Annotated in this window: 47 protein-coding genes (1 of these 47 running past the window's edge); 13 read left to right on the top strand and 34 right to left on the bottom strand. The window is 40.4% G+C overall.

What is annotated here, in order from left to right:
- Positions 1–612 precede the first annotated feature (612 nt).
- The 3 genes from LY11_RS00030 to LY11_RS00040 form a co-directional block, all read right to left on the bottom strand.
- Positions 613–1,488 carry a PfkB family carbohydrate kinase gene (locus LY11_RS00030; protein WP_211321456.1) on the bottom strand — a complete coding sequence of 292 codons (876 nt, stop codon included), beginning with the start codon at positions 1,486–1,488 and terminating at the stop codon, positions 613–615.
- Between the two features lie 81 nt (positions 1,489–1,569).
- Positions 1,570–2,031, bottom strand: a complete 462-nt coding sequence (locus tag LY11_RS00035; protein WP_111631696.1) for a DUF4268 domain-containing protein — start codon at positions 2,029–2,031, stop codon at positions 1,570–1,572.
- 31 nt (positions 2,032–2,062) lie between these two features.
- Complete coding sequence (locus LY11_RS00040; RefSeq protein WP_111631697.1) at positions 2,063–3,151, bottom strand: fatty acid desaturase family protein; 1,089 nt, start codon at positions 3,149–3,151, stop codon at positions 2,063–2,065.
- Between the two features lie 212 nt (positions 3,152–3,363).
- Here LY11_RS00040 and LY11_RS00045 point away from each other — a divergent pair, with 212 nt between their 5' ends.
- Both LY11_RS00045 and LY11_RS27155 read left to right on the top strand, forming a co-directional pair.
- Positions 3,364–5,625: an NADP-dependent malic enzyme gene (locus LY11_RS00045; protein WP_111631698.1), complete on the top strand. Its 2,262-nt coding sequence runs from the start codon at positions 3,364–3,366 to the stop codon at positions 5,623–5,625.
- 425 nt (positions 5,626–6,050) lie between these two features.
- Complete coding sequence (locus tag LY11_RS27155; RefSeq protein ID WP_262510903.1) at positions 6,051–6,185, top strand: hypothetical protein; 135 nt, start codon at positions 6,051–6,053, stop codon at positions 6,183–6,185.
- A 76-nt stretch (positions 6,186–6,261) separates the two neighbouring features.
- Here the strand turns inward: LY11_RS27155 and cysM are convergent, their stop codons facing one another.
- The 5 genes from cysM to LY11_RS00075 form a co-directional block, all read right to left on the bottom strand.
- Positions 6,262–7,134 carry a cysteine synthase CysM gene (cysM, locus tag LY11_RS00055; protein WP_111631700.1) on the bottom strand — a complete coding sequence of 291 codons (873 nt, stop codon included), beginning with the start codon at positions 7,132–7,134 and terminating at the stop codon, positions 6,262–6,264.
- A gap of 2 nt (positions 7,135–7,136) precedes the next feature.
- The gene (gene epsC, locus LY11_RS00060) at positions 7,137–7,949 is read right to left on the bottom strand and encodes a serine O-acetyltransferase EpsC (RefSeq protein ID WP_111631701.1); all 813 of its coding nucleotides are present in this window, start codon (positions 7,947–7,949) and stop codon (positions 7,137–7,139) included.
- 20 nt (positions 7,950–7,969) lie between these two features.
- Positions 7,970–8,794 (bottom strand): mechanosensitive ion channel family protein, encoded by an 825-nt coding sequence (locus tag LY11_RS00065; RefSeq protein ID WP_111631702.1) that lies wholly within the window; start codon positions 8,792–8,794, stop codon positions 7,970–7,972.
- A gap of 173 nt (positions 8,795–8,967) precedes the next feature.
- Entirely contained in the window at positions 8,968–9,678 is a 711-nt protein-coding gene (locus tag LY11_RS00070) for an SseB family protein (RefSeq protein ID WP_111631703.1), read from the bottom strand.
- 349 nt (positions 9,679–10,027) lie between these two features.
- Positions 10,028–11,938: an AAA domain-containing protein gene (locus LY11_RS00075; RefSeq protein ID WP_111631704.1), complete on the bottom strand. Its 1,911-nt coding sequence runs from the start codon at positions 11,936–11,938 to the stop codon at positions 10,028–10,030.
- An 83-nt stretch (positions 11,939–12,021) separates the two neighbouring features.
- On the opposite strand from LY11_RS00075, the gene LY11_RS00080 reads away from it, so the two are divergent.
- Positions 12,022–12,885, top strand: a complete 864-nt coding sequence (locus LY11_RS00080; RefSeq protein ID WP_111631705.1) for an alpha/beta fold hydrolase — start codon at positions 12,022–12,024, stop codon at positions 12,883–12,885.
- 1 nt (position 12,886) lies between these two features.
- On the opposite strand, the gene LY11_RS00085 is transcribed toward LY11_RS00080, so the two are convergent.
- On the bottom strand, positions 12,887–13,630 hold the full coding sequence (locus tag LY11_RS00085) for a DUF6515 family protein (RefSeq protein ID WP_111631706.1): 744 nt from the start codon (positions 13,628–13,630) through the stop codon (positions 12,887–12,889).
- A 159-nt stretch (positions 13,631–13,789) separates the two neighbouring features.
- Here LY11_RS00085 and LY11_RS00090 point away from each other — a divergent pair, with 159 nt between their 5' ends.
- Complete coding sequence (locus LY11_RS00090; protein ID WP_111631707.1) at positions 13,790–15,745, top strand: alpha-L-fucosidase; 1,956 nt, start codon at positions 13,790–13,792, stop codon at positions 15,743–15,745.
- Between the two features lie 2 nt (positions 15,746–15,747).
- Here LY11_RS00090 and LY11_RS00095 read toward each other — a convergent pair whose 3' ends face one another.
- Positions 15,748–16,341, bottom strand: a complete 594-nt coding sequence (locus LY11_RS00095; RefSeq protein ID WP_111631708.1) for an RNA polymerase sigma factor — start codon at positions 16,339–16,341, stop codon at positions 15,748–15,750.
- 292 nt (positions 16,342–16,633) lie between these two features.
- Between LY11_RS00095 and LY11_RS00100 the strand changes: the two genes are divergently transcribed.
- Positions 16,634–18,190: a protein adenylyltransferase SelO gene (locus tag LY11_RS00100; protein WP_111631709.1), complete on the top strand. Its 1,557-nt coding sequence runs from the start codon at positions 16,634–16,636 to the stop codon at positions 18,188–18,190.
- 8 nt (positions 18,191–18,198) lie between these two features.
- On the opposite strand, the gene LY11_RS00105 is transcribed toward LY11_RS00100, so the two are convergent.
- The 7 genes from LY11_RS00105 to LY11_RS00135 all read right to left on the bottom strand — a co-directional run bounded on the left by LY11_RS00105 (position 18,199) and on the right by LY11_RS00135 (position 25,894).
- Positions 18,199–19,182 (bottom strand): 2-hydroxyacid dehydrogenase, encoded by a 984-nt coding sequence (locus LY11_RS00105; protein WP_111631710.1) that lies wholly within the window; start codon positions 19,180–19,182, stop codon positions 18,199–18,201.
- Positions 19,183–19,302: 120 nt separating this feature from the next.
- Positions 19,303–20,733: a chromosomal replication initiator protein DnaA gene (gene dnaA / locus LY11_RS00110; RefSeq protein WP_068401097.1), complete on the bottom strand. Its 1,431-nt coding sequence runs from the start codon at positions 20,731–20,733 to the stop codon at positions 19,303–19,305.
- Positions 20,734–21,445: 712 nt separating this feature from the next.
- Positions 21,446–21,871: an organic hydroperoxide resistance protein gene (locus LY11_RS00115; protein WP_211321457.1), complete on the bottom strand. Its 426-nt coding sequence runs from the start codon at positions 21,869–21,871 to the stop codon at positions 21,446–21,448.
- The gene (locus LY11_RS00120) at positions 21,864–22,298 is read right to left on the bottom strand and encodes a MarR family winged helix-turn-helix transcriptional regulator (protein ID WP_170132588.1); all 435 of its coding nucleotides are present in this window, start codon (positions 22,296–22,298) and stop codon (positions 21,864–21,866) included. Before LY11_RS00120 ends, LY11_RS00115 begins: the two co-directional genes overlap by 8 nt.
- A 161-nt stretch (positions 22,299–22,459) precedes the next feature.
- On the bottom strand, positions 22,460–23,650 hold the full coding sequence (gene fabV, locus LY11_RS00125) for an enoyl-ACP reductase FabV (protein ID WP_111631712.1): 1,191 nt from the start codon (positions 23,648–23,650) through the stop codon (positions 22,460–22,462).
- Positions 23,651–23,691: 41 nt separating this feature from the next.
- On the bottom strand, positions 23,692–25,152 hold the full coding sequence (locus tag LY11_RS00130; RefSeq protein WP_111631713.1) for an aminoacyl-histidine dipeptidase: 1,461 nt from the start codon (positions 25,150–25,152) through the stop codon (positions 23,692–23,694).
- A gap of 121 nt (positions 25,153–25,273) precedes the next feature.
- On the bottom strand, positions 25,274–25,894 hold the full coding sequence (locus LY11_RS00135) for a phosphatase PAP2-related protein (protein WP_111631714.1): 621 nt from the start codon (positions 25,892–25,894) through the stop codon (positions 25,274–25,276).
- A 184-nt stretch (positions 25,895–26,078) separates the two neighbouring features.
- On the opposite strand from LY11_RS00135, the gene LY11_RS00140 reads away from it, so the two are divergent.
- Genes LY11_RS00140 through LY11_RS00150 form a run of 3 tightly spaced genes read left to right on the top strand, consistent with a single transcriptional unit; the run spans position 26,079 to position 29,200 of the window.
- The gene (locus LY11_RS00140) at positions 26,079–26,900 is read left to right on the top strand and encodes an alpha/beta fold hydrolase (protein ID WP_111631715.1); all 822 of its coding nucleotides are present in this window, start codon (positions 26,079–26,081) and stop codon (positions 26,898–26,900) included.
- A gap of 33 nt (positions 26,901–26,933) precedes the next feature.
- Positions 26,934–28,568, top strand: a complete 1,635-nt coding sequence (locus tag LY11_RS00145; protein WP_111631716.1) for a L,D-transpeptidase family protein — start codon at positions 26,934–26,936, stop codon at positions 28,566–28,568.
- A 59-nt stretch (positions 28,569–28,627) separates the two neighbouring features.
- A complete protein-coding gene (locus LY11_RS00150) occupies positions 28,628–29,200 on the top strand; it encodes a YciE/YciF ferroxidase family protein (RefSeq protein ID WP_111631717.1) in 573 nt (190 codons plus the stop codon).
- 65 nt (positions 29,201–29,265) lie between these two features.
- On the opposite strand, the gene LY11_RS00155 is transcribed toward LY11_RS00150, so the two are convergent.
- Positions 29,266–29,730, bottom strand: a complete 465-nt coding sequence (locus tag LY11_RS00155; protein ID WP_111631718.1) for a low affinity iron permease family protein — start codon at positions 29,728–29,730, stop codon at positions 29,266–29,268.
- Positions 29,731–29,896: 166 nt separating this feature from the next.
- On the opposite strand from LY11_RS00155, the gene lspA reads away from it, so the two are divergent.
- On the top strand, positions 29,897–30,391 hold the full coding sequence (gene lspA / locus LY11_RS00160) for a signal peptidase II (RefSeq protein ID WP_111631719.1): 495 nt from the start codon (positions 29,897–29,899) through the stop codon (positions 30,389–30,391).
- 9 nt (positions 30,392–30,400) lie between these two features.
- The gene (locus tag LY11_RS00165; protein WP_111631720.1) at positions 30,401–31,066 is read left to right on the top strand and encodes a peptidylprolyl isomerase; all 666 of its coding nucleotides are present in this window, start codon (positions 30,401–30,403) and stop codon (positions 31,064–31,066) included.
- Positions 31,067–31,080: 14 nt separating this feature from the next.
- Here LY11_RS00165 and LY11_RS00170 read toward each other — a convergent pair whose 3' ends face one another.
- The 3 genes from LY11_RS00170 to LY11_RS00180 all read right to left on the bottom strand — a co-directional run bounded on the left by LY11_RS00170 (position 31,081) and on the right by LY11_RS00180 (position 33,595).
- Positions 31,081–32,349 (bottom strand): ATP-binding protein, encoded by a 1,269-nt coding sequence (locus LY11_RS00170; RefSeq protein WP_111631721.1) that lies wholly within the window; start codon positions 32,347–32,349, stop codon positions 31,081–31,083.
- Positions 32,339–32,728, bottom strand: coding sequence for a chorismate mutase (locus LY11_RS00175; protein ID WP_111631722.1), 390 nt, complete (start codon positions 32,726–32,728; stop codon positions 32,339–32,341). The genes LY11_RS00170 and LY11_RS00175 overlap by 11 nt, the downstream gene beginning before the upstream one ends.
- A 171-nt stretch (positions 32,729–32,899) precedes the next feature.
- Positions 32,900–33,595, bottom strand: coding sequence for an AcvB/VirJ family lysyl-phosphatidylglycerol hydrolase (locus LY11_RS00180; protein WP_111631723.1), 696 nt, complete (start codon positions 33,593–33,595; stop codon positions 32,900–32,902).
- A 336-nt stretch (positions 33,596–33,931) separates the two neighbouring features.
- On the opposite strand from LY11_RS00180, the gene LY11_RS00185 reads away from it, so the two are divergent.
- On the top strand, positions 33,932–34,297 hold the full coding sequence (locus LY11_RS00185) for a response regulator transcription factor (protein WP_111631724.1): 366 nt from the start codon (positions 33,932–33,934) through the stop codon (positions 34,295–34,297).
- Here LY11_RS00185 and LY11_RS00190 read toward each other — a convergent pair.
- Positions 34,272–35,411, bottom strand: coding sequence for a histidine decarboxylase (locus LY11_RS00190; protein ID WP_111631725.1), 1,140 nt, complete (start codon positions 35,409–35,411; stop codon positions 34,272–34,274). The two genes, LY11_RS00185 and LY11_RS00190, sit on opposite strands and share 26 nt — an antisense overlap.
- A gap of 167 nt (positions 35,412–35,578) precedes the next feature.
- Here LY11_RS00190 and LY11_RS00195 point away from each other — a divergent pair, with 167 nt between their 5' ends.
- Positions 35,579–36,043: an Lrp/AsnC family transcriptional regulator gene (locus LY11_RS00195; RefSeq protein WP_111631726.1), complete on the top strand. Its 465-nt coding sequence runs from the start codon at positions 35,579–35,581 to the stop codon at positions 36,041–36,043.
- 410 nt (positions 36,044–36,453) lie between these two features.
- Complete coding sequence (locus LY11_RS00200; RefSeq protein ID WP_170132589.1) at positions 36,454–37,002, top strand: helix-turn-helix domain-containing protein; 549 nt, start codon at positions 36,454–36,456, stop codon at positions 37,000–37,002.
- Positions 37,003–37,022: 20 nt separating this feature from the next.
- Here the strand turns inward: LY11_RS00200 and LY11_RS26555 are convergent, their stop codons facing one another.
- From LY11_RS26555 to LY11_RS00255, 12 genes are all read right to left on the bottom strand, one after another.
- Positions 37,023–37,166 (bottom strand): hypothetical protein, encoded by a 144-nt coding sequence (locus tag LY11_RS26555; protein WP_170132590.1) that lies wholly within the window; start codon positions 37,164–37,166, stop codon positions 37,023–37,025.
- Between the two features lie 172 nt (positions 37,167–37,338).
- On the bottom strand, positions 37,339–38,940 hold the full coding sequence (locus tag LY11_RS00205; RefSeq protein WP_245952527.1) for a SusD/RagB family nutrient-binding outer membrane lipoprotein: 1,602 nt from the start codon (positions 38,938–38,940) through the stop codon (positions 37,339–37,341).
- Between the two features lie 25 nt (positions 38,941–38,965).
- Positions 38,966–42,124: a SusC/RagA family TonB-linked outer membrane protein gene (locus LY11_RS00210; protein WP_111631729.1), complete on the bottom strand. Its 3,159-nt coding sequence runs from the start codon at positions 42,122–42,124 to the stop codon at positions 38,966–38,968.
- Positions 42,125–42,207: 83 nt separating this feature from the next.
- Positions 42,208–43,455 carry an ROK family protein gene (locus LY11_RS00215; RefSeq protein ID WP_111631730.1) on the bottom strand — a complete coding sequence of 416 codons (1,248 nt, stop codon included), beginning with the start codon at positions 43,453–43,455 and terminating at the stop codon, positions 42,208–42,210.
- Positions 43,456–43,766: 311 nt separating this feature from the next.
- Complete coding sequence (locus LY11_RS00220; RefSeq protein WP_111631731.1) at positions 43,767–44,678, bottom strand: PorP/SprF family type IX secretion system membrane protein; 912 nt, start codon at positions 44,676–44,678, stop codon at positions 43,767–43,769.
- Positions 44,679–44,730: 52 nt separating this feature from the next.
- Entirely contained in the window at positions 44,731–49,482 is a 4,752-nt protein-coding gene (locus LY11_RS00225; protein WP_111631732.1) for an MBG domain-containing protein, read from the bottom strand.
- Between the two features lie 77 nt (positions 49,483–49,559).
- On the bottom strand, positions 49,560–50,282 hold the full coding sequence (locus tag LY11_RS00230) for a hypothetical protein (protein WP_146610772.1): 723 nt from the start codon (positions 50,280–50,282) through the stop codon (positions 49,560–49,562).
- 73 nt (positions 50,283–50,355) lie between these two features.
- The gene (locus tag LY11_RS00235; RefSeq protein WP_111631734.1) at positions 50,356–51,762 is read right to left on the bottom strand and encodes a hypothetical protein; all 1,407 of its coding nucleotides are present in this window, start codon (positions 51,760–51,762) and stop codon (positions 50,356–50,358) included.
- 160 nt (positions 51,763–51,922) lie between these two features.
- Positions 51,923–55,114, bottom strand: a complete 3,192-nt coding sequence (locus LY11_RS00240) for a TonB-dependent receptor (RefSeq protein WP_111631735.1) — start codon at positions 55,112–55,114, stop codon at positions 51,923–51,925.
- A gap of 138 nt (positions 55,115–55,252) precedes the next feature.
- Positions 55,253–56,209, bottom strand: a complete 957-nt coding sequence (locus LY11_RS00245) for a FecR family protein (RefSeq protein WP_111631736.1) — start codon at positions 56,207–56,209, stop codon at positions 55,253–55,255.
- Between the two features lie 42 nt (positions 56,210–56,251).
- Positions 56,252–56,848, bottom strand: coding sequence for an RNA polymerase sigma factor (locus LY11_RS00250; RefSeq protein ID WP_111631737.1), 597 nt, complete (start codon positions 56,846–56,848; stop codon positions 56,252–56,254).
- Between the two features lie 79 nt (positions 56,849–56,927).
- Positions 56,928–57,671 carry the 3' portion of a S41 family peptidase gene (locus LY11_RS00255; RefSeq protein ID WP_111631738.1) on the bottom strand. 624 nt of this gene lie beyond the right edge of the window, so the window shows 744 of its 1,368 coding nt (coding positions 625–1,368); its start codon lies beyond the right edge, outside the window — the gene reads right to left on this strand; its stop codon occupies positions 56,928–56,930.

Raw genomic sequence — 57,671 nt, forward strand, 5'->3', positions numbered from 1 at the left:
ACCCGGCCGATATAGATCTATTATTAAGCTATTTTGAATTTATTTACTAACAGCCCGGCCTTGTTTCGGCTGAGTCATTCCCATGCAAATTGAAAGCTTTCAGCGCAACTTCCACAGGCATAAGAACATCCGTGACAGCAAAGACTTTCTGTTTAGCGTGTCAAAATTTATCCTTAAAAAAGAGCCTGCTCCACAAGTTTATGACTTGCCCCTTAAAAAGATTGATAATGAATATCAATTACAACTTTAGTGAAATTAGATCTGATAAGAATTATAGAGGGGGATTTAAGCTTCGAAAAAGAGTATATTAGTTCATTACAAAAGGTCTTAAAAAAAAGAAAGGGTTGTTCCATCCAGACACATCCCTATTCTAACCAAATATAAACCTGTATGAACGGGTTTTCTCTTTAAAATTCCGGCAGTGTTGCTGTCATTTCTAATGACTCATCCTTGATCCGGAAAATATTTATTGCTTATTTTCTGATACAAATATATACAACTTTTATATAGTGTACAAATTACACTAACGATTATTTTAAATAAAACATTTCTATGACGAATTAACGACAAATCAGCCTCTGGAATCAGAAAATAGACATTAAAAAGTTGAACTTAGCCCCTATCTCTAGCTAACAATTGAATTATATCACCTTCAGTACCATCAAAAGGCCCGTAAGATTCCATTTTTAAACTCGCCATAGCAGCACCGAACTCACCCGCCTGCTGTATACCTGCACCTTTTACTCTTTGAGCTAGATAACCTGCCATATACGTATCGCCACATCCTGTTGCATCCAGTTCAGCTACAGGTCTGAAAGCAGGAATATCATACCATAAACCATCACCATAAATTACAGAACCCAAACTGGCCCTGGTAATCACAATCTCCTGAACACCCCAGTCACTTAAGATCCCCACCCCTTCTCTAATTCCTACAACTCCCGTCAACACCTCGAGCTCAGCCTCATCAGCTTTCACCGTATGCACGTACTGAAGCGCTTCCTTTTTATCCTTCCAATCCACCGCACAAACACTTTGTCCCTTAACTTCACGCAAATAACCCTGAACATCTAAGGACACCCTGCTCCTGCCAGCTAACTCTCTGATCAGCTCCACAGAAATATCATTTGATAGTAACGGCCCCAAATGGAAAATTTTAGCGTCAACAGCCTTAAACTGCTCCACAGTAAAAGGATCAGACTCCTGTAATACCCTTTGTGTCCGGTGATCCAGGCTTCCTGAATAGATATTCTCGAAATAAACGGTTTTTGCACTTGGAAAAACAACAACATCAGTACCCTTTGTACGTAAATCTGATACAAATCTCATTTCACTTTGAGCGATAGCAGTAACCAGGCCATAGTTTATCCCCATCTTGCGGATCGCATTAGAGAAATAAAATGAGGTCCCTCCCGCCATGTGTTTTTCAGTAGTTGGTGTAACCACCCTGTCTAGCGTAATATGACCTACACAACAAATATCGTACATATACATTTATAATAATCCTGATCAGCTGAACCGCTAACAAGCCACAAATGTATCAAATGATTTAATTCGAAAGGGTAAATTTTATTTAAACAGCTCAAAACTGTGTGAAGCATCACACCAGAATTCATCCAGCGCGATGAGTCTCGGCTTAAGAAAAGAAATGATTTCAGGCCAGTCTTCTTCTTTGAAAATGTTGACATCAGGCAAGGACTTATAAATCCTGCTTACAGGTTTATAATTTTCATCCAGCAGCTGCTGTTCCCACTCCCATTCTTCGTTTAAATAGCCCTTCAGAATATTCCTGAACTCCTTAAACTGTTCAAATAAAAGTTCCTGAACGCCCGTATCAGGGTGAGAAATCTCAATTGCAATAAATGCAGACTTATTGTCTGCATGCAGTTTAAAACTCAGATACTTAATTCCTGTCTTGTAATTTATCCAGTTAATTCTCATCCCCTCAGCAGAGAGCTGGGGGGCAATATACTGGCCAAAGGCCGTCCAGAAAGCCTGTTTCAGTTTTGAAGCCTGATCCTTAGAATACATTAAAAAAAGCTATAATCCTTTTAGCGAAAAATTACCCCTTATCCTTTTGCAAGACCAGCATTTTCTCTTCCGCTAAACGAAGAGCCTGCTCATCTTCCATCAGGGCTACTTTATTGTAATGCGTCTCTAAGAAGTCTGTTTTAGAATCTTTGAAAGATTTAACAGTTCCGATCGCATACATAAAACGGATATAATACCAGGCAATATCTACCTGATGGGGTAAAAATCCTGTTCTTGCACTTTTTGGATATAAATGGTGATTATTATGCCACTCTCCGGCAACTATTCCCGGCCAAAGCTGGTTGATAGACATGTCCTCACGGGAGAAATCATAATTATCTCTGCGCATATCCTTTCCCTTGCCATGTCCTTCATAATTGAAAGTACGAACCCCTACAGCCCAGATACCTGCAGCACCGAAAACAGTACAAGCCAATCCAAAACCACCGATAAGGAAGAATATACCAAACCAGAAGCCCCAGTTTAAAGCCCAGGCAAGAACTGTCCTCGCCGGATTAGCTATAGAACCCCATTTTAAATATTGAGTATATGTATTTGGCTGAACGCCGGTATGCTTCATTAATCTTGCCGCACGGTGATAATTTCTTTCACTTAAATCTTTCGCTATCGGCTGATGATTCACATCTGCCAGAAAACAATATAAAAATCCACCGGAAGCATTATAAGGGTCACCAGGCATATCAGACTTCGCATGATGTACATGATGTGAAACCACATAGATTTCTTCAGGAATCATTGAGATAGTCAGGTTCTGCGTAAAAAAGCGCCAGAACCTATTGCTAAAAGCATAAGCATTGTGCGTGCAAAACCGGTGATGCCATATCGTACCATGGGTACCCATGATAATCATACTATATAAGAAGGCAACAATTAATAAGCTCCAGCTAAAGTATTCAAAGATAAAAAAGTAAAGAAAAGGTATAGTAATAATAACTTTTAACCAGCTCATGAATGGCAGCCAGTTTTTTTTACTTTTAAAAATGTTCAGACGTTTAAAGAATTCCTGTAACAGCTGACGAGTTGTCGGCTTCGATAAATTACCATTAGTATCGGCCCATCCATAAGTTGGCGGATCCAATACTATACTCAAAAATGCCATAGACTACAATTAGTTTTTCTTGTGAAAGTACGGCAGATTTTTCACAAATCAGCTACTATACAAAAATTTCTTATAGCTAACGGTCACTTTCAGGTAATTTCCCCATTATTTTCTAGTATTATTTTAAACATATACCTACTTTCGACCACTTATTAGCTTTTGGAGTAATCTACTCCCCCTAGCACAACAAAGATCAAGGATACACACACAAGATGAACAAAGCAACAAACCGCAAACAGGACGCATTAGATTATCACGCTGATGGCCGGCCAGGTAAGATTGAAGTCGTACCTTCCAAGCCAACAAATTCACAACGGGATTTAGCACTTGCCTATTCACCTGGAGTAGCGGAACCCTGTATGGAAATATACAGAAACCCTGAAGATGTATATAAGTATACAGCTAAAGGTAATTTAGTAGCAGTAATCAGTAACGGAACCGCAGTATTAGGTTTAGGAAATATCGGCCCTGCAGCAAGTAAGCCAGTAATGGAAGGTAAAGGATTGTTATTTAAAATCTTTGCTGACATCGATGTTTTCGATTTAGAGATCAATGCGACTACTGCTGATGAATTTGTAAACGTGGTTAAGGCCTTAGAACCAACTTTTGGAGGTGTAAACCTGGAAGATATTGCAGCGCCGATGTGTTTTGAAATCGAAAGGCGCTTAAAAGAAGAGATGAATATCCCGGTCATGCACGATGATCAGCATGGAACAGCAATTATCACCAGTGCAGCCCTATTGAATGCTTGTGAATTACAGCACAAAAAGATAGAAAAAATAAAGCTGGTTGTGAGCGGAGCTGGTGCAGCGGCAGTATCCTGTATCAAACTATACCTTAAATTAGGTGTCAAAAAGGAGAACATGCTGGTATTTGATAAGGATGGTATCGTGAATACCGACCGTACCGACCTTGACCCAATGCGTATGGAATTCGCTACACCAAGAAAAGACATCAGCACTTTAGCTGAAGCCATGAAAGGTGCAGACGTATTTTTAGGTCTTTCGGCAGCCAATGTAGTTTCAGTAGACATGGTACAATCAATGGCCAAAAACCCGATTGTATTTGCATTAGCTAATCCTGATCCTGAAATCGCGTACGATCTTGCCATCAACAGCCGTAAAGATATTATTATGGCCACAGGACGTTCCGACTTCCCTAACCAGGTAAATAACGTATTAGGATTTCCTTACATCTTCCGCGGTGCCCTTGATGTACGCGCTACATCGATTAATGAAGAAATGAAGCTTGCTGCAGTAAGAGCAATTGCTGAACTGACTAAACTTCCGGTACCAGAAATCGTACACCTTGCCTACAAAGCAAAAAATCTGAAGTTCGGAAAAGACTATATTATCCCAAAACCTATTGATTCAAGACTAATTGGTATTGTTTCTACTGCTGTTGCCAAAGCGGCGATGGAATCTGGCGTTGCCCGCAAACAGATTACAGACTGGAACGCTTACCAGGAAGAACTGCAAATCAGATTAGGTGCTGATGATAAAATCCTGAGAAATCTTGCCAGCAAAGCAAAATCTGCTCCTAAACGTGTAGTATTTGCTGAAGCTGATAACTATAAAATATTAAAAGCAGCACAGATTGTTAAGGACGAAGGTATTGCTACCCCTATTCTATTAGGAAATGTAACCAAAATCCAAAAAATCATTCTGGAACATGGAATTGAATTCGGCGAAGTTGAAATCATTGACCCATGGCAGGGAACAGAGGAATCTGATAAATTTGCAGATCACCTTTTCCAAAGAAGACAAAGACGCGGTATCACTTTATACGAAGCAAAGAAACTGGTACGTGACCGTAACTATTACGGTGCAAGTATGGTAGAATTCGGACAAGCTGATGCGTTGATCTCCGGATTGACTAAAAACTATAAATCTACTTTAAAACCTGCATTACAGGTTATCGGTACTAAACCAGGCGTGAAAAAAATCGCTGGTATGTATATGATGCTGACCAAAAAAGGTCCTGTATTTTTAGGAGATACAACTGTAAACCCTGATCCTACAGCACAGGATATGGTTGATATTACCGGAATGATAAACGAAACTATCAAAGAATTCAATATCACGCCACGCATCGCCTTATTATCTTACTCAAACTTCGGTTCTAACACTGGCTCTGTTCCAGATAAGATGAGAATTGCGACTGCATTGCTAAAAGAAAAATATCCTGATATGATTGTTGATGGTGAAATGCAAGCCAACTTTGCGATGAACGCAGAATTGCTGCAAAGTAATTATCCGTTCTCCAGCTTAAAAGGAAGTCCAGCAAACACTTTGATCTTTCCTAACCTGGAATCAGGAAACGTTGCCTACAAATTATTGCAGGAACTTGGAAATGTAGAAGCAGTCGGCCCTATCCTTTTAGGTCTGAACAAACCAGTACATGTTTTACAGATGGACAGCTCTGTCAGAGAGATCGTGAACATGATTACAATTGCTGTGGTAGACGCACAATAAGAGCAACAAGTTCTTACCCATCAATTTACGTACAAAAAAGCCCACGGACCAAATGTCCGCGGGCTTTTTTGTACGTAAATTTTTTTCATATTAAAACAAACACAGTCACAATTTATATATTGAGATCTATGTTATTTTCGAATTGGGCCTTCAGGCCAGAGGAGAGCTGAGCATGGACTACAATGCAGTTGAACGTTTCTCAGGCGGCAAAAGAAAGCTGGAACTCGAAGCCACGGAGCAGAGAAAAAAGATACCATTGCTTATACTTACAGCATTTCTAGAAAATCACCTGTTCAACGATTTTACAAACTATCCGTCACTACATTAAAGGTAAAAGCATCCGATCTGCTCTTTTATGCCGATAAAAGAAGTCCTTTAAAGGCATCAGGTATTTTGTCTGGAAAGTAAAAAGCAAGCTCATTACTATGTCCTATTATCCGCCAAAAGCAGAAGTGACCCCAAACACCGTGTTTCTTTCCATCATAGACGAATCTTTTAAATTAAAGACCTATCCCATGTATATTACAGGAACAGGCATAGACGGATACTTTAAAAACTAATCCCGTTAAAAGCTACAAAGGGCTGTTTCATTCCAAATGAAACAACCCTTTGTAGTTTTCCGGTAAGCCTGTTTATTTACAAAAACAGATCACTGCTCAGGTATCGGTCACCCCGGTCACAAGCTATAAAAACGATCACTCCCGAAGTTAACTCCGAAGCCAATCTAAGCGAACAGGCCAAAGCACCGCCGCTGCTCATTCCAGCAAAGATACCCTCCGCTTTCGCCATTTTCTTGGTATAGTCCGAAGCCTCATCCTGGGAAACATCCATCACTCTGTCTACCCTTGACGCATCAAATATCTTAGGAAGATATTCCTTTGGCCATCTTCTGATCCCAGGGATTGAAGACTCTTCCGTAGGCTGACAACCCACAATCTGAATAGCCGGATTCTTTTCCTTTAAATACATCGAATTACCCATTATACTCCCCGTAGTTCCCATAGAACTCACAAAATGGGTGATCTGATGGTCAGTATCCTTCCATATTTCTGGCCCTGTTGTTTTATAATGCGCCAGGTAATTGTCAGGATTTGCAAATTGATTTAACAAAAAATACCCCGGCGTACCGCCCTTTTCCTCCGCATAATCCCTGCACTTCTCAATAGATTCCAGCAATGTAACCTTTGCGCCAAAAGCCTCCATGGTCAGCGTGCGTTCCCTGGTAGAGTTCGAAGGCATGACCAGTTCAATATTCAGCCCATAAATAGAGGCAATCATGGCCAGTGCAATCCCAGTATTTCCACTGGTTGCTTCTACTAATTTCGTGTCCTTGGTAACCTCTCCCCGCTCCATTGCGCTGCGGATCATATTCAGAGCAGCCCTGTCTTTTACGCTTCCGCCAGGATTATTTCCTTCCAGTTTAGCGAAAATCCGGACTGCCGGATTAGAGTTTAGCTTTGTAATTTCTACTAATGGCGTATTTCCTATGCAATCTATTAAAGTTCCCATGCTTAAATTTTGCTTTTTGTTTCTATCACTTTCATTGCAGACTGATGATATACCGTAGAATTTGACGGGACACTTTTAGTCAGCCATACATTTCCTCCAATCACGCTATGCGCTCCAATTACCGTATCCCCGCCTAAAATGGTTGCCCCCGAATAAATAATCACATGATCCTCAATTGTAGGATGTCTTTTAGTATTTGCCATGAATTTCTCAACGCTGAGTGCCCCGAGTGTAACATTCTGGTATAATTTTACGTGGTCACCAATTTTCGTGGTTTCCCCAATCACCAAACCAGTACCATGATCTATAAATAAATACTCACCGATTTCGGCCCCCGGGTGAATATCAATACCCGTTGCCGAGTGTGCGTACTCAGTCAGTACCCTTGGGATCAATGGAATACCCATTTTCAACAGTTTGTGGGCAATTCTATAGATTGATATGGCCAAAAACCCAGGATACGTCCTGATAATTTCAAACTCACTTCTTGCTGCCGGGTCACCGCTCAGCGTGGCTGTGACATCCGTATTCATTTGGCGGAACAACTCCGGAAGCTCATTATAGAAAGTTTCCGCAATCACGTGATGATTGCAAGTTGTACAGGCCTTTGTCTTTTGTAAAATATGAAGTAACTCTTGTTCAGAATGACTAAAATACCCTTTAATCTCTTCTAAAGTATGCGCAGGATTAGTTAAACGTTCGGGATAAACTAAATTCAGCAGGCTTACAGCCCATTCCGCAATTTCAAGATTAGAGGGTACAGCTTCAATCTGGCTTTGTTTGTTGTAGATATGAAGATAAAATTCTTCGTTCATTATAGGTGGATTTTAAATGTTTAAGATACGCGATTTGTCATCACATATACTTCAGCTTTTTTTGATAAAATAATTTTACTCTTTTCCAGTTCCTCTTTGATTTTTTGATAGTTAGCATAATAAACAGGCCAGAAGTTCCCGTTTGCCGCCCATGCCCGCACTAACAAGACCACTGCACTATCCTCCAGTGAGGAAACCAGTACTGCTGGCTTAGGGTCCTTAAGGATCAATGCATCCCCCTCCAATACCGCCAGTATCACCTGACGCGCATGGTCAATATTAGTATCAAAAGATATACTAATCTTATACTCTGCCTGCCGGATTTCATTATCCGATGTATTATTGATTACCGCATTTGCCAGCGGGCCATTCGGTGCATAAATCGTTGTACCATTGCCAGACTTTAAGGTTGTATATAAAATATCGATTTTCAATACCGTTCCTGAGACATTATTCGCAGCACTGATATTGTGTCCAACCTTAAAAGGCTTAAACAACAAGATCAGTACCCCGCCTGCAAAATTAGAAAGACTGCCCTGTAAAGCAAGGCCAACTGCTAAACCGCCCGAAGCCAGCACAGCAACAAAAGAGCTCGTCTGTATCCCGATCATTGAAGCGCAGGAAATAACCAGTAAAATATAGAGGATGACCCTGATGATACTCACTAAAAACTCACTCAAAGAAATATCGACCGTATTCCGTTGAAAACGGCGGTGGATAAAATCAAGAAACCATTTGATGAGCCAGATACCGGCTAAAAGAGTAACTACAGCGAGAATGAAGTTTGGCAGGCCACTGATGATCCTTTCAGAAAATACTTCTACATAATTTTCAATTCTATTCATTTGTCAATAAACGTAACGTTGGTTAGCGGAGATTTAAAAAAAGAGCCTGTTTAAAATTTATCAGCTAAACTTCAAACAGACTCTAAGATTTTTTAAAGATACGTATCTATTTTTTTGTTCAAAACGAAAAGGTATCATTACAACGTCAGATCAGCAATAAGCGCTCAGACACTTTAAGTAATAAACTCCACTTCGAAGGAAGTTCCAGGATTAAGGACAAAAAAATGCGACTTTAAGCTTCCGTCAATAGCCTCATCAATCCTTCGCCAGTCGAATTCCGCTACCGTCAGATCGCTTGGCACTTCGGTCATTCCACTCTTGAATACCATTTCTTTAGTAGAGAACAAAGGAATAAACTCTCTGCCATCCCTCACGAAAGTCTGGAAATCGATTCCCCGGCTTAGCGGATCAAAATCCTTAAAAAGAGAAGTGACCTTTGACAATTTGATCTTTTCCACAAAACTTTTCTTATAAGAAGGATCGAACCACTGTTTCATGACCAGTACATTTAGTGGCTGAGGCTTGTCCTTAACATAAAACGGGAAATTGCTTCCCTCAATAAAGTCCAGTAGTTCCGGTTGATCAACCGTTGAAGTGTAGAACATGGAGACATCCGGCATAAACGTTTTTTTGATAGCTTGTGTTATCTTTTTCAATCCTTCCCCATCCCCCAGATGTGCTATCGCTAAGAATAAATCATTATCATCCTTTTCCTCATCATACAACAACCCAAAATAAGCCCTTAACACCATGGGTTTAGTTGTAAATAAGTTAATCAGATTTTCTACAAACCCCATATCAGTACCCCTTGAATATGAAGTATGATCGTCTCCGCGCTCATCAGCATCATTCTCGTTGGTATTTAAAAAATCAAATAATCCCATATGTATATATTTTCAGGGCTTTGGTTTATCTTCAAACAAAACACTGATTACCAAACCATAAGATCTAATATATGGAATTATAAAAGGCAATAAAAAGAAATACCTAAAAAAAAATTATCCTTTCCTGATAATAAACAAAGAATAATCCTTCTCTACACTATACTGAGGTTGAACATCCTCTTATTTCTCCTTCAACAAATAACAATCCTCTTATTTCTCCTCTAACCCACAACACCAACCAACCGGATAATCATTTTTAAAAAATATAAGATAATGGGAGGACATGCGTTCCGAGCTTCTTCAGCGAAGGCAATGTCGGCCTCACATAGCTTGTATTTTTTTAAATTGATTACCCCTCCACAAACTCCCACGCACTCTTATACCCCCCAAATCCCTCCACATACCCAATAAACCCATTATAAAACTCCGACCTCGAAAGCGTTGCACTATCCCCAACCACTACTAACTTCTTCTTTGCCCTGGTAATCGCTACATTCATCCTTCTCACATCAGCTAAAAACCCGATTACCCCTTCACTATTACTCCTTGTCAACCCTATATATACTATATCCCTTTCCTGCCCCTGAAAACTATCAATAGTATTCACAGTAATCTTATCCGCATAAACCATTAACTCCGGCGTATTCAATAAAAGCTCCTTTAACAAATACACCTGCTGCTTATAAGGCGAAATCACAGCAATAGTAGGGAAATCGGCCAAAACCACTCCACTATCCCTCACCCTGTTCACCAACTGCGTCAAATGCTTCATCAAAAACACCCCCTCCTCAGGATTCGTCGTACTCGTTCCCTCCAACTTCTCCTCAAAACCACAACCCGCCGTATCTACAAACTCCACAGGCTCTTCCCCATCCATCAAAACCCGTGTCGCCACAGAAACATGAGCCTTCATCCTATCCTCATAAAAAACCCTGGAAGAATACCCCATAATCTGTTCATTCATCCGGTACTGCTCCTCTAAAAGCACTACCGCCTCAGGATGCAAACCCACACACTTCTCCAATAAAGTAGTGCTCAGCCCATTTCTTGCAGCCACATTAGACTTTACTGTAGGCGACAACTGGCAATGATCCCCCGCAAAAATCACCTTTTTAGCCTTCAAAACAGGTATCCAGCAAGCCGGCTCCAGCGCCTGTCCAGCCTCATCAACCACTACCGTATGAAAATGACGATTTCTGACCGTATAATGGTTAGACCCCACTAAAGTTGCCGTAATCACCTGCGCCTTCGCCACCAGATCATCAATAATATACTGCTCAGTATTGCCCACCTCTTTCATAATCTTGTGTGCCTCACTGAACAACGCCTTACGCTGTTCCTGCTCCGCCCTGCCAAAATTCCGCTTATACTTATGTGCCAGGTTCTTATACTCATTCGCCTGCTTTTTCAGGTTTTTCATTTCCTTCATGCTGCTATGCTCAGCCATTCTGCTACCCAGCGTTAAAGCCGTCAGCCGCTCCGAAACCCTTGCCGGATTTCCTACACGCAACACATTCAACCCCTCATCAGCTAACTTTTCACTCAGTAAATCGACTGCCGTATTACTCGGTGCAACCACTAAAATCTGGTGATGATCCTGCTTAATCAAAGCCTTTATCGCCTGAACAAGCGTAGTTGTTTTACCCGTTCCCGGAGGCCCGTGAACAATGGCCAGGTCAGTTGCGGATAAAATCTTGTCTACCGCAAGCTGCTGAACATCATTTAAAGAAGGAATACGATACAGATGGGTTTGACTATTGAACGAAGGAGACAGCTCACCCGTCAAAATCCTGACCAGCCTTCCATCCTCCTCCTTCTCAAAAGGAGAACCCGCCAGCTTAAGCGCATTCTGCATTTCATCATAACTATTGTTATCAAAAAGCACATCCAGCCCCAGCTTACCATCGCGCGACCAATCCGGCAATTCATCCGTCCGTAAAGTAACTTTGATTTGATTACCAGACTGGTGATAAACCACGCCCTCCACCCGGTCAACCTTTGGATCATGATTAGAAAACAACACTACCGATGCACCAAAACGAAGCTGATGGCTAATATCCTGGTGAGAAGTCCGTTCCATTTCCACCGTCAGATAATCACCACGGCTCATTTCAGAACCCCTGATTGCAACCGGGTACCACGTTAAACCATTCGCCCGGCGATCCGCTACAGAAGAAGACTCCGTTAATTTTAAATAAGCATTTTGATCTTCTTCACGTTCAGTTTTGAGTAAATCAAGCAGTTTTTTGAAATATTCCATTGCAGCAAAGGTAGCAGTTTACCTCAATTTTGACATTCACTTGAAAACCACCTCAAACAGAAGCCCTATATTGCACCCAGCACATGAAAAACTACAGACAAATCTATCAGCAAGCAAAAGACCTGAGTCAAATGGAAAGCTCGGCAATCGATGATTTACTCTGGAAATTGATCTGTTACGCCCCAAAAATCCCACTAAGATTAGCCCAGCAGCAACTATTAGACACAGCCGAACACTTTCAGCTATCCGTAACAGATACCTATTTCACTAAACAAGAACTCGTTTTTAATGGATTTAAATGGGGAACAGGCAGCCGTAAAATACTGCTTACCCATGGCTGGAGCTCCAAAGCAGCAGACTTTTCTGCCCTGCTGGAAGAACTGCTCAAACTAGAAGACGTAGAAATTATTGCCTTTGACGCGCCAGGCAACGGAAGTTCACCAGCAGAACTCTCCAACCTGATCCTGTATATAGAAGCTATCAAAAAGATTATCAATCAATACGGAGCACCATCTACTGTGATCGGCCACTCTTTAGGCGCAATGGCAAATGTGATTGCCCTGCAACAAGCAGGCATTAAGCCCGGTGCACTGATCAGTATTGCACCTGTTATCAAACTAAAAGCACTCTTCTGCAATATGCTGAATAGCGTAAACGTACCTGAAAATCTGCAAGACAACTTTTTCGCCTCTTTTCAGGCTACCTTTAACAGGCCGGCTTCCGATTACGATCTGGATACCTATTATAACTTTGACCACACCCTGAACCACTGGATTGCATTTGATGAAGACGATACTGTAGTCAATTCAGCTTACCTCAGTACCTTTTTAAAAGACCGGCCATGGATAAAGTCTGAAAACTATAAAGGAGCAGGGCATGAAAAATTAATCAAGCACACCCCACTCCTTAATGATCTGATCAGAGATTACTTCCCTGTTAGCTTATAAATTATTTCCCAATCACTTTATAAGAAACCTTACCGTCATCACCAAATAGCTGTTCATAATAGACCCCATAATCAGAAACATAGTATTTATTACCTTTAACCATTACTTCTTTATACCCCTCAGGCAGCTGAGTGACTACATCACCAATCTGCGGGCCATTATCCTGATTATCATTTCCATTGTCTGTATTCAGCACCCCATCTTTACCGGCAACGATATAAACCGTTTTCCCATCCTGATCCTGAGATTCGCTGTAATACACCCCTTTGTACTCATAATAAGTTTGTCCGTTAATCACAACCTGCTGCGCATCAGAAGGAAGTGCAGGCACTGAAGCCCCTATCGGCGGAACAACGACCTTATAAGTATCATCATACTGTCTGTAGAATAATCCGCCGGAATAATAAAACTGGCTATCCCCATAAAAGAATGGATAATATCCAAAAGGAAGTACGCTGATCCCAAAACCTAAATAAGGTCTGTAATAACTGCGGTAGGAATAATATGGTCTTCTAAACCCCCAGCCAGCCGGACGGTAATGATAACCGGCACGAACGCCGATATGCACTGAGCCGCCTCCGCCAAATGAACCTCTTGAGGGACCATGAAAAGACCGGCCGCCAAAACCGCCACCATGTCCACCGCCACCACGTCCGCCTCTTTGTGCAAAAACACTTGTTGTCAGTCCGCTGAATACCAATAAAGCAACTACAACTATTAACGATTTAAAATTCAGAGTTTTCATAACGAAATGAATCAATTTGTTTTTATGACTACGCCACCATAAAAAGGATTATTCCCATTTTCAATCAATTCTTTTTTTAACTAAAAGGTGATAAAACTGTGACAAATCGCACAAGAGAAACAGAAAAATGCTACTTTACAGCTATCAATTGAACCACAAATGAGATTATTTAACAAGCAGCAACTTTTAATCCTGGCAGCCATCCTATTGTCCACAGGCAGCTACGCACAACATCCTGATCATACACTAAACCCAGGCCATACATCAGACATAACCGGCGCACCAGAGCCCTATGGCGCTCTTCCTACCGCAAGACAGCTCAAATGGCAGGAAACAGAAATGTATTGTATCATTCATTTCACCCCGACAACCTTTCAAAACAAAGAATGGGGATATGGAGACGCTGACCCGGCTATATTTAATCCTAAAAAATTCAACGCCCTTCAAATCGTCAATGCCGCTAAATCCGGAGGCTTTAAAGGAATCGTATACGTAGCCAAACACCATGACGGTTTCGCACTCTGGCCAACAAAAACTGCCGCTTATAACATTAGTGAAAGCCCGTGGAAGGATGGTAAAGGAGATATGGTCAGAGAATTTCAGCAGGCCGCAAAACAAACGGGGATGAAATTCGGAGTCTACTGCTCCCCATGGGACCGGAATAATCCAGCCTATGGAACACCAGCCTACCTTACTATTTACCGAAATCAGCTTCAGGAACTTTATACCAATTATGGAGAACTGTTTATGAGCTGGCACGATGGCGCAAATGGCGGGGACGGCTCTTACGGAGGAAAAAATGAAAAAAGAAAAGTAGATCAGTCCAACTATTACGACTGGCTGAATACCTGGGAAATTACCAGGAAATTACAACCCAATGCCAGTATTTTCAGCGACATCGGTCTTGACGTACGCTGGGTAGGCAATGAAAAAGGAATTGCGCCAGAAACAAGCTGGTCTACCATTACCCTCAAAGGAAACGAAGGTAAACCGCCAATGCCCGGTTTTCTGGAAGACTCCAACCTTGGCAGCGGTACAAGAGGCGGCGAACAATGGATACCTATTGAAGGCGATGTATCCCTGCGTCCGGGATGGTTTTACCATGCCGAACAGGACGGCCAGGTCAAAACAGTAGCAGAACTGTTTAACATTTACTGCAAATCTGTTGGCCATGGCGGCGCACTCGATCTTGGACTTTCCCCAACTACCGAAGGAATTCTTCATCCAAAAGACGTAAACACATTAGCAGAATTCGGGAAATTGCTGAAACAGGTATTTGCCCATAACCTGGCTAAAGAAGCCAAAATAACCCTCTCTAACATCCGCAACAAACAAGCAGGCTCATTCGGCGCAGCAAACCTGACCGATGCCAGCAGATACAGTTATTGGGCCACAGACGATGCTGTTCACAGCGCCTGGGCACAGCTTGACTTTAAGAGGCCCGCAAAATTCAGTATCGTACAACTTCGCGAAAACATTAAGCTTGGTCAAAGGATAGACAGCGTAACTGTGGAAGTCTTCAAAAACCACAAATGGGAACTACTGGCTAAAGCGACCAGCATTGGCGCGAACAGAATAATCCGTTTGCCTGAACCCCAGTCATCCGCAAAAATCCGTATCCATGTTTATGCGCCTGTAGCGATTGCATTAAGTGAAATTGGCCTTTACCTGGAGCCGGAGCTTAAACCAATGTCTGCTCAAAATTCAGACGTTGCCTATAGCAAAACAAACTGGAAAGCATCCGTTTCAACCCCTTCAGCTCATACGCAGCTTGAACTTAAAAACAGTATAGACAATAATAAATCGACCTTTTTCGAAACGAAAAGCAGCAACTATATTGACCTTGACTTTGGAAAATCACTGACATTTTCGGCAGTAGGTTACTTACCCGGACAAGATGGAACAGCCACCGGGGCGATTGAAAAATATGAATTATTCAGCAGTACAGATGGTAAAAAATGGCAGAAGATTGCCAGCGGGGAATTCTCAAATATTAAAGCTAACCCTATTTTACAACGGATCACTTTAGCTGCGAAAACAACAGCCAGATACCTGAGATTACAAAATAGTGAAGATGGATTACTACGTATCGCAGAACTGGAAGTTTACAAATAACGTTAAAAATAGCACCGTAATTCTTTTACAGCCAGTCTGATTTTTGATTTTACGGTGCCTAAAGGAATATGGAGTTTGTCAGAAACTTCTAACTGCGTATAGCCCTGAAAATAGACCAGTGTAAGAATCTGTTTCTGCGAATCTGACAAGACCCCTATCAGCTCCCGTATTCCGATAACATCGGTATTGTAACGGAAATGGTGAAAATCATTGACCTTGGAGTATACACTGTCGATGTCATCATTCCTGATACTCTTTGCAAAGTTTTTCCCTTTAAGGTAGTCTTTTGCAGTATTACGCGCTAAACAGGACATCCAGGTAAATAACCTGCCTTTCCCCTCATCATATTGATCAATTGACTTCCAGATTTTGATAAATGTTTCCTGTAAAATATCTTCAGCTACCTCTCTGGAGGAAACCAATTTAGAGATCACCCCTAACAACATAGACGCATAAACCACATATAAACGGTTAAAAGACAGCTGGTTTTGCGTCTTTAATTCCATGACTATTTCTCTTTCAAAGAAATCCTTCCGGACAGAAACTTTGTCTTCGCTGGCCACTACCATTATTTTTTGACTATAGGCTCTGTTCATGGGATTAATTAATTTAACCTGAGTAAATATCTAAATTTACCGTCTTAGCCTAAGCATCGCAATAGATTATCACCATTCATTCCGTTCATTTTCTAAAGAGATAATTTTGGTTTTACAGAAATAATTTATGCCCTAATCAGCAAAACCGACAACCGGTAACATCCGTATAAGTTAACAAAAATTCACATCAGTAACAAGTGCTATCTTTATAATGAACAGAAAATAAACGGAAAGATTTACCGAAGCCCGTCAAATGGCTCTACCTTTGTGTCTTAAAAAGAAGCAGGATTTTATGGAAAAATTGAGTACAAAAACGTTTAAAAATGAATTCATCACTACATTTGATGGTGATGAAAGCGGAAACTTTCCACCCCGACAAACTCCCGGCGTTTTATACAGCAAAGCTATACCCACCCCAGTTAAAAATCCTGAACTCCTGGCCTGGTCTGATGAACTGGCAGAAGAGCTTCAAATCGGTCAGCCAAATGAAAAAGACATCAATATCATTGGCGGTAATGTGCTCAACCCTTCCATGTATCCCTATGCCGCCTGTTATGCAGGCCACCAATTTGGAAATTGGGCAGGACAACTGGGCGACGGACGTGCAATTACTCTTGGAGAATGGGAAAACTCAAATAAGGCGATTTACGAGCTTCAGCTTAAAGGGGCTGGCCCAACACCATATTCCCGCAGAGGAGACGGCAGAGCGGTCCTGAGATCCTCAGTACGTGAATACTTAATGAGTGAGGCTATGTTCCATTTGGGTATTCCTACCACCAGGGCTTTAGCGCTGGTCACTACAGGAGATCAGGTGATGCGCGATCTTTTTTACGATGGAAACGCCGCCTATGAAAAAGGCGCTATTGTGCTGCGTACAGCACCAAGCTTCCTGCGTTTCGGGAATTTTGAAATGCTCGCTGCCAGACAAGAGATCCCTCAGTTGGAAAAACTGACCTCATGGACCATAGAAAGGTTTTTTCCGCATTTAACAGGAGCAAACAAAACCCTCGCCTGGTTTGAAGAAGTTGTGGATAAAACAGCCAGCCTGATGGTCGAATGGATCAGGGTAGGTTTTGTACATGGGGTGATGAACACCGATAACATGTCGATCCTTGGGCTTACCATTGATTATGGCCCTTTCTCTTTTCTGGATCAGTATGACCTTGAATTTACGCCAAACACCACAGACCTTCCCGGAAGAAGATATGCTTATGGCCGTCAGCCTTCCATTGGTTACTGGAACTTAGGCTGCCTGGCCAGTGCTATCGCGCCCCTTTTTGAACAACCTGAACAGCTTTCAGCAGCCCTGGAAAACTACAAGACAATTTACTTCTCCAAATACCACGCAATGATGGCAGACAAGCTTGGACTGGATGAGTTCAAAGCAGCAGATCAGGAGCTGATTGAGACGGTTGAAAAGACCCTGAATTTACTCAAATCCGATATGACAATTTTCTATCAGCTGTTGATTACACTGCCTGCGGAAGCCACTACGGAGGATCTCATTTCAATCCATTTTTCCCCTTCATTCTATGAGCTTCCCAACAAAGTAAATCAACAAGAGCTCTATCAAACTATAAATGCTTATCAAAAGATAATCAGCGAGAACCAAATTTCACCTGAAGCTTCACAAGAGCTCATGAGAAAAAGTAATCCCCGCTTTATTTTGAGAAATTATTTGCTTCTTCAAGCGATACAAGAACTCGAAAAAGGAGAGCAAACTCTATTTATAAAATTGCAGGAAGCACTCAAAACCCCCTATTCAACAGCACATGATGAGTTCTTTAAATTAAGACCGGAATGGGCAAATGATCAGCCCGGAAGTTCTACTTTATCCTGCAGTTCTTAAGCCTGAAATCAGGCCAGTTTATTTGCTGTAGACTGGCCTGATTCTGCAGCATCCAGGTTCTGTAAAGTTGTCTGGGCAATCTCCGTTAAAGCCTCTGTAGTGAAGAAGCCCTGGTGCGCTGTGATCAGTACATTGGAGAAACTCATCAACCTTAAAATCTGTTCATCCTCGATCAGGCTTTCCGAAAGATCACGGAAGAAAAGCTTATCCTCCTGCTCATAAACATCAATTCCGAGGTAGCCTAATTTGCCTTGTTTCAACGCTTCAATTGCATCATGGGTATCTAAAATTGCGCCTCTGCTGGTATTGATCAGCATCACCCCTTTCTTCATCTGTTCAAATCTCTTTTGATTAATCAAATGATGGGTATGTTCATTTAAAGGGCAATGGATGGAAATTACATCAGCGGTTGTCATCAAAGTATCCAGATCTGTCAGGCTAATATAAGCAGGTGCATTCTTGACTACCGGGTCATAAGCAATAACTTCACAACCAAAGCCCTGCATTATTTTTGCAAAGGCAAGGCCAATTTGTCCCAGCCCGATAATACCTGCTTTTTTGCCATTCAGGTTAAAGCCAATCAACCTTTCTAAAGAGAAATTCCCCTCTCTTACCCGGTTATAAGCTTTATGTGTTTTACGGTTCAAAGTCATGATCATCGCAACAGCATGTTCTGCTACGGCTTCCGGCGAATAAGAAGGCACTCTGTAAACATTCATACCCAATCCTTTAGCAAACTCCAGGTCCACCTGATTAAAGCCTGCACAGCGCAATACAATGGTATCTGTACCATACTGATGCAGGATCTGCAAAGTTTTAGCATCCACCTTATCATTCACGAAAACACAAACACCACGACATCCACCGGCCAAAATCGCAGTATCCGCGTTTAAAGCTGGTTCAAGGAAGATAAACTCATGATTAAAATCCTCATTAACAAGGTTAAAATACTGTTTATCATAAGATTGTGTACTAAAAACGGCTACTTTCATGGTAATTAATTTAAGGCTTAATATAAGGTTTTAAAACCCTGTTAAAATAGAAAAAGGCATCCGTAATACGGATGCCTTTTTCTATTTTAACAGGAAAACCGGCTTTTCAGCAGGATTAACCTAGCTCATCTTTAATTTTTTCTGAATATCATTTACATACCCTTTGAATTTCTTGTCTGTATCGATCAGATCTTCAACCGTTTGGCAAGCATAAATCACAGTAGAGTGATCTCTTCCACCGTAAAATGCGCCAATACTCTTTAAAGAAGATTTAGTCAGACTTTTCGATAAATACATTGAAATCTGGCGTGCCTGTACAATTTCACGCTTGCGGGTAGGTGATTTCACCATTTCCACAGGTACTTCAAAATACTCACAAACCAGTTTCTGGATATAATCCATTGAAATCTCTTTCGTGGTGTTTTTGATAAAGTTTTTCAGCATTGACTTAGCCAGACCAAGATCAATATCTTTTTTATTCAACGTAGACTGTGCTAATAAAGAAACCATTGCTCCTTCCAGCTCACGTACATTGTTATCAATGTTATTCGCTACATATTCAACTACATCCGAAGGAAGTTCAATTCCGTCAGCGTACATTTTTTTCCTTAAGATTGCGATCCTGGTTTCCAGATCAGGAATCTGCAAATCAGCTGAAAGCCCCCATTTGAAACGACTTAACAAGCGTTCTTCAACACCTGAAAGATCTTTTGGCGCTTTATCTGAAGTGATAATAATTTGTTTTCCCGACTGATGCAAGTGATTGAAAATATGGAAGAAAATATCCTGTGTTTTCTCTTTTCCGGCGAAATTATGGACATCATCCATGATGATTACATCCATCGCCTGGTAAAAGTTCACGAAATCATTGATCGTATTGTTCTTTAAAGACTCTACAAACTGCTGGCAGAACTTCTCACAAGACACATATATAACCAGTTTATCCGGTAAAGTACGTCTGATTTCATTTCCGATAGCCTGTACTAAGTGGGTCTTACCCAATCCTACAGCACCATAGATCATTAAGGGGTTAAATGAAGTTGCACCCGGTTTTGCCGCTACTGCAAAACCTGCAGAACGTGCTAAACGGTTACAATCACCTTCTACATAACTTTCAAAAGTATATTGAGAATTTAATTGAGGGTCAACATTCAGTTTTTTCAGCCCTGGTATAATAAAAGGGTTTTTAATGTCCTTATTTATAGATACCGGAACAGGCATTGATTGTGTTTTTGAAGCAGCTCCGTTGCCATTTGACGGCATGCTGGTTGTATAGGGTGAACCGCTGTTTGACGACTTATCAACCACTATATTATATTCTAAACGTCCTTCTTCTCCCATTTGCTGTTTAACTGTCTTGCGCAATAAACCAACATAATGCTCTTCCAGCCATTCATAAAAGAATAAACTCGGCACTTGTACAGTTAATATGTTGCCTTCCAATTTTAATGCCGAAATCGGTTCGAACCAAGTTTTAAAACTTTGGACCGGGATATTATCCTTAATAATCTGGAGACAGTTATTCCATACTTCGGTACAAGTTTTTTGCATAGTTATTCTATAAATTAATGGTATTCGACTTAAACAACGACCAAACACTCTGCCGTTTTGGGAGGGCGAAGATCCTAAAAATTACCAACAAAAAATCATAAAATCTCACCTAATTCATAAGTCGCTAACAGGCAAAACGATAGCCTAGAAAAAAGCGTCTTTTTTGTGGATAACTTATCCACATTGAAAATTCAGTGTTTATAACTATTGTGCAAACCAAAGGTTTTCATTCCTTATTACAGGACAATATTACCAAAAAAAGATGAGTAATCCTGTGTCTTTTACAGGCCGTCCGTAAAATAAAAAAACAGGAGAGCGACAACTTGTCATTCACTAATTATTTAGATAACAAGCATATATATCTCATTTAAAATAAATTATAATAATCAATTGATTAAACATATGAAGTATAACAGCAAAATTATCCCTGTTAACTGAACAAAGTGAACAGTTAAACCGGCCGACCCTGCATTGCTGCGCGCCAAAGCCGAAAGACGCAAAAGAGACGCACAAAAAATTAAGTAACGTTTTACACATTCCAGTAAAAGACAAATTCAGCCCAACTTATTTCAAGCAAAATAAGCCTCCTGTAAAGAATGATTTCTGTCATCGCGATATAACAGGTACATTGCAATAAGGACGTTCCAACGTCACTTAAAAAGGCAACCACGCCCTCATCTTCTATAATTCAAAGGGCACGGTTACCTTTTAGCTAAACATTTTCAAGTTCAACCTCAATGTTGCCACGGGTAGCATTTGAATAAGGACATACCTGATGTGCCTTCTCAGTCAATTTCTTTGCGAGTTCAGCATCTACTCCCGGAATAGCTACAGAAAGCTTTACAGCCAGCTGAAAGCCTCCTGTTGTGTTCTTTCCAATACTGACCTGGGCGGTTACTTTAGTTTCGCCTGTTTCCACTTTATCCATTTTGATCACCAGATTCAAAGCACTGTCAAAACAAGCCGCATAACCCGCTGCAAATAGTTGTTCAGGGTTTGTATAGGCTCCTGCCCCACCCCCAAGCTCCTTTGGCATTCTTACTTCCAGGTCCAAAACTCCGTCTGATGATTTTACATTTCCATTTCTACCACCGGTAGCACTTGCTACAGCAGTGTATAATTTTTCTATTTTATCCATTTTGTTTATTGATTGTATTTAAAATTCCTGTTAGTTTTTGCTGAAGACTGACCATTTCACCCTCAGTAATATCCAAAGCGCAAAACAAAGCTCCCGGGATTCCGGCAGCAGCATACTTTAATTTCAGCCCGCCACTGGTCAATTCGATCAGTACAATCCGTTCATCTTCTTCGCTCCTTTTCCTGGTCAGATATTTTTTTTGCTCCAGCCTTTTCAATAGCGGCGTTAAGGTTCCGGTATCCAGCAAAAGCTTCTCCCCAATTTCTTTGATACTGATTTTATTGGTTTCCCAAAGCAACAGCATCACCAGGTATTGCGGATAAGTGAGATCCAGTTTCTCCAGTAAAGGCCGGTACAAAGCGGTGATCTGTCTTGACAAAGCATAGATCGGGAAGCAGAGCTGCTGCTCCAGTTTAAGCATTTCCATACGTATTAAACGGACATTACTTAACTATATTGCGCACAATCTAATTTTGCACAATAAAAAACACAACAACATAAATATCAATTAATTAAAAATATAACACATACAAAAAGAGGGCTTCCAACTGAATGGAAGCCCTCTTTTTAAACAGGTTAAAGTCTAAATTAAACTAATCCAGGGACCTCTACCATTTCATTCGTTTCAACTTCGTAATCAACTCCGGCCACATCAAAACCAAACAAGTTCAGGAAGTCATGTTTGTAACCGGCAAGGTCACCCATTTCTGGTAAACTTTCTGTAGAAATGCCAGCCCACAACTCAGCAACTTCCGCTTGAGTAGCCGCATCCATTTCTAAATCATCAACACGGATTCTTCCTTTTTCATCGGTTGGTATCGCAGCGCCAGTATATAGTCTGTCCTGGAATAAACGCTGGATCTGCTCAATACATCCTTCATGAGTTCCTTTTGCTTTCATCACTTTATAAAGCAATGATATATACAATGGAATTACCGGAATAGCAGAACTTGCCTGGGTTACCAAAGCTTTGTTTACAGAAACATAGGCTTTACCATTCAGGTCTTTTAATTTTTCAGTGATATGGAAAGCAGTAGCTTCCAGATCATCTTTAGCACGTCCGATAGTTCCTTTACGGTAAACCGCTTCAGTTACTGATGGGCCGATATAAGAATAAGCCACTGTCGTAGCGCCTTCTGCCAGTAAACCTGCAGCTTTAAGATCTTCGATCCAGAAACCCCAGTCCTCCCCTCCCATTACGGCAACGGTATTTTCTATTTCTTCTTCATTTGCAGGTTGAATAGAAATATCAGTAACTACACCAGTATGAAAATCTACTGTTTTGTTAGTGAAACTCTGACCGATTGGTTTCAGCACAGAATTATAGACCACTCCTGTTTTAGGGTGCGTTCTGCGTGGTGAAGCTAAACTGTAGATCACTAAATCAATCTGACCTAAGTCAGCTTTAATCAAGTCTAATGTTTTTTGTTTGATCTCATCAGAGAAAGCGTCGCCATTGATACTTTTAGCATATAAACCAGCTTCCTGAGCTTTAGTTTCGAAAGCAGCGGTGTTATACCAGCCTGGTGAAGCAGTTTTACCTGGTGCAGGTGGTTTTTCGAAATACACACCTATGGTAGCGGCATCCGATCCAAAAGCACTGGTTATTCTTGATGCCAGGCCAAACCCTGTAGATGCGCCGATAACCAGCACACGTTTAGGGCCAGCTATAGCTCCTTTTGATTTCACGTAGTTGATTTGATTGACAACATTTTGCTCACATCCCTGAGGATGGGCAGTCAGGCAGATAAAACCACGTATTCTTGGTGCAATAATCATAAATTGTTCTTTAAAGAAGGTCTAAAATAATTAATTCTTTTCTATTTAGTGTTTTTTGGGATCTCTTTCAATACGCTCAGCAGGAAGCCCCAGAATTTCTGAACGGAAGAAATCTGTACCCGTTCATCCGGAGAATGTGCTCCCCTGATAGTCGGTCCAAAGGAGATCATGTCCATTCCTGGTAAATGACCTCCCAGAATACCACATTCCAGGCCTGCGTGACAAGCATCAACCTTTGGCGCTTTGCCAAAAGCAGTTTCATACATACCCGTCATTAATCTTAAAATATCGGAGTCAGGGTTGGGTTTCCATCCAGGATAGTCGCCATCTTGTGAAACTTCACTGCCCATATTTTCAAAAGCAGCACGGATCGAGTTGGATACGTCTGTTTTAGTACTTTCTACACTGCTGCGTTGTAAAGACTGGGTGATGAATACACCATCTTTAACAATGACCCGCGCTAAGTTACTGGAGGCTTCAACCAGATCCTGAATATCAGGGCTCATTCTGAAAACACCATTTGGCATCGCATAAATTGTATTGACGATCTTTTTAAAGTCAGCATTTACCATCACCTGTGCAGGCAAAGCTGTTTCGCTGAGTACGATAGTTAATGCTGGTTCTACAGTTTGATATTCTTCCTGAATTAAAGCAGTGAATTCTTTTATAAATGCTTCAAATGTTGCTTTTTCTGTACTGGCTACTACGACTACGGCAGCAGACTCTCTTGGAATTGCATTTCTTAAACTGCCTCCATTGATGGTACTCAGCTGTAAACCAATTGTCTGAGCCGCTGTAAAGAATAAACGGTTCATCAGTTTATTGGCATTTGCCCTGCCTTTATGAATATCCATTCCTGAATGTCCGCCTTTTAGCCCTTTGATCGTAATTTCAAACGCAGTGCTCAAAGCTTTTACTGCTTCTTGCTGATAAGTGTAGTTTGTATTGGTATCTATTCCTCCGGCGCAGCCGATGGTTAGTTCATCATCTTCTTCGGTATCGAGGTTCAGCAGGATAGTCCCGGAGAAATTAGCAGGATCAAGCTCTTTAGCGCCTGTCATACCAGTTTCTTCATCAATGGTGAACATCGCTTCCAATGCAGGGTGCGGGATCGTTGCAGAAGCTAATAAAGCCATGATCGTCGCTACTCCTATTCCATTGTCAGCGCCCAGTGTGGTCCCTTTTGCTTTTACCCAGTCTTGCTCCACAAACATTTCAATGCCTTGTTCGTCAAAATTAAACACGGTATCGCTGTTTTTTTGGTGTACCATATCAAGGTGAGACTGTAAAATCACTGTTTTACGATCTTCCATTCCCGGAGTTGCAGGTTTTTTGATCACTACATTTCCGGTCCGGTCTGTCACGGTTTCAAGACCAAGGTCATTTCCAAAGCTGACCATAAATGCAATGACACGTTCTTCTTTTTTTGAAGCACGGGGCACGGCGTTCAGCTTCACAAAGCTACTCCAAAGTTCCTGAGGTTCTAAATTTTTGACTTCCATTCAAAAGGGTATATGAAATAAGCCTTTATGGCAAATTCCCTGGTTAAAATTATATGTAAAGATATAAACCGTTTAAAACTAAACGGCTTTAAAGAATCGGCCAATTTAAGGATTATCAAAATTATATCCTGGCTACTGCCCGGCCAAGATACCAGAATATGTAACTAAAAACCGGTGCGGCCAGTACATCTGCGGTATAATGAACGTGTTGAACTAATAATAAAATGCCTAATATCCCTGTAGCAATGAAGATAATAACCTTTTCAGTTTTATTTTCCAGGCAAAAGCCCACCAGGCATAAAGTAGCCGTATGACCGGAAAAGAACAGGTCTTTGGTAATCAGATTTGATCCGTAAAAAATGATAGAAAAAGGATCACTCAGGTGTACCAGGTTTACAGGGGCATCGAGCGGGATCAGCGAAATCGTGAGCATCCTGGCCAGGCAGAGAAAAATATATCCCCATAAGGCAATCATGCAGATCGAAGAATTTTTGATTAACCGCCAGATGAAAAATCCTGTTGCCGGATAAAGGATCAGAAAGATATAATCGGAAACATCATGGGCCGGTAACCAGTGAAGTACCCAGTCGTGCATCAAAACCCCGTTTCTGGCCTGTATAAACAAGAAAAAATCCTGCAGGTAAAAAAGTATCAGGAACATCATTAAGATTCCTGATATAAATTTTACCCTGAAGGCCGGATATTCCCAGGCGAACTGCCAGGTCAACTGTTTAGTCTGCATTAATATGAATCAGGTTAGATTTTGTCGCGACAAATATAATATTACTTTTCCCGCCTTTATATTTTTGGAGTAAATATTGATCAAAATACGAACAAAAACAGGTCAAAATCCTGTTTTTAACTAATTAATCGCAATATTTGAGTATTGTGTTTCAGCGAAGAAACATTATAAATGCTAAAATATCATGCGTATAAAAGATCTGATTATCTGTGCTGCCTGTGTATTGACCTTGCTGATCAGTGCTTGTCAGAGCCAGGTCATCAATTACGGTAATAATCAAAAGACGGGAAAATACTTCAATATCAGGGGGTTTAAAATGTACTATGAAATATATGGTACGGGTAAACCTTTATTGATGATTCATGGGAATGGTGGTGACATCAGCTCTTTTGCGGGCAATATCCCCTATTTCTCTAAAAAATACCAGGTTATTGTGGCCGATAGCCGTGCACATGGCAAATCTGAAGACCTGCGGGATTCGCTCAGCTTTGAAATGATGGCTGATGATTATGCAGCCCTGCTGGATTCTATAAATGTAAAATCGGCTTATGTAGTAGGCTGGAGTGATGGCGGGATCAATGCTTTGCTGCTGGCTATACGCCATCCGGATAAAGTGATTAAACTTGCAGCTACAGGAGCTAATTTATGGCCGGATTCTACAGCTTTGAAACCAGAATTCTGGAAGTCTGAGCAGGAAACTTTCCTTTCTGGTAAGGACAAAGCTTTTGCCACTGCGAAGGAAAAGAATGACTGGAAAGTATTTTTACTCGATTGGAATCAGCCAAATATTCCTTTGACTGCTTTAAAACAGGTTAAATGTCCGGCTTTGATTATCGGGGGTGATCATGACCTGATCAATACGGAACATACGGTCCTGATTGCAAAAAACATTCCCGAAGGCCAGTTATGGATTGTTCCTAAGTCTGGTCATGCCACATTAATTGAGCATAAAGATGAATTTAACCACAAAGTTGATGAGTTCTTTCTAACTCCTGGCCCGCAATAATTTAATTTCAACGTTTTACTTATATTCATACCTATGAAACTAAAGTTACGCTTCAATTTTTCAAGAACAAGGCTTCCTGCTTTACTATTAATTATCCTGACTTCTTTATTTTTTATACAATGTCAGCGGAAAGAGGTTAAAAAAATAGCCAGGGACGTTACTATTACGCCTAAAAATGCAGTGACCAAACTATTAATTGATAGTATGGAACTGGAGAAATATATCACCGGAGCTAAATTAGAAGATAGTTCAGCATTAAGATTGAGGAACTTTTACAATAGCCGTAATTTCCAGTTCGCCTGGTTAACAGAAAAAGGATTGGCAGAACAAACCAGGGTATTCTACGCACTGGATAAGCGTTATGATTCGACTTCCAGAGACAGTTCTAAAAATGAATTGTTGTTACGAAAACAACTCGATGGGTTAATTAGTAAAGACACTGCTATTCTTGCGGTAAGCCCGGCTTTGGTTCAGCTGGAACTGGAACTGACCCAGCATTTCTTTAATTTTGTAACCAACGCCTATGCCGGAAAAGTAGATCCCGCAGCGTTGCAATGGTATATTCCCAGGAAAAAGATTAACGCAGTCGCTTTACTGGATTCACTGGTCGCAAAAAAAGGCGCTGGTGTAGCGGAATGGGAGCCTGTAAATGGGTATTATAAAACGCTGAATAAAGAACTGATCCGCTGGTATAGTATTCAGAAAAGAGGCAGCTGGCCGCAAATAGATGCAACTGCACTTAAAGCTATCAAAGTAGGTGATTCGGGCGCAGTAGTCTTACAGTTTAAGCAGCGGCTGATAGATTTCGGAGATCTGGAGGCTAAAGATTCTACTTCAGTTTACAATACAGAGGTAACCGCGGCCGTTAAAAAAGCACAGCTGCAATTTGGGTACAGACAAACCGGGAAACCAGATCGTTTATTACTGGCAGCTTTAAATGCCCCTGTGGAATCCCGTATCCAGCAAATGCTGATTAACCTGGAAAGAATCCGCTGGTCACCGCTGATGCCTGAAGGTAAACTGATCTTAGTGAATATCCCGGAATATAAGTTACATGTGTTTGAAGCTAAAAAAGAAGTACTCAACATGGGTATCGTAGTTGGAAAAGCGGCAAACAAGACTGTGATCTTCAGCAATACTTTAAAAAATATCGTTTTCAGCCCGTACTGGAATATCCCGCCAAGTATTGTCCGCGCAGAAGTCTTGCCTGCAATGCGCAAAAACCGCAATTACCTGGCGCAGAAAAATATGGAACAGTATGGTTTTAGTGATGGGCTGCCGCTGATTCGTCAGAAGCCAGGAAACACCAATTCTTTAGGTCGTGTCAAGTTCTTATTTCCAAATAGTTATAATATCTATTTGCATGATACCCCTGCAAAATCTTTATTCTCGGAGGATAAACGGGCATTCAGCCATGGTTGTATCCGCCTGGCAAAGCCGAAAACATTAGCTGAATATTTACTAACGGACAGACCGGAATGGACGACTGAGAAAATTGACAAGGCCATGAATTCTAAAAAAGAGGTGTGGGTAACGATGAAAACCCCGGTTCCGGTAATCATTGCTTATTTTACCAGCTGGGTAGATAAAAACGGACTGATCAATTTCAGAGAAGACATTTATGGCCATGATCAGAAGATGGCTGAACAGCTGTTTCCTGCAAAATAATAAAATAATATAAACCTTTCTATCGATGAGTGGTTATGGCTACTCAAAATCAATAGAACATGGCAACTACAACAAAAAAAACTAACACAACGACAAAAGCAAGTTCAAAAAAGACAACTGGTCTGACTGGAAAAATGAAGGATTCTGAATTCCATGAATTCTTTGTAGATGAACTGAAGGATATTTACTGGGCAGAGAAACACCTGGTTAAAGCGCTTCCTAAAATGAAAAAAGCAGCGACAAGTCCAGAGCTTGCAGCTGCGTTTGAGAAACATACACAGGAGACTCAAACACACATTGACACCTTAGAAGAAGTGTTTGCCTTATTGGAGACAAAACCTGCAGCTAAGAAATGTGATGCAATGGCTGGTTTATTGGAAGAAGCTGATTCTATTATTGCCGACACTGACAAAGGTACATTAACCAGGGACGCAGGTTTAATCCTGGCTGCGCAGAAAGTGGAGCATTACGAAATTGCTACCTATGGTACATTAGCGGTATTCGCTCAGAACATGGGACATACAGAAGTAGCGAGTTTATTACAACAGACGCTGGACAATGAGAAAGCGACTGATGTAGCTTTAACTGAAATCGCAACGGCTTATGTAAATGAAGAAGCTGCAGCAGAGTAAAATGTTAAGTATTAAATCTAAAAAAGCCTGAATAGTAAATCACTATTCAGGCTTTTTAATGTTATTTATTCGTTGTGATATTTTTTCCGGTGCTCAATTTTCTCTTTTTCCAGGTTATTTGCAGCATCTATAGAATGAGAGTTATGAATATCATCATCCTCTTCAGAAATATCAGAGAGCTTCTGGTAATATTTATGCAGTACATCCAATTCCTGCTCAGTCAGATCCTCAATATCCACCATCCTGTTACTCGCATGCCTGCTGGCAGCAATCAATTCATTTAATTTTAACTGGATAGCTTTGGAATCTTTATTCTGAGATTTCTGGATTAAAAAGACCATCATAAAGGTAATGATAGTGGTCCCGGTATTAATCACCAGCTGCCAGGTATCAGAATATTTAAAGACCGGCCCGCTGATCCCCCAAACAATGACAACTGATAAGGCTATACCGAATGCTGCAGAACTCCCCGTCCAGCAAGTTATTTTTGTAGCTAATTGCTCAAAAAAGGATTCTTTCTTCTTTTCCATGAACGTTATAATTTGATTTATTCGGGATATAACAATAAGAGCGGACTTCTGTTTTATATCTTATCTTATAATAGCCAGATTTATTTCATCATCACTGATAAGAAATCTTTTAAATTTGAGATTATAAACTAAACGGATTAAGTTTATACCGAAAATCAATGTCCGGATGAAACTTATCTTAAGAAATCTATCTATTTTACTACTTGTACTGGCTAATGCAGGCTGCGATCAGCTTTCTAAAAATGTAGCCCGTCAAAATATAGCTTACCATGAAACGATCAATGTAATTGGTAATCATTTAATATTAACCAAAGTTGAGAATTCTGGTGCCTTTTTAAGCACTGGTGATTCAATGGCAGACTCTGTAAAGTTTATATTCCTTTCTCTGATCCCGCTGCTGGCACTTTGCTATGGCATCTATTATCTGCTGAGAAATAGTCAGCTCAATAACTTACTGGTACTGGGTATCTGTTTTGTAATTGGCGGAGGCTTAGGAAACCTATATGACAGGCTTCTGTATGGCTCGGTAACCGATTTTCTGCATATAGACTTCTATATCCTTAAAACCGGCATTTTCAACCTTGCTGATGTTTCCATTATGATCGGCATGGTGATGCTGGTTATACATTTATATGTTAAGCGCACGCTTCAGTTTACTTAAAATCGTCTTATGAAAATATCAATCCTGACTATCATTTTAGCTTTCCTGATTTGCACCGTTCAAGCACAGACTAACTATGTACGCCTTTCTACCTCCAAAGGAAACATCCTGATTATGCTTTATGATGCAACTCCCAATCACCGCGACAATTTCCTCAGCCTGGTTAAAAAAGGGCTTTTTAAAGATCAGGAGTTCAACAGGGTTATTAAAAATTTTGTAAGTCAGGGCGGAGAGCTGGATGATACCATACTGGACAGAGAAAAACTTAATCCGCATGCCCATGTTCAGCGCCTGGCGGCCGAAATAAGGCCAGAACTATTTCATAAAAAAGGAGCTTTAGGGGCGGGAAGAAATGACAATCCGGAAAAGAGTTCTTACCTGGATCAGATTTACCTGGTCGAAGGAAAAATACAGACTGATGCTGAACTGGATGAACTGGAATTAAAAAAAGGTATAAAGTTCTCTGCCGCACAACGGGAAACTTATAAAACTACAGGTGGCATCCCGCGTCTTGATCAGGATTATACTGTATTTGGAGAGATCGTATCAGGACTGGCAGCAGCCAAAGCAATTAATGAAGTAGCTACAGATAAAAGCGATCATCCGCTAAAAAAAGAAGGCTTTACTATTCATATCCTGAGTAAAAAGGAAATCAGTAAAATTGCAAAGCCTTAGAAAAAATGAATTGCTTACTCCATTAATAAGGTAGTAAGCTCAGCTCTTTCTTCTTCTTCCAGGTCAACTATATTCTCCAGCAGGTGCAGCAGGCTACTCCGCTGATCAGAAACCAGTAAGGCATCAATTAGCGCTATAAAGGTCTTTTTTTGATCTATACTAAGGTTACTGAATATTTTCGGCTGAATTTCATACATGGCTTTCAGCGTATTCAGCAGGTCTTCTTTTCTTTTGGGATTAAGTGGTTCTTTATCACTCAAAGAAAGTACGCCTTCATTTTCAAAACGCTGAAGCAGTTTACTGGAATATTCTTTCAGGAAAAACTTCCTTTTTGCCCGGAGCAGTTCATTCACCTTTTTGCTGAGTAACTTATATTCCGGTGATGATTTTGAACGGTTATATAATTTCACCTGCGTATCGAACTCTGTTCCGCTGAAATCGAAATCAGTAAAAAATTCACTTTCTATATAAACACTGTGAAAATATTCGTCAGCCTTTTTATTCAGGGTCGTATATTCTTTAAACTTCTCTTCGCCCCTTTCGTTGATATAATAAACTTTGGATAGTTCTTTATGTAAAGACTCTTTCCACTGTACGAACTTCAGCTTAAACAGCGTCTGTGTGCTTTCATCCTTCAGCAGAATACCCTCTTCATAGTATTGGATATTATCAGAATAATCAAGCGGCACACCATTAATTACAATGGAATAATTCCTCTTTTTATTCAATTCCAGAAACCAGCAAAACTCTGCTTTCAGAAAAGGAATGATCTCCTGTTCCATATTCTCCTCTAAAATCTTGATATTGGAGAACAATACCCTGGTGCCTGTTTTTTCACTTAAAGGCATATCCAGCAAATTTGCCTGGTAATTATTCAAAGCGGATACCCCAATCATAATCCTGCCGCTTTTCAGTACATTATTATGCAGAAAAGTAGTTTGCCATTCGGCATCATTGGCGAACTTAAAAAAGGTTAACCTTCCTACTCCATTTTTACCGTGCATCACAGACCTGTTCCTGTTCACAGCAAGCTGAAGTGCTTTCTCAGATTCGTAAAAAGGATCGAACTTAACTTTAAGATTTTTAAAATTTATTCCATAACCGTTGTCATAAATCTCCAGACGATCCATGAAGCCCAGTTCATTGGCCGTAAAGTTAATTTCTACCGTATCAGCATTGGCATCAAAACCATTCCAGATATACTCAGCCAGCGCCTGTTTCTCATTGTAATTACGCAAAACCTTTTGTATGCCGCTGGAAGTGATATTTACATTATTTGCCATGGAAGTTTAATTTAATTTCATCTTCAATTCTAAGACTTTCTATGTGGATGGCATTCATCATTTCGGTCACAAAGGTAGCTGATAAACCTTCTTTTGCACCTGTGGTGATACTTTTTTCCAATACCTGTTTGAAGCGGTCTGCCTGCAGGGGCGGAATATTATTTTTAGCCTTATAAATGCCGATCTCTTTGACTGCCCTTTCCCGCTCTCCAATCAATTCCATTAGTTTCTTATCCAGTGAATCAATCTTATTTCTATTGATTTGCAGTGTATTCAGGCCACTATTGGGCGCTTTGACCAAGGCTTGCTGCGCAAAAGCCTCAGAATAACTCAGCAAACAAATCCCGGATAAAAACAGGATAAGGCTATATAACTTCATAATGATTTGATTTGACAGTTAAATTTAAGGTTTCGTCTGTGATTTAATTATAAAATAATTACAGATTTATTTTTGGGTCTATACAATAAAGCTCAATTATGAGCGTCTGTATATATGAGAGCGTTAATTTAGATAGCGGGGATGAGTCGGAGACTTATCCCCGTTTCTTTTTTACAGCCCTTTTATAATCGCCCTGGTTACCTGGGGAATATCATCGTCAAAACGATGAGAGCCAGGGATCGTAACCTTATGTATTTTATCCGTTTGCTTTAAAGCCTTATAAAACTCACTATCCTCGTCTTTACCGAAAATACACCAGACAGGAATTACTGATTTCGCTAATTCAGGGGTCACTTTATATTTCTCTTTGTCAGTAGACCCGAAATTCAGTAAGTTTTTCAGTTTAACTACATATCCGGTCGAAAAACCTGGCGAAAGTAAAACCAGGGAGTTTTGTTTTTCTGCTAAATGGCCCGGTAAACGGGAAGGTACAAAAGCGGCAACATCTGCCCCAAAAGAATAACCAACCAGAGAAAATGATTCCTTATTCCAGGTTTTCAGATAAGAAGACAGGATCACCTGCATATCTTTTGCAAACTGATCAGGTGTTTTCTGTGTCCAGAAATATTTGCGGGTATCGAGTACCAGTGTTGAATACCCGCTTTTAACCAGTTCTTTTACGGTTGACTCCGAAAAATTGTTCCATCCGCCATCACCAGTCAGGAATACAACCATAGGTTTATTAGAGCGCACAAAATGTGCATGCAGTGGGAATTCTGATAATTCGCGTACAGGTTGAGCATTCACGTTCATCAGGCTGAATGCCGTAATGAGCAAACAGGAGCTTAAAATAGTTATTATCTTCATGGTCTTGTTTTGTCTGAAGACTAGAGTCTCCTCTATTGCCTTAATGCAAAGTTAAGAAAAAGCCACATAGATGCGATTAATTGAATAGTGATCCTTGTCATTTTTTAGCATCAGACACAGTTTTATATTTGAACAGATAATTTATTCCATACCGGTGGATGCCGGCTCTCATTGAGGGGGTTTTACCGGGAAGTTCAACCCCCTTAATTTTTAATTTAAGAAAAACACTTATTTGGTACAAGGTTTGCCATCTATTCTATCAATAGTATATTCTGCCAGCCAGTTTCCATCACAAGGATGAAAACGGGCTTATTTCTATTAGAAACCTATTGAGAAATGATGAAGCAAATACATGTTGTAGAAGATGATCAGGATATAAGACAGATCATAGAATTTATATTAGAAGATGAAGGTTATAAAGTGCGCCTTTTCCCGGATATTTCTTCGTTCCATGCGGCTATGAAAGATAGCATTCCCGATTTGTATTTGCTCGATGTCATGCTCCCTGATGGAAATGGCCTGGAATTATGCAAGGAAATCAGAACGATGCAACAAACAAAAGACATACCGATTATCGTGATGTCTGCACATGCTTCGGCAGATACCGTTTTTCAGCAATGCAGTGCCAATGATTTTATCAGTAAGCCTTTTGATTTAAATGATATACTGTTCAGAATTAAGAAACAGATAACATTACATTAGTTTCTGCAATTTCCATGACCAATTGATCAATCTGATGTTTAGTTACATTGGGCATACAAATGATATGGCACCATCCGTTTTCTAAAGCCAGCTGCCATTTGATCCTGACATGTGAAGCTGGTTCAGGTAAATTAACAGTAATCGAATCAGGATTTCTCCAGGCATTGATACCTATCTCTTTTAACCTCATTTCCGCATAAGCAGCTACTTCAAGGCTATGCAAGGCTCTTTTCTTAAACCCTTCCAGTCCCAGGCTTTTAATCATATACCATAAAAACAAAGGGGTATGTCCGTTTCTGGACCCGGTAATTGTCGTATCCATACTGCCTGTATAAGATACCGAACGGGCAATACGGTCGCGGTTATTCTTCTTCACCACCACTACGCCGCAAGGGATCGGAGAGCCTATAAATTTATGTCCGCTAATGGCGATACTGTCCGCACCATCAGCAAAATCAAATGCCGGACGGGGTTCTATGAAAGCACTGTAGCTCCCTGAAAGCGCACCATCTGCGTGAATATAATAATGTTGTATGGCCAGTTCCTGTAAAATACTTCTGATCTTGCGTACATCATCACGGGCCTCGGTCATTGTGGTCCCGATATTGGCAAAGATGATCACAGGCATATGTCTGTTCATTTTGATTGTATCTCTAAGATCGTCATAATCAATCTCGCCGCTTGCCTGTGTACGGATTACAATATTAGGCATATTTAAAAGGTGCAGGTTTTTCTGCACACTATAGTGCGTGGCCTGCGAAAAATAGACCATTCCTTTGGGATGAATTTCCCGGGCCAGGTATAAACCATAAAGATTTCCTTCTGAACCTCCATTGGTCACATATCCCCACCAGTTATTGACCGGAGCTCTGAACAATGACGCAAAAAATTCCAGTACTTCCCTTTCCATTTCACGCGTCCCTACATTATAGGTAGAGGCCACAAAAGGATCTCCAAGGTTGTTAATTGGATAGTTCAGAAATTTCGCCAGTTCAGAATAATCAAAATCTTTCGATACCGGGTATCCAAGCATTAACTCCGAATCAGCAGTTAATCTCTCCATTAATTCCTTCAGTCTCCCTGCGTTTTCCGCTGATAAGTTATGCTGTTCCATTTTACAAATACAATTGGTTTAAATGATATGTAAATTAAGGAATCCTGATTCTTTAAAACTATTATTTGGCATAAATTAGAAAACAAACACTATTATATGGATATTTACAGGATTTTTAAACCTTTTAAGAGGTTGTAAATTAATTAATACAGTATAAAAAAACTACCATGGAAGCGTTTGACCCGGTTGACAAGAAGATTTTAAAGGTTTTACAGGCAGATGCCCGGCTGAATACAAAACAGATTGCTGGTAAAATAGGTTTGACGGTCACTCCTACCTACGAAAGACTCAAAAAAATTGAGCAAAGTGGTGTAGTGAAAGAATATGTAGCCTTACTGGACAGAGAAAAGATTGGCAAGACCATTGTTGCTTTCATTAATGTTTCTTTGCAACTGCATTCCAAACCGCTGATCAATGTATTTGAGCGCGCTATCGTTAAGGTCCCTGAAGTGATGGAGTGTTTCCATGTAGCTGGCAATTTTGATTACCTGCTGAAAGTTGTAGTCAAAGACATGAATAGTTATCAGAATTTCCTTTCCAATAAACTCGCCACCATAGAAAACATTGCACATGTCCAAAGCTCGTTTGTAATGACAGAGATCAAACATCAAACTGCTTATGTACTGGACTAGTTTTACCATTTTAGAAGTCAGCAGACCTCATGAGTATTAACCTGTTTGATTTAGGTCTGCTGATTCCTTTTCGCCGCTGTTAATCGGGAGGTTCTTTAATAGACCGGTTAGAATGAACAATTAACTCCTGCATATTTATTGGTGTGTGTTTTAGATTTCAAGCCTTTTATTTACTTACAGTAATAAAAAACCGATTAATCTCCTATGCCTGTTTAAGATTTACGTCTATAGGTGTAATCACAATTCCGTTAAAGTTCTGGTTGTTAGCCTATTCGCAATAGAACTAATTTTTACATTTAGATATTTTTAATATTTAATAGCAATAATTTATAATTCATATAAACATTTATTTTACATAAAAATAACATTATAGATGATTTAAGACAATTAATAATTATCATCTTGCAATCGTGGCAGAAAATGATAAAAGTGCATTAAAAGAATACGGAAACCGGGTGAGGACTTTTCGGAAAGAGGCTAATATTTCGCAGGAAGCCTTAGCTACGTTTGCTCAATTGTATCAATCCTACATTGCTTCTATTGAAAAAGGGGATGTTAATATTGGGATTCTGGCGCAGCAGACGCTAAGTAATACTTTCGGGGTGAAGCATTATCAATTGTCAGATCCTGATTTTCCAATTCCTCCAAAAAGTGTTTTAAGAGAAAATATCAGACGTTATATTACGGCAAGAAATATAGATACAGCCTATTTAAAAGATAAGCTCCCTAACTATGTAAAACCTATGGACGAATTGCTGCAATCAGGATTCTTCAATGAGCCAAAGACCACCAAAGAGATTGCTGAGCAATATAAAAATGAATACGAACTGGAAATTTCCCCTTCCCGCGTGGTTGATATATTAAGCCGCGGAACCAGGAAAGATAAGATTGATATTATCAAATCTGCCTGCGGCACAAGAAACAAGTATAAGCTGACGAATCAGAAAAACCATCTTTGAGCCTGAAAGGGCCAAAGAAATTAACTTTTCCGGGTCAAATCTTTGCGCTTTAAAAGTTCCTTAATAGCTTCCAGGTCTTTAGAAAGAATATCTACTACTGTTTTAACTGCTTTAGGTTCTTCAACTAATTTAGTTACCGTTTTTTCTGGGGCTTTGTTTTCCATGATTAATGAATATATCGTTAAAATAATTAGAAATTATTAACTGATGAACAAATATAACATAATAATGTTTGGTTGTACTTGTTTTATCCTCAACGACTTATAAGCGTATAAAAAAAACGCCTTAAGCAAATGCTTAAGACGTTAACTGGAGAGTCATTATTAATTCAGAGGTTTAGAAATTCGCTTTATTTACATCCCACCATAATCTTGTTCCGCCATTATCCGGACCATTCAATAATTGAACGGCCTTCGCAATTTCCGGCCCATTGCTGGAATATTCATTTTGAGGGAAAGCTAATCTGCGGATCTGTATTTTGCTGTCGATCGTTCCATTACTGTTGTTAGTGACTACAGGAAATAGCTTTGGATAACCTGTACGGCGGTATTCTGTCCAGGCTTCCTGACCTTCAGGGAACATCGCAATCCATTTCTGCGTGATAATACGTTCCAGTTTCTGCTCATTCGCAGCTGCACCATCCCATTTTATAGTAATGGTTGAAACAGCTGGCGAGTTATTCGCTGCATTTCCAGGGTCAACATAAGCAGTTGGCAAACTTGTAGCATCATTGAGATAAGCATCATTAGACACCTTCCATTGTGCCAGAGAAGTCTGGATACCAGTGTTATAATTTGTTTGTGCATCACCTGCACCAGTCCATCCGCGTAAAGCTGCTTCTGCTTTCAGGAACCATACTTCAGCAGCGTTCATGATCATCATTGGTGAATTGCTCGTCACAATAGTTTTGCTATTTAATAAAGAGTAACCATTATAACCAGGTTTGGCAGTTACAATTGATCCGATACGGATACCTTTATACTGACCAGCAAAGCGCGCATCCACCGCTGGTGTAGCGTATACCGGTAAACGCGGGTCATTGTATCCGGTTAAATAGGTTTCTATCGGAGCTCCTAAAGCAATATCTGTCCAGCTGGTTGTAATAACTTCCAGCGGATTATGCGTTCCGCCGCCTGAAACACCAGCGTTGTCTGCATTTATAGTCAGAACACCACCATTAGCTGGATCTAAAGCCTTTTGAGCTTGTGCTTGTGCTGTTGCAGCATCAACTTTCACAATGTGCATGGCTAAGCGTAAACGTAATGAATTAGCCAATTTTAACCATTTGGTATAATCACCGCCATAAACCAGATCATATTGTTTGAATGGAGTTTGTGCAGGATTAGCTTTGATATAAGTATTCAGGTTGGTTACTGCTGTATCCAGTTCCAGAAAAAACTGATTGTAAACCGCTTGCTGAGAGTCATAAGGAGTTCCCATTAACGTTTTTCCCGCTGCATTGTAAGCAATAGGACCGAATTTATCAGTTACCCTGTTCATGATCTCTACTTTAAGGATTAAAGCAACAGCCCAGAAATCAGGAAGTGCAGTTCTTGTACCTGCCTTTCCTATCGAATTGATGGCAAACAGTGAATTGGTAAAAGAAGTCACAAAAACATTCTGATTCCATCCGTCTACCAGGCTGTAATTTAAGTTACTGATATTTCCTCTGAAAGGGTTTGGAGACATCATATAACCTGAGTAACAGTCTGCGTTTAAGTTCTGGTTCAGCTGGTAATCACCTTCACCTCCAAAAATAGAAGCCTGGATACCTGGATATACCAGTCCAATCTGAAACTTCCCGGTACCGATACCTGTATTATCGGTATTGTATTTTTCAAAGTCTTTTTTACAACCGGCAAATGTAAGTACTGTTAGTGCAAGAAAAGCAGACAGTGCGTACTTATAACCATTGCGTATTATATATTGAGTTTTCATTTTTTTAATTTTAATAGTGAACATTTTATAAAGTAACATTCAGGTTGAAACCGAAATTACGTGTAGCTGGCTGACTGAATACGTCTACCCCAGATAATCCATTACCTGTTGACATGGTAACTTCAGGATCGAAAGGTGCTTTTTTATAGAAGTATAAAAGATTTCTTCCGATCACCGAGAACCTTAAACTTTTAACTGCTCCTTTGGTAAATGGAATAGTATAACCAATAGAGGCTTCACGTAAACGTACTACTGTTGCACTGTACATATAGTTTTCTGTAATACCATCACGGCCACCTACAGAAGTATACCATACTTTAGGGTCCACACTGCTGATTGGTTTGCCCGTAACCGCATCTACTCCGTTGATATTTACACCACCTTGATTTCTTGCATCACCTGAGGCTTGTGAAACACCGTATTTATCAAATACAGCTTCAGTAAGTGATAATACCTGGCCTCCGAATTTACCGTCCACAAGGAAGCTTAATCTGAATCTTTTGTAATCAAAGCTGTTACTCCATCCCAATTGGAATTTAGGGTTCGCATTTCCGATATAGTTGTAACCGTCATTTACCAATGGTTTACCATCAGCACCGATTAAAATACGGTTCTGGTCATCACGTTTAAAGGTAACGCCATAAATATCACCAAATGAACCACCTGTCCTTAATTCTGACTGATAAGTATTGTTACGGTTTGGTGTTAATATGAATTGATTAATACCATCTTTTGAATCGACATCAATTACTTTATTTTTATTGGCTGATCCGTTGAAAGATGAATTCCAGGTCAGGTTTGTATTTTTAATGACATCATAACCTAAATTAAATTCGATACCTGAGTTCTGAATATTTCCGGCATTTACATAACCTTGGGAGAAGGTCGTGACAAAAGAAGGGATAACGCGGATAAACTGGTTCTTGGTATTAGATTTATAGTAAGTGAAACTCAGGTTAAGTCTGTCACCTAAGAAACGTAAGTCTGTTCCTAACTCAAAAGAAGTTGTTTTTTCTGGCTTCAATTCCGGAAAAGGAGCAACAGAATTTAATAAGACCCCACCGCCAGTACTAAAGTGTGTTAAGGGCTGGGTTACATAGTTAGGAACCGTGTTACCTACCTGCGCAAAAGTACCCCTTAATTTCGCATAAGAAATTACTTCAGGCAATTTAAACATCTGGTTCAGAATGAAAGACAAACCTGCCGATGGATAGAAATAAGAGTTATTTGGCGTAAATGCCAGGTTTGATGACCAGTCATTTCTTGCCGTAACGGTTAAGAACGCCCAGTTTTTGTAACCAATGTTTGCATTGGCAAATATCGATTGTATCTGGTTATGGTTATTTGGTAATGAGGTAATAGGAGGCCCGCCGGCAACTGTTGTGATATTTTCAGGAAGAAAAATATTTGGAATGGTTAAACCTGGTTTGGTATAGCCATTGCTTGCATCAGGACCAATTAAAGTACCAAAAGCGTTAGCATCTGTAATACTGGTCCCCAATACACCGTCCACTTTAAAATCAGATTTAGAGGGTACTGAGAAAGTAAGTAATAAATCTGCGTATTTCTGTTCTGTAGTCTGGTTGCTTAATAACAATTGTCCGTTCTCTTTTGCAAGTACGGCATTGGTTGTTGCATATAAATCCTGCTCGTAAATATCGGTGTAACGGTCAATATTTCCACGTGCCTGGATGCTTAACCAACTGGTAAAATCATATTTAGCACTTGCATTTAACAAGATACGGTTACGTTTGGCTTCATTCAGGTTACGGTTAAGTACCCACCATGGATTTTGTTGTACGTCTTCGTTGAAAGGCCAGTTTTGTTGTGGCACTGAAACACCTTCAACTGATCCTGGTAATTCAAATTGGTTTTTATAAGGAGAAATATCTCTCCCCCTTGGAAATAAGTACAATCCGGTTAAAGGATTTAGGTAAAAGCCCAAACCAGGACTGTTGTTGACTTTTTGAGAGATATAGTTCACGTTCGCATCAACGGTCAGTTTATTATCCAAAAAACGGGCTGTCTCGCGGAAGTTAAGGTTATGACGGCCTAATTTGTTGGTTGGTTCTACACCTCTGGCAGTAGTATTGGCATAAGAGAAATAGGATTGTGCAACGTCATTACCGCCAGAAAGACTGATGGAGTTTGTTAAATTTGTACCCGTTTGAAAGAATGGGCTTACATTATCTTGTGCTGATGATATTTTATCGCCCCAGCTATCTGCTCCGCCAGTAGTCTGACCATAACTATTCTGAAGTTTAGGTTTGTAGGCCACACGGTCCAGTGTAAGTGAAGAAGAGTAACTGATTTGAGTTTTTCCTGCTTTTCCTTTTTTAGTGGTAATTAAGATAACACCGTTTTGTGCCTGGCTGCCATATAAGGCAGAGGCTGATGCACCTTTTAAAATAGTCAGTGTCTCGATGTCTTCAGGGTTAAGGTTGGAAATACCATCACCACCGTCCTGACTTGCACTTACTGAGGTAGTTCCGCCACCGCCTTGCCCTACGTTACTTCCAAAAGTATTGTTAGGTTGTCCGTTAGCGTTTGACCCGTTAGAAATCGGAACTCCGTCAATTACATATAATGGCTGATTATTTCCACCAGCTGATTTGTTACCTCTTAAGATAACTTTAGCAGAACCACCTACTCCAGAAGCACTAGGTGAAATTGTTACACCTGATACTTTACCATTCAGAGAGTTCATTAAGTTATCACTTTTCACCCTGGTCAGTTCCGATCCGGATACCTGCTGGGTAGCATAAGTGATTGTTTTTTCTGATTTTTTAATACCCAGGGCGGTTACCACAACCTCGCCCAGTTGTTTTGAATCTTCCAATAATGTGATCTGCAAAGTTCCTGAGCCTGCTGTAGCTTCCTGACGTGCAAAACCGATATAAGAGAAAATTAATACATCGCCAGGATTGGCCTGTATAGCAAAATTACCATTTGAGTCTGTTTGAGTACTCAGTTTTGTGCCTTTAACTTGTACGCTGACCCCAACTAATGGTAGCCCGCCTGCATCTTTTACTGTTCCTTTAATGGTCGCTGCTACTTTTAACGCATTTAAAGAACTGGCCTTGTGTGCCGGCCAGTTAACCAATACCGGGTGGCCAGCGTTATTGAGATTTGCTCCCATTGCCAGGCCCGGCATCAATAAAGTGAAGAGTAGTAATTTTTTCATGTTTTGGTTTTTTTAAAAGTTTAGATTTAATCGTTTTGGTTTGGAGCCTGTTAAAATCCAGGTAGCTAATTTCCAACAGGCTCTTAATACTTAGTTTCAGGTAGTTTCTCCATAGTCAGTCGTTTAGTGTTTATCGCTAATTGTTCATTGTCAAAATTCTCCATGACTAATGCTGCTGCACCGATAATTTCACCGTCAAAGCCGAGCTTGGAGATCAATAATTCTGTATTGGCAGCCAGCCTTGGAATGCAGTACTTATTTAAAGCCTGCTGCATGGGAGCCATCATGATTTTACTGGCCTTCGCTCCTCTTCCGCTTAATACAATGGTTTGCGGATTCATAATATGAATCAGGATAGAGAGTGCTTTACCAATTTTATAACCAGCATCAGAAAGCAATTCAATAACGAACTGATCTCCATTATTCGCGGCTTCAAAAATCGCATCACTCATTACTTTTAACGAGCCATCAACGAAGGAATTTAAAGTGGATAAACGCCCTTGTTTGATGCCTTCAATAGCTTTTTTCACGACTACCAACATAGATGCTTCTGCTTCCAGGCAACCTTGTTTACCGCAAATACATAATTCTCCGTCTTCAAATAAAGGGATGTGGCTGAATTCGCCTGCAAAACCACTGTAACCTCGAAAAATATCTCCTTTCACAATCATCCCAAGGCCAATACCCCAGCCCAGGTTAATTACCATAACTTCTTTAAGAGATTTAGCGACTCCGAATCTTTGTTCAGCCAGTGCAATCACACTGGAATCATTATCTATATAGGTAGTTAAACCGGTGGCATTGGTGATATATGCAGTTAGCTTTTCGCCTTCTGCATCCAGATAAGAGTAGTTTTTACCGTCTTTTACACTCACAAAACCAGGCATGCCTACACCTATCCCCAGGATACTTTCTTTGTTGATTCCTGATTTCAGGATATGATCTTCGATGTAAGTGATTAACTGGGAAAGTGCGGTTGAATTGTTATTTAAAATCAGCTCTACCGTTTCGATTTCGGCTATCGGCTTGTTATTCAGATCTACAATAGCGATCCGGGTAGAAAGCTGGTCCATGGCAATAGCCATAATATACATTGCATCTGGCTTTATGGCATACATTAATGGTCGTCGTCCCCCACTCGATGGAGCGTAGCCGACCTCGATAATAAAGCCCTCATTAATTAACTCATTTATTGTTTTAGTTATAATTGGGATGCTTCTATTAAATAAAGTGCTCATTTCAGCACAAGAAAGTGACTTCTCTAAATACAATTGCTTTAAAATCTCACTTTTTAGCTCAGTGCTTTTTACTAGCTTTTCCGTTACTTCCATTATATATTTGATTACTTTAATAAACTTACTAAAATGTTTTAATAAGTTTTGCAAGTAATTAAAATAAATTTAAAATAACTTCATCTTTATTATTTAAAATAGATAAGATACAGTTTAAAGCAACAAATAGATAGTATGTTTTTAATATCAAAAAAACGTTTTAGCAAAATTAATAGAGAATTAATTTAAGGTCAGGTGGGCTGAATAAAAAAATTGACGGGTGGAGAAGAAAAATAGCAGGATTGGAAAAGAAATCTTGTGCAACCTGCTTTTGACAGGCTGCACATTAGATTTCACAAAACACACGTGACTTATAATAATTTTGGCTGCAATGGTCCTTTACCAAAGCGGATTCCTACAGAAATTTCATGAGAACCTTTGCTGATCTTCCCGAGGTTAGCATTACCAAAGCCAGTTTGATAACTGTACCCCAGTTTTACATTGGTATTTAAGATGACAGATATAATACCAGCTACTTCACTCGTGGTCTTATAGTTAACTCCAAAGCCGAACTTATCTTTCAAATAAACTGTAGCGGAGAAATCAGCTTCTGTATTATAGGTCCTGCTGTAAGAAACCATCGTAGCGGGTTTAAATTTCACATCTTCATTCAAATTGAACAAGTATGCTCCACTAAAATAATAGGTGTTGCTATAGTTTCTTTTTTCATCAGCAGATGCGTTTCCCAGGCTCCGGAAGCTTAATCTTGGCAGAGAAGCTCCTATATAATACTTTTCAGGGCTATATAACATGACACCTAAACCTACTGTTCCCACAGTTTCCCTGATGTCGTTGCGAAAACTCACATCGTTAGGGTCAACTTCGCTATAACTTGCAATATAATTTCTGAATCCTGCATTAAAAGAGGCAGCAAAGAAGTTCTGGTCTGAAAGCTGCACTGCTTTGGCAAAAAAGGCAGATACTTCGGCCAGTTTCTCAATATTAAATTTATCATAGGTCAGAGACAGCCCTGCTGCACCATTGATCTTCTCAATTGGTAAGCTTCCATTGAGCTGGAAAGTATAGGGGGCCCCTTCTATCCCTGCCCATTGCCTTCTGCTGTTCAGGTTCACTGAACCCGCTTTATCTAATAGTGAATAGGCAGAGTTGAATGGAACCTGATTATCATGGTATTGGGTAAAAGAAGTGGATTGCTGGGCCTGGCTTACGCTGAGGATCATGACGAGTGCACTGGTTAACAGTGCCTGTTTAAAGAGTTTCATATTTCTGTTTTATATTTTGGTAAGGCCGGAACGTGGTCCGGCCTGTTTAGAGTTAGTATTTAAGGATAAAATAGCCTGTTTTACGCTTCACACGACTATCAGTCTGGTATTCAATCAAACAGAAATAAGTGCCCTGAGGTAAATTTTCGCCGGATTTTGATTTTCCCAGAAAAACATGCTGGTCATTGTCATAACCTTCTATGTCAAATACTTTAAGTCCGTTCCTGTTAATAATCGTCACTTTATTGAGCGGAAAGTCTTTGATTCCATCGATTGACAGGAATTCATTGACTCCATCCCCGTTAATGGATAGTGCGGGGTGAACTCTGATCGCTTCGCCTGCTGCATCTGTAATTTGCAGTTCCTGTACAATCATCTGAGCAGCTTCGTAGCGGCTGTCTCCTGCTTGAATAGCGGTGATTTGCGTTTTACCAATTCTTAATCCTTTAAGCTCAGTCCCGGTCAATATTGCATAATCAGGACTGGTTATTTTAAAAGTTACAGGCAGGCCTGCGCTTGATACTGCTTTTAAAGTATAGGTACTGTTAATTTGCAAGGAAGGGATTCTTTCGAAAGTAATGGTCTGTGGTAATTTACCCACGACTAATAAACGACTTGCTGACGGGGTAGCTGCATAGTTCGGATTAACCGGAGCAGTTGCCGTAATCATCACATTTCCTGCACCAACCAGGTGAACTTTGTTGTCAGCAATAGTTGCAATTGACAGATCACCGCTACTGAAAATTGGTGTTTCCCCGCTGCTCAGCATTACATCGGGCGTAAAGTCAGCATCACCTACGGCTTTTGTAAGGATCGCATCCATGGTAATAGTTCTGGTAGTGGAAGTAATACTTAACGTTCCGTTCACATAACTGAAGGAATAGTTAGCTGCTGAACCTCCTGAAAGGACAATCGGATAAGTACCCGCGGCAGAACTTTTTATAGCTTCAGTTGTGGCCAGTGGCGGGTTCTGAATTACTGATTCGCCTTCAGCATTTACAAAACCGCTGTATTTAAAAGTGAAAACCGGATTATCAATTCCAAAGATCCTGGTCTTATTATCGGCAGTTACCTGGAGGATGGCTTTATCAATTGATAAAATAGCTGATTCATAACTTATGTTATAATTTAAAGCAGAAGCCCCAGTACCAGAAATGATATAAGTTCCGGCAGGGGATAGTGGTTTGGCAACTGTAGTCAGTAAAGCTGGTGCAGAGATAGCTGAAGCTACAGTTTCTCCATTTACAAATCCATCATAGGTAGCTGTTAAAACCGGATTGGCCTGTCCATATAGTCTTGTTTTATTGTCTACTCTAACAATCAGGGCTCTTTTTGCAACAAAGAGTGGCTTACTGACTGCAGTAGCCACAAAATCGGCCGATGCGGCAAAAGATGCTGTAATATTTGCCGTTCCTGTACCTGTAATCTTTACTTTTCCGTTTTCAATTACAGCAACATTCAGGTTATCAGAAGAATAAACTGGCTGTACACCCGAATTTGATAGGGCTGCAGGATCAAGGTTCGCGTCTCCGTAACTTACTGCTGGTAAATCAGCATAAGTAATTATTGGCAAGCCTCTGATAAACAGCTGCCCGGCAGTATAAGTGATCGTATAGTTTGCAGCGGCAGCATTACTGACAGTAATCGGATAAACTCCTTTTCCTGAGGCTGCTGTAGCTGTAGTTACCGCTAATGGAGCCGCAGTTAAATTCGCCGCTTTATCTCCGTTAACAAAACCGGTATACGTAAAAGTAAACACTGGGTCTGTTTGCCCGGCCCCCCTTTCGGCATCATCAGCCTTAATATTTAACGGAGCTGGTTTGATAGTTAATAAACCAGGCTGATAACTCACTGTATAATTTGTAGTCACCGTCAAGCCTGCAGGTATCAATGCGTAAGTTGCTACAGCTGAAGAGGCTGTTGCTGTTGTAGCCACAACTGTTTTCAAATTTAAGTCACTGATATTATCCTGAGCGGCTAAACCGGTATATGCTAAAGTAAATACAGGATTTTCCTGTCCATATAATCTGGACTTATCTTCAGCCTTTACGATCAGGGCCGCTCTTGTAACTGTCAGTACACCTTGCTGATAGCTGAATTTATAATTAGCTGCCGCAGCTGCGCTTGCATTAATTGCATAGGTACCGGCAGCAGAACCTGGCGTTGCCGATGTCGAGAGCTGTGGTTTTGCCGTTAAAACGCTTTCATTTTCTCCATAAGCCAGGCCGGTATAATTAACAGATAATACAGGATTCTCCTGTGCGTATACCCTGGTCTGAGGATTGGCAGTGATGACTACGGCCTTCTGATCTACGTTAAGTGTCGTTGTTCCAGAAGCTCCAGAGGTAAATGTTGCGGTCACCGTTGTTGAACCTGTACCTTTTATTTCCAGTAAGCCTGCTGTATTTACGATAGCGATGGCCGGGTTGCCGGTAGTATAGGCTGGCTTGCCGCTGGTACTGATTGCACCGGGATCAAAAGGTGCATCCCCATAAATTTTATGGAGTGGTGAAAAAGAGACGTTCCCTTCTGTTAGTTTTCCATTTACAAAAGTGATGGCATAATTAGTGGAAGTTAAGCCTGCAGGAATAATCAGGAATCCAGCCCCGTCTGCCTGTTTGGTAAAGGTAAGGGTGCCTGTAAGTTTACTGGCCTCATCGGCATTTACAAATCCTTCGTAACGTACTGTAAATACAGGATCATTTTCTCCGGTTAGTTTAGATTTATCATCGGCAATTACCTTTAAGGGTACTGTTGCGATATTGAGCTGCTGACTGGCTATCCCCGGCCCATAAATTGCATCTTCTGCTTGTAAAGCGGTAATACTGACCTGACCTGCACCAAGGACTTTGACGGTCCACTCTCCTACTATATCTTTTTCAACTACCGCAATGTCCGGGTTCGAACTGGTAAAAGTAATTGGGTTTGCAGTATTGCTGGCTGCCTGAAAAATCAAAGGCTGATCTCCATATGTGGCAGTAGCAGGAAGATTACTCAGGGTAATCAACTGATCTTTTTTAGACTCGATAGTTAATTTCCCTTTAACCGGGTTAAAAGTATATTTATCGGAAGTCAAGCCGGAAACATCCACCAGAATATCATATACGCCTGCTGCGGATGTGGCATCTGCCTGAATACTCAGGATTGGAGTTCCTGTTATAGCGGTTGCATCATCTGCACCTGCAAAAGGGCCATAGGTGAAAGTAGCTGCAGGGTTTGCACTTCCATGGGTTTTAAGCTTATCTTCTGCGGTTACATTCAGGTTTGCTTTTGCAATGGTTAATGAGCTGCTCACCTCGGCAGCCGGAGAATAAGTTGCATTTCCTGCCTGGTTAGCCTTAATCAGGACAGTACCCGATTTTTTGATAATTACCTGGTTGACGGCAGTAATTTCCGCAATCGCAGGGTTATCCGAAGTATAGGTTATGGCATTTCCGCTTGCACCACCTGTAGCTGATAAGGTAATATTTGCATCGCCATAAACTGCCGCCAGTGTAGCTGGTAAGCCTGTAATAACCTGTGGGGTTGCAGTTACAACAATTGTTTTGGTCGCTGATGCGGGATCAAAAGTTGTATTTCCAGGTTCAGTAACAGTAATTACGGCTGTTCCTCCACCTATTACTTTCACGGTACTCCCGGTAAGCTGAAGAATTCCTGCCGGAGCTACTGTATATTGGAAAGCGGTTAAGCCAGCAGTACTGCTTGCTGCTAAGATAAAATCTGGATCTCCTACTTTAAAGGTAGTTGGAAAAGTATTGGTAAAGGCCACAGTTTGTGGTGATTTTGGTAGCGCCAGGGTAACTTTGGTTCCGTCAAGTACGATAGCTTTGGTTCCATCTGGCCCTGATCCTAAACTTAGCGAAAGGGTAGAAACTAAGCCCCCCGGGTTTGCTCCATCAGCCCATGAACCATCGGCAGAAGTATTATACCCTGCCAGCGCACCATCATTCAAACTGCGCTGTTCAATACGGCGTACACCTTTTTGATCATCGCTTAAAATCATTGTTCCCCAGGCATTGGAAACTCCATTGACATCGTTAAAATAAAATGGAGAAAGTCCGGAAAATTCATTGGCCTTGACAGCAGCTACGCCATCGTCTTCTATAAAAGTCCCTGCAAGCGGACGACCTGTTCCTTCCACATTGTCATAAAGGAATACAAAGTTTTTAGCAATCCCTGCAGTTGCAGCATTACTTCGGATAGCAGTTCCAGCGCCAGGCATCCCCTGATCATCCACATCCATACTCAAAATGGTCAAAGGATCAGCTGCAGGAGAATGTAATTTATAGGCAATAGCTGCAGGATCAGCGGCATCAGGATTATTCAGTGCTATTCTTAAGAATAAGTTCTGTCCCGGGTTCATTCCCTCGGTTTTAACAGTTTCCTGAATAAACCAGCCTGTATAACTTCCAGCGCCGTCTGTAGTTAAAACTCCATAGTCCGAAACCAGCGTTCCTTTTAAAGGTGACCCGTTTTTAATTTTTGAACTTTCCAACGGAGGCCTGTAAAAGTTTCCATCAGTATGGCCTGCTGTGCCCGGAGCAACATTTGCAGAGGGAAGAAGGTACAGGTAAAATCCAGCACCATCAGAAACAGTAGTTGTAGTAACCAGGTTATTTTCATACCTGTAGGTTTTGTTTGGCTTTAAGCCCGTTATTTTAGCTCTGTATACGTATGGAATACCATTTCGCGCATACATCCCTCCTTCAATATATTTTGGGAACAGGAGCATTTCAAGCTTGGGCTCCTGCCCAAATACCTGAATGGAGAGTAAAGTGAGTAAAAACAGTAAAAGTTTTTTCATTGAAATATAATTATATCGGTTATGACAATAGCAACATCATCTATATTAATTTTAAGACAAGTCAGTTTCAGGGGGCATTATTTGCTCATTAATAGCGTAGCCCGGATGTTGGTCTGACCAGTTCCTTTATCGTCCAGATAAATCAGATACACAGCAGCAGTTTCTACCGGAAGACTCAGCGGCGTACTAAACAGCACAGCCTGGTCATTGGAGTCTTTGATCAGCAGCGTAAATTCTTTTATTGGTTTCAAGAACTGATCTTTTCCTACCAAAAGAGTTTTAAATCCTGAAAATGAAGCGGACAACCGGAGGAAGTCGCCAACTTTTATTTCTTCTGATCCAGGACCTTTATATGTAGTGGTGGTGATATAAACATTTACCTTATCTGGTAATACTTTAGAAAAGTTAGCCAGACTGATTTTCACTGAACCGGCCGCTGGCAAAGTTTCTTGATTAAAACCATGAAGAGAATCATCAAAAACCCGCAGCTTAATTTTATCATTTGGCCTGAGCATAAAATATTTATGGTTTTTAAAGGCCTCTAATTTTAATAAAGTATCTAATAATAAAGTAGTATCATCGTAGAACCTGAACCTGTTCTCTCCCGAAACCAGGCTGACACTGGTAATAGGTACAGTTAATTTATTGCCTGCCCCTTCTACAACAGTTACTTTTTGTGAAGTGAAATCACTGATAGAGAAGCTTCCAAATGCAGGGTCTTTCACTAATTTTCCTTTTGAGCAGGAGGAAATTCCAGACATAAACAACATGGATAAAATAAAGTAAAAGGTTATTCTCATAGCGTCTGAATAATGAAAAAGCAGTCCCTTTATAAAGGGATACTGCTTTTTCTTAGAAATAAAATCTTAAAAATTAATCTTGAGAAGTCTGTGGAGTGAATTTAGCCCATCCAGAAGTCCATTGACTTAAGTTTGAAGCAAGAACAGCACCTTTAGTCACTGTTGTATTTCTTGGCAACAAGTTATTGAAGCTATAAGTACTTGCAAGATCAGTTGTATAAAAAGGACTTAAGTTTCTTGTTCCTCTGATACCTAATCCGATAAATGCGTCAGCATCAGCAGAAACTAAGATAGAGTTTGTACTTCCTGTTAATGAAACAGCAGTTGCAGGGCTGAATACTGTTGTATAAGAATGAACAATATTATTGTTGAAACCACCAGGTGTTGCACTGGTTTCAGTTCCGCTTTGGAATTCAGCACCAGTGTTATAACCAGCGATGATTGAATTCGTGATCGAAAGATCAGAATTTCTTCTCCAGCGGTTACCAGCACGTAATCCTGTATTAGCACTTGAATAACCTAGTAAAGTGAAGTTTGAATAAGTTGGTTTTGTTCTTGGTGTAGCTGTTGAACCTGTACCATCATTATCTGATTCAATTCCGTTAGAGTCAGAAACACCACCACTTGTACTATGCGTAGATTGTGGATCTTTTAAACTGATTGCATAGCTGATCGTTCCAGAATAACCGAAATCTGTATCAAAATCATCATCATCATTACCAAGCGCTAATAAATAGCTTGGGCTAACTGTACCACCAAAGAATTCAAATGCGTCATCAGCTCCGAAAGAAACCTGTACGTGGTCAATAGTTGTACCTGATCCAACACCACCCATAGTTAAGCCATTGATTTCATTGTTTGGTGCAAGAATATAACCTGCATATTCAATACGTACATACTGAAATTTACCTGAATTATCAGCAGGAACATTACCACCGTAAGTAAGGTCAACACCTAAGGAAACTCCATTGGCATCATAACCTGGCAAACCTTCAATAACCTGAGTAGATGGTTTGTTTGTAGTTGAATTTCCTAATAAAACAATCCCGCCAAAATCACCTGCAACACGGGTATTAGCTGCTTTTGGAGAAGTAAAGATGATTGGTTGTGATGGAGTACCTACTGCATCAATTGAAGAACCTCTTGTTACTACCAATACTCCTGCAATTGCATTAACTACTGATGTAGAAGGGTCAACTTTGTAATTTACTTTTTCTCCGGTAGTAAGGATTGTACCTGGTTTAATAGTTAGTTTTGCTCCGCCAGTCACATAAACTACACCATTTAACTTGTAAACTTTTCCAGGGCTCAATGTTCTGCTTGCAGAAATGTTACCCGTAATTACGGAGTCAGCTCCGGTAAAAGGCCCGCCAGCGCCATTTGAACGATCAAAATTTCCTTCTGCTCCTTTTTTACAGCCTGCGACTGCGAATGCGGCAATTGCTACAATTGCAAGCGCTTGTTTTGTGAATTTTTTCATTGTTTTCTTTAAAATGGTTTATGGTTTTTATTATAAAATAAAGTTAATCTTTCTGTGTTTTAATAAGTACTGTTTTATGTTAAGTTTTTATTAATAAATAACTGATTAAAAGGCATTTAAATAAAATTATATAAACAAATAATACATATTAATTATCCGATTAAAACTTATAAGTAAATGCCATACTTACATTGGTTCCCGACCTCACCTGGTAAGTGATTTTATCGCCGTCACTTTCTTTATACTGATCAGTCTGTCCCGGCTTTAATACAAAAGGGGTATCACCACCACCACCATCGTATCCGTTGATATTTTTATAAAAACTGGTTTGCGCATTTAAAAGGTTTGAAATATTTAACTTCAGTTCTCCTTTCTGCTTAAAGACACGGGTGAACACCTGGAAATCAACCAGGTTACGTCCCATTTCATATTCAATTTCCAGAGGGCTAAAATGTATCGTGTTTGTCCTGTAGCCCGATCTGTTATAAACTACGTTGGCACCATAATTAAGCTGTGTATACGATAAACCAACATTGACAATCCATGGAGACTGACCATAAAGTGCCCTTTTAGATTTAACCTCTTTAACAACCTCATTATTCACCCCTTCATAACTAAGCGCAACGACATCAGATTTAATCAGGGTACCATTTCCAAAAACAGAAAGGTTACGCAGCCATTGCCGGTCTGCGATAAAGCCCATTGATTTTCTAACTTCCATTTCAAGCCCATAGTTCACTGCAGATTTCTGGTTTTGAAAGGCATATTGATCTACCGCCATATCCTGAATAAAAACCAGCTCAATTGGCTTATCAAATTTCTTGTAGAATCCAGACAAGGAAACAATTTCTCCCGCAGAAGGATACCATTCAAGTCTTAAATCTGTATTGTTAATTTTAGTGCTTTTCACATTAGAACCTCTGATCCTGGCATCCAGAATCGGGTCATATAAGTTAAAGACAGAAGTTTCCCTGAAATCAGGTCTGACTACTGTTGTGGCATAAGAACCTCTTACATTTATATTGTCTGAGATACTATAGGTTACATTGACCGAGGGAAGAAATTTCTTATTGTCATCTGTATTGGTTTCCCCGTCCTTAGTTTTTAATTGTGTATTGGAAAGTTTGTAAGCATCAAACCTTACCCCGTATACCAATCTCAGTTTCTTAAAAAATCGCTGATCCAGCATTGCATACGCACTTTGAGAGTTTGCTTTACCTGTAAATTGTCCGCCCATATCGTCAGGAACACTATAAAATGCCTGATCAGCACCACTGCCCACTTTATCTGGAGCAAGGCTATATTCATAAGGCGCAACAAACAGAATAGGATTTATGGCATTGTAGATCTCTATGGTATAATTCGAAAGATCTCTTTTTTTGTAAAACCCGCTGTAACCAATTTTAGCCAGTGTATTATCCCCCAGCAGTTCAAAAGATTTACTCAGGTTTATTCCCCAATTGTAATCCTTTTCCCTGGTGTCAGTATATAAACGGTAATCAGGGTTGCCGTCATTCTGTTTGGCGTTTGCAACCAGATAACGTTGAAAATAAGGTATACCATTTACAGAGCCGGAGCCAAATGCAGTGAACTTTCGCCTGTCATTTATAGTTTGGCTCACATGGGTATAAGATCCGTTCCAGGTCAATTTAACACCAGATTCCCCTAAAGTATGCTCTCCTTCGAGTTTATGCTGCAAAACCGTCGTATTCTTTGGGTCCTGAATATTGAATTGCCTTCTGTATTCAGGCCCTGTCTTTTGTTCATCTGTGGGGTCCCTGCTTTCAGAGGTAATAAAATCATTGTTATATACATGAGAATACATGTTTCTGAATCCAATTTTAAAACCTTTGCCCTGAACACCAAGATTTAACAATGCGCTTATTGTAGAATTATATTTATAGATCCTGCCATTCTGACGAATGTCTGCACTATCAATTGAAGAAGGTGTAAACCCTCCTCTTGTACTGATAAAATCATTAATTTCCTGGCTGTTCCGCAGAGTTGCCCCGCCTACAAATCCAAAACTCAATCCATTTTTCAATGGATAAACACGCCCAAAAGAGAAACGATAATTTTGATTCGGTTCAAAACCATAACGGTATAACCTGAAACCTCCGGGATCAAAAGCTCTGCTTTGTGTGATCAGATAATCGGGAACTGCTCCGTTACGGCTCCAGCTTTGCAAACCAAGAGGCAGTTTATGGCTTTTATCCATAAAACCAAACACCTCTGCGCCTGCTCTTTTTCCAGCCTGCATAAAGTCTTTACCAATAGTATTGCTATTATATCCTGTTCCAACCTGGAACTGCATGAAGTTTTGTATGGGAATATCCAGGGTATTGACGATCACCTGCCCGCCAGCAAATTCAGAGGACAGGTCTGGTGTTGCTGTTTTATTGACAACAATACTGCTGACCATTTCTGCAGGGATAGCATCAAACGAGAAATTACGCCGGTTCATATCTGTACTTGGCTGAGTCACCCCGTCTATCTGAGCCTGGTTATACCTGTCACTCAATCCACGCACCACGACATACCGGTTATCAACGACGTTCAAACCACTCACACGCTTTAAAATCGCACCTACGTTATTATCTGGCGTACGTGCAATTTGTGCAGCAGAAATCCCGTCGGTGATCCCTGCTGCAGTTTTCTGTCTTGCGTATAGTCCTGCTGTGGAAGCCTTTTGATAACCTGAAGTGACCACCACTTCCTTTAGTGCATTTGCAGCAGGTTTCATAGAAATATCCAGCTTGGTTATCGCTCCTGCTTTAATTTGTACCCCGGTTATTTTTTGTGTCTGGTAAGAAATGTAACTGATTTCCAGGGTATAGGTTCCCGGAGGAAGCGACATCACATAAGTTCCATCGACAGCACTCTGCATGCCTGATCCCAGTTCAATGACCCTGATACTTGCGCTTGGAAAAGTTTCTCCTTTTTCATCGCTGACTGTGCCGGTTATTTTTCCCGGCTCTGGCTTTTTTACGGGAGGTTTTACGGTTAAACGCACTGAAATATTTGAGTTCAACATAGAAAAGTTAAGGTTTGTCTTCTTTTCCAGGTCTTCCAGTACCAGTTTTAAGGGTAAATGATTGTAGTTGATATTTTGAAGTTTAACCTCGCTCATCTGGGCGGGGTCGTACACGAAAGTAAAAGAGGATTGTTTATCTAAATCCTTTAATAAGGTCTGAGCGGTACAGTTTTTATACATCAGGGTAATAGTTCCGCTCTGCCCCCGGGCTTTGGAAATACTATAAAATGATAAGAAAATAATCAGAAAACTGATGAGTAATAAGGGTTGAAGTGGATATACTGTATATTTTTTTTTGGACAGTAAATATATAATCATACTTTTGGAATGGTTTATTGCGCCTGTGAATCGTAATTTATCATTGTTTTTTTCCGGTCTGACCGGTAATTAAGAGCAGTACTGCCGCCAGCGGTACTGCTCTTTTTTTTGGATACGGTGTAATGGTTTACTGAGCGCTCAATTCATAATAACATACCCCGCAGGGATTTTTTTAAACTTTAAATGGTGAGTAAATAAGAGTGTTTTAATTACATCTTCGACAGGCTCATTTCTAAAGCTGCCGCTAATGGCAAAGCCCTTCAGTCCTTGCTTTTCAAATTGCAGTGTAATATTATAGTAAGAAGCTACCTGTGCTAAAGCTTCTGTTAAGCTTGTATTATCGAATTCCAGTGTCCCATCCTCTGTATAAGATTTAATATGATCATTGTTATCAAATACAGATTTTGTCCCTGCATCACCAACCTGGCTATACTGCTGACCGGGGGCAAGCCTTAAAGCATTAAAGCCCTTTTGCTGGCTGCCTATTTCCACCTTGCCTGTATATAAGCGTATTTTTTCCAGCTGATAGTTTTTATAATTCTCTACGGTAAAAGAAGTCCCTAAAGCCGTAGTAGATAATTTCGCCGAGTAAACGGTAAAAGGTCTGTGTTTATCTTTAGCGATCTCAAAGAAACCTTTTCCTTTAATCAGAAATACTTTACGGTTATTGGAAGCAAATGCCGCAGGATATTTAAATACTGAGCCAGAGTTTAAGGTAACCACAGAATGATCTGTCAGGGTGATAATCTTTACAGAACCAACCGGGACAATGACCGTCGTAAAAGAAGTTTGTTGTTTTAGGCTTTCAGCTTTGCGATGTGCTAAATACCCCAAAGCAGAAACAAGGATAAAGGACGCTGCAACAGTTACTTTGATAAAAAATTTGAATACAGGGTGTAGCTTAACTGGTGAAGCAATGACTGGTTCCTCTTCAGTAACTACAGGAACTTTTTCACCAACCATTGGCATCATATCCAGATAGTCCAGATCAAATTCCCCATTTTCTACCAACAGGAAAAACTCATCCAGCTCTGCTGCATTCAATTCCTTTTCAAGAAACCTGCGGTATAGATTCTTTTTCTCGCTCGAGTTCATACTACTATATACTATCGGGCAATCCCTTTAGGGGGGATGGAATTAAAATAAATTATCCAGAGAAAATAGCAGGGGTAAAAACAAGTAAAGATAATCAGCCGCATCCGCAAGTTTACCCAGATCTCTCTTTGCTAAACTCATGTGTTCTTTAATCGTTTCTTTGCTTACAGAAAGCATATTAGCGGCCTCAGCATAAGTGAACCCGTCAATTTTACACAGTTCAAAGGTTTGCCTCCTTTTAGCAGGAATACGTCCCATAATTTGACGGAGCAGGGCAAGATCCATAGCCGCAGCAATGGCAACGTGCTGACTTGCCTCTTGTTGGGCAGACAAATATCTTCCGCGGAATACATTCTTCATCTTCTGATCAGAAAGTACACGCTTTAACCAGGTAAAAGTTACATTTTTGGTAATGGTAAAAAGATAGGGCCTGATTTCCCGCTCCGGGTCCAGGTTTGCCCTTGCTTCCCAGAGCCTTAAGAAAACATCACTGGTAAGCTCATCTGCAAGTTCAGCAGCACGTGTATGTTGAAAACAGTAAGCCCTTATATCTTTATAATACAGCTTATAAACCTGGGTAAAGGCATATTCATCACCATTAATGAAATCCTGAATGATACCTTTTGTTAATACTGTCATACCTTACAAATTTAAGTTTCAGAATGATGTAGTATATAAACTACAGATTAATTAAATGTTAACTTAAATGAAATAACTATTAGTTTAGCCTGGTAATCGTCAGGTTTGATTTCAAGTCAACCGGAATCCTGGAATCAAAAAGAACTTTAGGTTTTTCACTGACAGCCTCAGTTTTAAACCGACCTGCAGCGACAAAGCTTTTCTGGAGACAACTTTGGATCAGCGGATCTGAAATATCACCAAAAGGTTTTAAAGGAAGTACGGACAATTCATCAGCGGTTTGATCTGGTATTAACCCGCTACTGTAATCCCCTTTTCCCGAAGCATTGTATAATTTAAAAATCATGGGATAGATTTCCCATTTCGGAACCAGCTGCGGATTTCTATAGTCTTTAATTACAAAACTGGCCATATCCTTCCCCAGTGTTTGCTGACCGGATTGAATCACAGTCAGATAAGGTCTTAACGAATTGATGAGCAGTTCGGCCGCGGATGCAGTATGACTGCCTGTCAATATATAAACTCTGCCGAGATTCAAACGGTAAGCAGAAAGCCCGGAGAAACTGACTTTCTGGATAGTTTGAAACTTGGTCATTTCTGCTCCAAAACTACTTTTCCTTGAACCTGCATTTGAATTACCTCTATATTCTACAAAAGTAGCCCCTTCGGTAGCATTGGAAGAGATCAGGGTTGCTAAAGTCGCCGCAACAGGTACACTGCCCCCGGGGTTATAACGCAGGTCAACAATTAATTCCTGAACCTGTTCTTGTTTGAAATAAGTAAAGGCTTTTTTTAATTGAGTTAAAGCACTTTCTTCAAAAGA

The sequence above is a fragment of the Pedobacter cryoconitis genome (assembly GCF_003259615.1).
Classification (GTDB): domain Bacteria; phylum Bacteroidota; class Bacteroidia; order Sphingobacteriales; family Sphingobacteriaceae; genus Pedobacter; species Pedobacter cryoconitis.

What these genes read in the sequence shown, in the direction of transcription:
- LY11_RS00180 (WP_111631723.1), bottom strand. Translation starts at nt 33,595, where the DNA reads ATGAAGATAATAACTATTTTAAGCTCCTGTTTGCTCATTACGGCATTC.
- LY11_RS00100 (WP_111631709.1), top strand. Translation starts at nt 16,634, where the DNA reads ATGGAAAAATTGAGTACAAAAACGTTTAAAAATGAATTCATCACTACA.
- LY11_RS00140 (WP_111631715.1), top strand. Translation starts at nt 26,079, where the DNA reads ATGCGTATAAAAGATCTGATTATCTGTGCTGCCTGTGTATTGACCTTG.
- LY11_RS00210 (WP_111631729.1), bottom strand. Translation starts at nt 42,124, where the DNA reads ATGAAAAAATTACTACTCTTCACTTTATTGATGCCGGGCCTGGCAATG.
- LY11_RS00225 (WP_111631732.1), bottom strand. Translation starts at nt 49,482, where the DNA reads ATGAAAAAACTTTTACTGTTTTTACTCACTTTACTCTCCATTCAGGTA.
- LY11_RS00205 (WP_245952527.1), bottom strand. Translation starts at nt 38,940, where the DNA reads ATGAAAACTCAATATATAATACGCAATGGTTATAAGTACGCACTGTCT.
- LY11_RS00235 (WP_111631734.1), bottom strand. Translation starts at nt 51,762, where the DNA reads ATGAAAAAATTCACAAAACAAGCGCTTGCAATTGTAGCAATTGCCGCA.
- lspA (WP_111631719.1), top strand. Translation starts at nt 29,897, where the DNA reads ATGAAACTTATCTTAAGAAATCTATCTATTTTACTACTTGTACTGGCT.
- LY11_RS00105 (WP_111631710.1), bottom strand. Translation starts at nt 19,182, where the DNA reads ATGAAAGTAGCCGTTTTTAGTACACAATCTTATGATAAACAGTATTTT.
- LY11_RS00145 (WP_111631716.1), top strand. Translation starts at nt 26,934, where the DNA reads ATGAAACTAAAGTTACGCTTCAATTTTTCAAGAACAAGGCTTCCTGCT.
- LY11_RS00045 (WP_111631698.1), top strand. Translation starts at nt 3,364, where the DNA reads ATGAACAAAGCAACAAACCGCAAACAGGACGCATTAGATTATCACGCT.
- LY11_RS00075 (WP_111631704.1), bottom strand. Translation starts at nt 11,938, where the DNA reads ATGGAATATTTCAAAAAACTGCTTGATTTACTCAAAACTGAACGTGAA.
- LY11_RS00170 (WP_111631721.1), bottom strand. Translation starts at nt 32,349, where the DNA reads ATGGCAAATAATGTAAATATCACTTCCAGCGGCATACAAAAGGTTTTG.
- LY11_RS27155 (WP_262510903.1), top strand. Translation starts at nt 6,051, where the DNA reads ATGTCCTATTATCCGCCAAAAGCAGAAGTGACCCCAAACACCGTGTTT.
- LY11_RS26555 (WP_170132590.1), bottom strand. Translation starts at nt 37,166, where the DNA reads ATGGAAAACAAAGCCCCAGAAAAAACGGTAACTAAATTAGTTGAAGAA.
- LY11_RS00085 (WP_111631706.1), bottom strand. Translation starts at nt 13,630, where the DNA reads ATGAAAACTCTGAATTTTAAATCGTTAATAGTTGTAGTTGCTTTATTG.
- LY11_RS00195 (WP_111631726.1), top strand. Translation starts at nt 35,579, where the DNA reads ATGGAAGCGTTTGACCCGGTTGACAAGAAGATTTTAAAGGTTTTACAG.
- LY11_RS00080 (WP_111631705.1), top strand. Translation starts at nt 12,022, where the DNA reads ATGAAAAACTACAGACAAATCTATCAGCAAGCAAAAGACCTGAGTCAA.
- LY11_RS00230 (WP_146610772.1), bottom strand. Translation starts at nt 50,282, where the DNA reads ATGAGAATAACCTTTTACTTTATTTTATCCATGTTGTTTATGTCTGGA.
- cysM (WP_111631700.1), bottom strand. Translation starts at nt 7,134, where the DNA reads ATGGGAACTTTAATAGATTGCATAGGAAATACGCCATTAGTAGAAATT.
- LY11_RS00090 (WP_111631707.1), top strand. Translation starts at nt 13,790, where the DNA reads ATGAGATTATTTAACAAGCAGCAACTTTTAATCCTGGCAGCCATCCTA.
- LY11_RS00065 (WP_111631702.1), bottom strand. Translation starts at nt 8,794, where the DNA reads ATGAATAGAATTGAAAATTATGTAGAAGTATTTTCTGAAAGGATCATC.
- LY11_RS00095 (WP_111631708.1), bottom strand. Translation starts at nt 16,341, where the DNA reads ATGAACAGAGCCTATAGTCAAAAAATAATGGTAGTGGCCAGCGAAGAC.
- epsC (WP_111631701.1), bottom strand. Translation starts at nt 7,949, where the DNA reads ATGAACGAAGAATTTTATCTTCATATCTACAACAAACAAAGCCAGATT.
- LY11_RS00185 (WP_111631724.1), top strand. Translation starts at nt 33,932, where the DNA reads ATGATGAAGCAAATACATGTTGTAGAAGATGATCAGGATATAAGACAG.
- dnaA (WP_068401097.1), bottom strand. Translation starts at nt 20,733, where the DNA reads ATGCAAAAAACTTGTACCGAAGTATGGAATAACTGTCTCCAGATTATT.
- LY11_RS00215 (WP_111631730.1), bottom strand. Translation starts at nt 43,455, where the DNA reads ATGGAAGTAACGGAAAAGCTAGTAAAAAGCACTGAGCTAAAAAGTGAG.
- LY11_RS00035 (WP_111631696.1), bottom strand. Translation starts at nt 2,031, where the DNA reads ATGTATTCTAAGGATCAGGCTTCAAAACTGAAACAGGCTTTCTGGACG.
- LY11_RS00115 (WP_211321457.1), bottom strand. Translation starts at nt 21,871, where the DNA reads ATGGATAAAATAGAAAAATTATACACTGCTGTAGCAAGTGCTACCGGT.
- LY11_RS00240 (WP_111631735.1), bottom strand. Translation starts at nt 55,114, where the DNA reads ATGATTATATATTTACTGTCCAAAAAAAAATATACAGTATATCCACTT.
- LY11_RS00135 (WP_111631714.1), bottom strand. Translation starts at nt 25,894, where the DNA reads ATGCAGACTAAACAGTTGACCTGGCAGTTCGCCTGGGAATATCCGGCC.
- LY11_RS00150 (WP_111631717.1), top strand. Translation starts at nt 28,628, where the DNA reads ATGGCAACTACAACAAAAAAAACTAACACAACGACAAAAGCAAGTTCA.
- fabV (WP_111631712.1), bottom strand. Translation starts at nt 23,650, where the DNA reads ATGATTATTGCACCAAGAATACGTGGTTTTATCTGCCTGACTGCCCAT.
- LY11_RS00040 (WP_111631697.1), bottom strand. Translation starts at nt 3,151, where the DNA reads ATGGCATTTTTGAGTATAGTATTGGATCCGCCAACTTATGGATGGGCC.
- LY11_RS00030 (WP_211321456.1), bottom strand. Translation starts at nt 1,488, where the DNA reads ATGTACGATATTTGTTGTGTAGGTCATATTACGCTAGACAGGGTGGTT.
- LY11_RS00220 (WP_111631731.1), bottom strand. Translation starts at nt 44,678, where the DNA reads ATGAAACTCTTTAAACAGGCACTGTTAACCAGTGCACTCGTCATGATC.
- LY11_RS00120 (WP_170132588.1), bottom strand. Translation starts at nt 22,298, where the DNA reads ATGGAAATGCTTAAACTGGAGCAGCAGCTCTGCTTCCCGATCTATGCT.
- LY11_RS00130 (WP_111631713.1), bottom strand. Translation starts at nt 25,152, where the DNA reads ATGGAAGTCAAAAATTTAGAACCTCAGGAACTTTGGAGTAGCTTTGTG.
- LY11_RS00155 (WP_111631718.1), bottom strand. Translation starts at nt 29,730, where the DNA reads ATGGAAAAGAAGAAAGAATCCTTTTTTGAGCAATTAGCTACAAAAATA.
- LY11_RS00175 (WP_111631722.1), bottom strand. Translation starts at nt 32,728, where the DNA reads ATGAAGTTATATAGCCTTATCCTGTTTTTATCCGGGATTTGTTTGCTG.
- LY11_RS00245 (WP_111631736.1), bottom strand. Translation starts at nt 56,209, where the DNA reads ATGAACTCGAGCGAGAAAAAGAATCTATACCGCAGGTTTCTTGAAAAG.
- LY11_RS00250 (WP_111631737.1), bottom strand. Translation starts at nt 56,848, where the DNA reads ATGACAGTATTAACAAAAGGTATCATTCAGGATTTCATTAATGGTGAT.
- LY11_RS00070 (WP_111631703.1), bottom strand. Translation starts at nt 9,678, where the DNA reads ATGGGATTATTTGATTTTTTAAATACCAACGAGAATGATGCTGATGAG.
- LY11_RS00190 (WP_111631725.1), bottom strand. Translation starts at nt 35,411, where the DNA reads ATGGAACAGCATAACTTATCAGCGGAAAACGCAGGGAGACTGAAGGAA.
- LY11_RS00165 (WP_111631720.1), top strand. Translation starts at nt 30,401, where the DNA reads ATGAAAATATCAATCCTGACTATCATTTTAGCTTTCCTGATTTGCACC.